Here is a 57671-nt window from a genome sequence, read left to right on the forward strand (position 1 = left end):
GTAAATTTCTGTGGTTTTACTGCTGCTATGTCCCAATAATTCTTGAATATATCTCAGATCGGTACCGCTTTCCAAAAGATGCGTAGCATAACTATGCCTTAGCCAATGCAGTGTAACCGGCTTTTTTATGCCAGCTTTTTCTATTGCTTGCTTTAAAACACTTTGCAAGCTTTTTGCAGAGTACTTCTCTCCTAACAATTGACCTTCAAACAGATAAACAGCAGGTTTATAGATTTTATAATAATTGCGAAGCATATCTAATATCTTTGGGCTTAACGGAGCAATTCGGTCTTTTTTACCTTTTGCGTTTTTAAGCAATACGATATTGCGTTTAGAATCGATATGGACAGGCTTCAAAACTAAAAGTTCGCCACATCGCAATCCACAGCTATAAATCAGGCTCAGCATTGTTTTGTGCTTTATATTGCTGTGCGCTTCTAACAAAGCTTTCACCTCCGCCTTAGACAGCACATTTGGCAATACCTTGTCCCGTTTTGGTCGGTGAATTTTATCAATATCAATCTTTGTTTCTCGTATTGTCTTAAAATAAAGCTTAATCGCATTCGTGATTTGGTTTTGATACGACGCCGAAAAATTATTCTTTAAGATAAATAGATTGTTATACAAAATCACATCATTATTGTCCAGCAATGCCACAGGCTTGTCTTTAAAAAATACTAAAAATGATTTTAAACCCTCAACATAAGTTTTGATGGTATTTTCGCTATATCGTTTGGATCGAAGCCAAAAGGTAAAGTCCTCCAAAGCCTTTACAATCTCTTGAGTCATCCAGATGGCACTTGGTGTTTCAATCTTAAATCTAATTCGATTTTCATCCGTATCTGGCAGATGCCAAAATTGCCTAGATTGGCTCCATCGTGCGCCCTCAAGACTCTTGATCCGTTCGATCAGGCAAAAGTCTTTTTCAAAATAGACCGCAATTCGGCGCTCTTTTTTATACACAATCGGTTTGGCTTCCCATTTCATCAGCTTGGCTTTTAAGTAGATAACACAAAAATACGCAATTTTAAGAAACAAGGCTTAAAAATAGGGCAAGGCCAACTGATTAAATCAAAGTAGGTGCAGGCGCCTTTCAAAAAATGCAAAATACACCACAAAAAAAGCCCCAACAATAGGGGCTTTCAAATTATTTATTTTTCTTTTCTGCTTCTAGCAGGCGCTCGTAAAGTTTTTTGTTCTCTTCGTAAGCTTCAAGCAACTTGTCCAAGGGATTAAAGTTACAGATGTTATGAGAACCTATTGGACCTTGATTTATACTATTGTCGCTAAAACTGTTGAAGTAATTAAAAACGGCGTCTTCACTAAAATTCTTAATAGCTTCAACAGTAATCCCAAGTTCCTTCGCAATCAGCTCCAGCTTGTCATGATCCACATTCTCGCTGTTCTCGATGTTTGAAATCGTCTGCTGGCTCACGCCTATCGCGATGGCCAGTGCTTCCTGCTTGATGCCTCGCAGTTCACGAAGTCGGCTGATATTGCGCCCGACATGTTTGGGTTTAAGTGTAGTGCTCATAATTCAAGGTATTAGGTGTTAGTAGTCGCTGTATCGCAACCCTGCCAAACAAATGTACAAATTTTCTCTAAGATGGCCATTGGTAAAAAACAAATGGCTTCCATCCCGCACCTTTTTCAACAGCAGCGCACAAGACAGTCCCATCGCCCGATGCTCCCTATCCGAGGTAGGGATAGTGTATGGGGAGTGTATGAAAACGCTTATGTAAAATAGAAATCCAGTCAGCCCAAAAAAACACCGCCAGAAATACTGCTTCGTTCTCCATTCACAAACTTAAAATTCACTGAAATCGCAACGCACTTATGGCCAACAACCTTAATTTTGTGTCACTTTGCGAAGAACTTCGCGCATCTTTGCGTTAAAAAAACCTTCCAGAAATTCCTTCCTTAAAAACAAAAAACCACCAAATGAACTAAATCATCTGGTGGCTTTAAAATCAAATAGTATGATTGTTTATATGGAAATGGCAAATCTCTTTTTTAAGATTTTTAGCAAATATATAAAAGATTGCAGTTCATCAACTTGAGGATAATATTTATGATACTGCTTAGGATTGTCATATTCAAAACTATTTTTCTTATCTCCATCCCTGACCTGAACTGCATAGCTTTCACCATCAAGTACAGCCATTATTGATGCTTGACTTTCATATTTTCCGTCCATAGTTTTAATTTTTGCTTTACCTCTTAGTTTATATTTAAAAACTGCTTGTTCTGGAAGATACAATATATCTGAACTTAAAATTTCAAGCCACACATAAGAAAGTTCTTTAGACGATGTTATTTCAATCTTTCTAAAATCATCACTTCCGTCTTCCTGAAGAATAAAATGGCATTCATAATATTCAGATTTCCAAACCAATTCATCATTTTGGTACAATCTAAATAATGAAACGAAATTTATTATATCAGCTTTTCTATAAACTCTTATTTCCTTGCTAGATAAATCTTCCGTGATTCCGATTTTCTTGTTCAACGCTTTATCCAATTGAGCTGAAAGCAACAGGGGAAACAATAATAATGGCAATAAGATTTTAAACATATTCAAAGTTTTGGTCAGTAAAACTATTGAAATAGATTCATAATTAAAACAAAAAACACCAAATGAGCTAAATCACTTGGTGGCAGACAGAGTATCATCACCTCCGGAAAGCTCACGAGAGCACAAAGCCATTAGGCCACTTTCTCTCTATTCAAATCACTATAAGGATAATGTCCGGCGTCTTTCAGCAGGTCGATTAATTTGTCAGTTCCGTTTGCTCTGGCAAAATCCATTTCAGATCGAAACACCTGCAGGCACAAAAGCAGATGGTGGATTCTGTCTGAAATCTGAAAGCCCTTGTAAGCGTCAAATATCAGGCAGGCATTTTCTTCTTGATCGGTTGGCACTTCACAGGTCTCCTTTGGATTCAATACGGCTTGTGAAGAATAATTGCCGATGGTTGTAAACAGACCGCAGATATGTCTTTCGATCTTGTTAAACGGAGTTCCTGAATCTTCAATGTTGTGGTACTTTTCTTTTGTAAAGGCTACAAGTTCATAGGTCCCGATTACATTTGGTTTTGGTCCGTTCCCATCAGGATTCAATAATTCCATTGTCGCAAAACCGGTTCCTTCGATATGCTCTGAAAAATAATACATTCTACTGCACCGCCAATTTCAAAAGGAATGACGGCATGCCCCACCATGTCTTCCATCTTGCCTAAAACGCCTTCAATTGCTTTAGACTTTAAGTCATAACTTGAAATGAATTCTTCTTCAGTGAAGACTTTCTTTTTGCTTCCGAATAAATTTTTAAAAAAGCTCATATAGATGTTTTGGTTTTGGTTAATTAATGATCGCACAGCTTATTCTATAGGAATAATAAGCACAAGCTCTTCAAAAGTAAGAAAAAAGACAACAGATTATGACTTTTTCTCAAGCTGAGGCAAATTCATCGTCACGATTGGGACGCTTGCTCCGGGCGACAACCAGACCCGCAAACAAAACGCCACGAATCTTTGCGAATAACTTTGTGCATCATTACCTTTTAAACCTTTCAGAACTTCCTTAAAAACAAAAAACCACCAAATGAACTAAATCATCTGGTGGTCTTGAACAAAAACAAAATCAATCATAATCCCATTACTGGAACTATCTTATTGCCATCCGCCTCCAAGGGCACGATATAACTCGATAATGGCGCTGTATTGTCTGTATTTATTGTCAATTAAATTCAATTCTGTGTTTAGTGCATTGTCTTTTGCAGTCAATACTTCTAAATAATTTACCAAACCATACGTCAGTAATTCATCAGAATAAGCAGCTGCTTTTTTCAGGGCATCTACTTGTTTTCCACGAATTTCAAGTTTGGCTGTTTCATTATTGTATTGCGCCAAAGCATTGGAAACTTCGTTGCCCGCAGTTAACAAAGATTTCTCAAATTCAAGATAGGCTTGTTGCTGTTGTGCTTTTGCAATTTCATAACGCGACCTGATTTGTCTTCCGTTTAAAATGGGCTGCGTCAAACCGGTAACGATATTGGCAAATAGAGAATTAGCGCTAAACCATTCTTTAATATCAACCGTTTGAAGGCCGCCAGTTGCAGTCAATCTCAAAGTGGGATAAAAGTTGCTTTTTGCCACGTTAGTCTGCTCAAATAATGAGATCAAATTGTATTCTGCTGCAATCACATCAGGACGATTGCGCAACAAAGTCGCAGGAACGCCCAGCGTAATTTCGGGTTGCATTACTTGTGCGTCAAGCGTGCTTCTTTCAATTTTTCCTGGAACCTGGCCTAAAAGAACGCTCAATGTATTTTCAAGAGTAATCACGCTTTGTTTCAAGTCAGCGATAATGATTTCTGTAGCATATTTTTGTGCTTCAGTTTGCTTCACGCCCACTTCATTCACGTTCCCGGCATCTTTTAAAGCAAGAATTACTTCAATACTTTCGTTTCTGTTGATAAGTGTTTCTTCAGCTAATTTAATTTGGGCATCAACTGCAAGTAATTGGTAATAAGTCGAAGCAATGCTTGAAATCAATTGCGTTTTCACAGCTTGGTTGGCAGCTATTGTTTGCAAATAAGCCGCATTGGTTGCACGTTTATTGCTTCTGATTTTTCCCCAAATATCTGCTTCCCAGCCCAGCGTTCCTGTCAATTGGTATTGATCTACATTGGTTCTTCCGCCACCAGAACTGAACAAAGCGCCTAACTGGCTATTCTTAGAAAGTTCTTGGTGTGTCCAATCCGCACCTGCAGAAAATGTTGGCAAGTAACCTGCTTTTCCTTGTTTCATGGTTGCTTCTGCAGCAGCGATGTTTTGCATTGCAATTCTAATATCTAAATTATTTTGCAATCCTGTTTTAATATAGCCTTGTAACGTTGGGTCAGTAAATACTTTGTCCCAAGAAACATTGGCCATTGAAGTAGTATCCGCAGACACCACTTCAGTTCTGTATAAATTCTCTGTCTTTAATTCTGGCCTGTCGTATTTTTTTGCGACGAAACACGATTGCATTACCGTTCCAAGAACGACAACCATGGCAATTTTATATATTTTATTTTTCATATTCTTCGTCTAAAAGTATAACATCAGATTCATTTTGTCCTTCTTCAAAAGGCTTTCCAGAAATTCTTTCCTGCAGGCTTTGGAAGATCACAAACAAGATTGGAATAACAAACACTCCTAAAATTGTTCCTACTAACATACCGCCCACAGCTCCCATACCGATAGATCTATTTCCGACAGCACCAACTCCTGTGGATAAAGCCAATGGCAATAAACCGAAGATAAAGGCAAGAGAAGTCATCAAAATCGGACGAAGACGTGCTTTTGCCCCTTCAATTGCCGCTTGTGTCAGATCCATTCCGTGTTTTCGCCTTTGGATGGCAAACTCCACAATAAGGATCGCATTTTTCGCTAAGAGTCCTATAAGCATGATCAAGGCAACTTGGAAATAAATGTTGTTTTCAAGTCCTGCTAATTTCACAAAGCCAATAGCTCCGGCAATTCCGACAGGCAATGAAAGCAATACAGATAATGGCACCAAGTAACTTTCGTATTGTGCACTTAACAAGAAATACACAAAAATCAAGCTCAACAAGAAGACGCCCGCAGCTTGGCTTCCTGCCAAGATTTCCTCACGTGTCATTCCTGAGAATTCATAGGTATATGTTTTTGGCAAATGTTTCTCTGCTGTTTCTTGGATGGCTTTAATCGCATCACCTGAACTAAATCCTGGATTTGCCTTACCATTCACGTTTACGGCTTTTAACAAATTGAAACGGGCTACAGCTTCTGGCCCATAAATTCTTTTAAAATCAATGAATTGGCTGATAGCCACTTGCTGGCCCTGGCCATTTTTGATGTAAATATTATTGATGGATTCTGGCGTAGCTCTTTCTTCTGCTTTTGCTTGAATCATTACACGGTATTGTTTACCAAATTTATTGAAATCTGTCGTGTATAAGCCACCATAATAACCTTGCATCGTGTTAAAAATATCGGTAACAGAAACTCCAGCATCTTTGGCTCTTTCCACATTGATATCCATTTGATATTGTGGGAAAGTGGGGTTAAAATTGGTCATCGCATATTGAATTTCTGGACGTTTCATCAACTCCCCAAGAAATTCATTGCTCACTTTACTAACTGTTGCCCAATCATCATCGCCTTTGTCTTGGATTTTCATCTCAAAACCATCGGCTGTACCAAAACCTTGCACACTCGGTGGCGTGAAAAATAAGGCGCGGGCATCTTTAAAGTGAGCCGTTCTTCCGAACAATTCACCAACGATTGCATCTACGGATTGATTGGCTTCCTTACGATGCTCCCAGTCTTTTAATTTGATTACGGTAAAGGCATAGGAACCCCCATTCACGCTATTCAGCAAACTGAATCCCACAACGCTCATTCGTGCTTCTACCATATCCATAGATCCTAAAATAGAATCTAATTCATTGACTGCCAATTGCGTTTTCTCTAAAGTGGTTCCTGGAGGAAGCGTTAAATCGGCCATAATGATACCCCTGTCTTCATTCGGGATAAATCCAGAAGGAGTCGTTTGGAACAATAATATTGTAATTCCAGAAAATACTAATAAAGCAACAACTGTAATCCATTTTTTTCTTGCCAAGAATCCAAGAGACTTGACATATTTATTGTTCATTTTATCAAAACCAGTATTGAAAGCCAAGAAAAATCTGTCTTTCAAATTCTTTTTGTGGTGATCGCCATCTTTGTGAGGCTTCAAGAAAAGCGCACACAAAGCCGGGCTCAGCGTCAAGGCATTTACGGCAGAAATCAAAATGGAAATTGCCAAAGTGATTGCAAACTGCTGATAGAAAACTCCCGAGGGACCGCTCAAGAACGATACCGGAATAAATACCGCAGACATCACCAAAGTAATCGAGATGATGGCACCGGAGATTTCACTCATCGCAGAAAGCGTTGCTTCTTTACCTGATTTTGCTCCTTCATCTAATTTGGCATGCACCGCCTCGACGACGACAATCGCATCATCGACGACAATACCAATCGCCAGAATCATTGCGAACAAAGTCAACATGTTGATTGAGAATCCAAATATTTGCAAGAAGAAAAAAGTACCTATAATTGCCACCGGAACCGCAATTGCCGGAATTAACGTCGATCTAAAATCTTGCAAGAAGATGTAAACCACAATAAATACCAAGATAAAAGCTTCAATCAATGTAGCAATTACCTTGCTGATCGATGCGTCAAGGAACGTTTTTGTATTAAACGGAATTACATAGTCCACTCCTTTTGGGAAATTTGGTTTTGTTTCTTCCAAAATAGTCATTACTTCGGTAATAATATCTTGTGCATTGGAACCAGAAGTTTGGAAAACCCCAACGGCAACACCTTGTTTACCCATTGCGATATTCTTGGTTCCATAATTGAAACCGCCTAATTCAACTGTTGCAACATCTTTTAGGTGAAGGAAATTTCCGTTACCTGTCGCTTTTACAACTATATTTTCATAATCAGCAATTTCAGAAAGTCTTCCCTTGTATTTGATTACATATTCATAAACACCATCGGCATTTTCACCAAATTTACCCGGAGCAGCTTCCACATTTTGCTCTTGCAAAGCGGCCTGGATGTCTTTTGGCTGTACGCCATAAGTAGCCATTTTTTCAGGATCGATCCAAATCCTCATGGAGTAATCTTTGGCACCGAAGACGTTTACTTGACCAACACCTTTAACACGCTGTAATTTTGGAACTAAGTTGATTTTCGCATAATTCTGAATATAGGTTTCATCAAAATCATTATTATTGGAATACAATGCAAAGAACATCAAAGCGCTCGTTTGGCTTTTTAAAGTTGTAACTCCGGTTTGAACCACGGCTTGAGGTAATTTTGAAGTGGCACGAGACACACGATTTTGAACGTTTACCGCCGCAATATCGGGATCAACTCCCAATTCAAAATAAACAGAAATTTTTGCAGAACCGTCATTGGCCGCAGAAGAAGTCATATAAGTCATTCCTTCCACACCATTGATTTCTTCTTCCAAAGGAATCACGACGCTATTTAGCACCGTTTCTGCATTCGCTCCAGTGTATGTTGCAGTTACCTGAACTGTTGGAGGCGCGATTTCAGGATACTGTTCCACTGGTAAAGACATCAATCCAAGAACCCCAAGAATGGTGATCAGGATCGAAATTACCGTCGAGAGAACAGGTCTTTCTATAAAAGTTTTTAACATCTTGAGATTTATTTTTTAGCGGGAGTACTAGTTGTTGATACTGAATCTTTTGTTGCAGGAGCTTGCTCATTTGCTGGAGCTGGCGCTTGTTTTTGAACATCTTGAGGAACAATTTCCATATCGTCTCTTAATTTAGACGCACCTTCAATAACAACCATTTCGCCTTGTTGGATACCATCAGTAACGATGAAATTCAATTCAGAAGTTCCGTTTGTAGTTACAATTCTTGATTTCACTTTGTTTCCTTTTTCAACAACATAAAGTGTCTGTTTTCCCTGCACTTCAAAAATTGCATTTTGAGGCACAAGCATTACCTCTTTTTGGACAATTGGCAAACGAACAATTCCTGAAGAACCGCTTCTCAAAAGACCTTGTGGGTTATTGAATTCCGCTCTGAATTGTGTTGTTCCCGTTGTAGGGTTAACCAATCCGTTCATTGTTGCTATTTTTCCTTTTTGGTCGTATTCTGAACCGTCAACCAACAAAAGTGAAACTTCTGGCGCTGCTTTTAATTTTTCTGCCGTTGTTGCTCCTTTAAAAGTCTTGTTGAAGAAAAGCAATTGTTTTTCGTTCATAGAAAAGTAAGCACGGACAATTTTAGTGTCAGAAACCGTTGTCAAAGGCATTTCGCTCGTTGAACTAACCAAACTTCCTTCTCTAAAAGGAAGACTTCCGATAACCCCATTTACTGGAGAAACGATGGTTCCAAAACCAATGTTAGCAGCTATTGCGCCGTAAGCACTTTTTGCTTGCGCTAATCTAGCTTTAGCCGTTTCTAATTGCACTTCACTGATGATTTTTCTGTCCACCAATGGTTTCAAGCGGTCTACTTCCACTTGAGCTGCCTTTACAGTTGCTTGCGCTGCTGCCGCATCTTGGTTTTGCGTTTGCGTTTCTAGTTTGAAAAGCAATTGTCCCTTTCTGACTACTTGACCTTCGTCAACATATATTTTTTGGATAAATCCATTTACTTTTGGGCGAATTTCCACATTTTGCTGTCCTTCAAGATTGGCAGTATAATCTTGATAAACAACCGCATCTTGCTTGACTATTGTCTGCACCGGAAACGGAACCGGACCTTGTGGCCCTTGCGCCTGTTCTTGTTTTTTACCACACGATGCTAAAACTACTACTGCAATTAAAGCACTAAAGATCGACTTCTTCTTCATTCGAATTTATATAATAGGGGTTTGTTACTTGTTCTATTTTTCTATTTTGTCTAATTTCTTAATTGTTTTACTTAAAAAACTTTCAAACTCAATAACGTGATCTTGATATACTTTTAACATTTCAAGATTGGAACATTGAATTGGGTTTTCGGTAGTTTTCTTTCTGTAATCCAACATTCTTTTTACCATTTTCTTTTCATCAAGAACAATCTGCAGATAAGTGCGCATTCGATCTCCAAAAGAAGAAGGCTTATAGTATTTCTTTCTGTCGCCTGCTAACGTGTGATATTCTAATTTGCCCATTTTCAGCAAAAGGGTTAAATTGGTAGATACCGAACTTTTACTGGCTCCTAATTTGAAAACTAAATCATCGAAAGTCAATCCTGATTTGCAATTTTCTACAATTAACAATGAAAGTATTCTTGCGGAAAGTGGCGAAAGTCGATGGTGTGTTTCAAAATGAATTCCAAACATCTCAATCAATTCTTCTTTTTCCTCTTGCATATTTGACATTATGTAAAATTTCCTGCAAAGATACTTTTTGGTTCTTTAATCACCGAACCAAACGAACTTAAATTTGTGTTAAATAATCTTTAAGAAAATAAATCATAAAAAAAGGCCTTCATTTCTGAAGACCTTTTTTACTTTATTTGATAATTTCTATACTTACTTTTAATGCTCCTTGGTTTTTATTTTCTGCAATATCCATAAACGCTTTTTTTGAAAGGTCGATATCTCTACCCGGAACCCAGGGTCCTCTGTCATTTATTTCGACAATTACTGATTTAGAATTGACTTTATTGGTGACTCTTACTTTTGTACCAAATGGCAATTTTCGGTGTGCAGCAGTCAATTTACTATTGCTGAATTTTTCTCCGTTTGCCGTTTTTCTCCCGTTAAATTTATCGGCATAATAAGAAGCATGCGCGTTCTTTTTATACATTTTTCCGGAGACAGATTTGCTTGAAGAACAGCTTGTCAAAACGCTTCCAAGAACCAATAACAAAAGTAAAACCTTGCTTTTCATAATCTATTTTATTCAATAATATCAATGGTAACAACCAAATGCCCACCATATTTGTTTGAGGCAATTTCCATAAAGGACTTTTTGGTCAAATCAATATCTCTGCCTTTGGTAAACGGCCCTCTATCTGTAATTTCTACCACAACTGACTTACCGTTTTTTTCATTTGTAACGCGAACTTTAGTCCCAAAAGGTAATTTTCTGTGGGCTGCAGTATATTTTTGGTTGTTAAAAATCCTACCACTTGCCGTTTTTCTTCCTGTAAATTTGTCAGCATAATAAGACGCGTGTGCATTTTTTTTAAATAACTTATACTTTTTTGTATCTGCCAATTTAAGGCTATCCGCAACAGCTATTTTTTTTACAGAATCTTTTGGTATTTCTAATTTCACTTGTGGAAACTTTTGAAACTCCTTATCATTACTGGAAAAACCGCTGGAAAAAATCAAAGCAATAAAGCACAACAATAGAATTGTAGTCTTATACTTCATAATAAACTTTTTTGTGTTTGGCCAATTCATCTTACAATTACTATACCCAAAATTAAAAAAAGCCCTATTTTAGAGCTTCTTTGATATTATCCAATCCAATTTCCCCAAGGAATCATTGCCAATAACAATATCAAACCTAGTGCATAAAAAATGGCTATTTTTTTGAATTTTTTGCTTTCTTCAGCTCTCTTATGAGTGCTCCAACCCACTGTAATTAAAACTATTGCTATAATGTTAGTTACCGGATGCTCCACTGCAAGTTTTCGAAGTCCTTCATTTGACATCACGGCTTTCATACCGCTTTTAAAAGCATCCATTCCGTTTGGAGAAACAAAATATAAAATAAGCCCAAAAATAAATTGAATGTGTGTTGCTATAAGTGCAAAGAGTGCAATTCTTCTGTCTTTTGGTTTGAATTCATTTTTCGCTGAAATTCCGATTAATGAATTAATTACCGCAATTGCGATCGTGATTAAAGCTACGTATGCAATACCTGAGTGCGCTTCTAAAATAATTTTGTAAGTATCCATGTTAAATTTGTTTTTACAAATATATCCAAAAAATGAATTTTCTTAAAATTAAGTACTGACGGGTATCTTAATTCATAATCAGTCCAAATTACAAAAATAAATTTTAACAATTAACATTTCTTTAATTCAATTGTAAAGAAAATTCAAGTACAAAAACTTAAATTTGCGGTTAAATGCTAAAAAAAGTCAAACATATAATTTTCTTGTGCCTGTTCTTGTTTGGTTTACAATATGTAGCCAATGATAAGAAGGACGTGTCATTTTCTAATTTTGAAATAAAAAGTTATAGTTTAAAAAGAAATTCCAAAAGCATTACAAAACCAGAAAAAGAAAGAGCTACTTTTAGTTCACTTGATAAACTTCACAAGAAAAAAAGATTCTCAAGAACACACTATAATACTATTGCAGGCCTGTCAAAATGCAATGGCCTTAATCTAATTCTGGGTGTTTTTTCTTGTTCAAAATTTTCGCTTTTTGACAGTTCGAAATTTCATAAAAATTTTTCGAATTACACTTTCAACAATTCTTTTTGCCATAGAAAACTTCTTTCTATTTTTTACTCCTTTCAAGCTTTTTGGTAAACATTTAATTTGATTATTCGTTTAGAACCTGAAATTTAGGTTCTGCAAAACATGTAAACTATTAAATTTTTCCAACAATGAATGAAGTTAAACAAACGGCAGCAGAAGCCTCCCATCATCTTTATCCCCTGATCAGTGATTTGGGCTTAATTTTGATGACTGCTGCAGTTGCCATTTTACTTTTTAAAAAAATAAAACAGCCATTGGTTCTTGGCTATTTAATTGCCGGATTTCTCGCCGGACCTTATTTTACCCTATTTCCATCGGTACAGGACAAACACAATGTGGAAGTTTGGGCAGAAATAGGCGTTATTATTTTATTATTCACCCTAGGTTTAGAATTCAGTTTCAAGAAGCTGATGAAAGTGGGCGGAACAGCTTCTGTCACGGCATCAGTACAAATTGTTTCGATGGTCTTCCTCGGCTATTGGGCCGGCCAGTTTATGGGCTGGTCTTCTATGGACAGTATTTTTTTGGGAGCTATTTTATCCATGTCTTCCACCACAATTATTCTTCGTGCATTTGATGAATTGGGCGTAAAAGGCCAAAAATTTGCAGGAATTGTTTTTGGCGCCTTGATTGTAGAAGATATCGTGGCCATTTTAATGATGGTTTTACTTTCTACCATTGCCGTCAGCCAGCAGTTCTCAGGAATGGAATTAGTGGAATCCGTCTTAAAATTGGTTTTCTTCTTGATATTATGGTTTGTTGGGGGAATTTTCTTCATTCCGACATTATTGAAAAAAGCGAAAAATCTTTTAAGCGACGAAACTTTACTGATTGTTTCGTTGGCTTTGTGTTTGATGATGGTTATTTTGGCAACAATGGCTGGGTTTTCTCCGGCACTTGGCGCATTCATTATGGGTTCTATCATTGCTGAAACCACAAAAGCAGAACGCATTGAACACTTGGTCAAACCCGTAAAAGATTTATTCGGAGCCGTTTTCTTCGTTTCCGTCGGAATGCTTATCAATCCTGACACTTTAGTAGAATATGCCTGGCCAGTTATTATCATTACGTTACTGACCATTTTTGGAAAAACTATAAGTTCCACTATTGGGGCCTTGATTTCGGGACAACCTTTAAAACAGTCGGTCCAAACCGGAATGAGCTTGGCACAAATTGGGGAATTTTCATTTATCATTGCCACTTTAGGGATGACGCTTGGCGTGACCAGCAATTTCTTATATCCAATTATAGTCGCCGTTTCAGCCATTTCAACGTTCACGACGCCCTTTATGATTAAGCTATCCATCCCGGCCTACAACAAATTGGTCAAAATCCTTCCAGATAAATTTATAAAGGGGATTGAAAGCTATAGTTCAAGTTCGCAAACCATTAAAGCCACGAGCAACTGGGTGTTGTTTGTGAGAGCCAGCATTATTCAGATCATCATCCATTCGGTTTTGATTATCGCCTTAATTTTGCTTTCTTCAAGAGTTCTGCTTCCGATGGTCAACGGTTCACAATGGGCAAATGTGGCCATTGCCACCGCCACTTTATTATGCATCGCTCCTTTTTTATACGCTTTGGCTTTACGTCAAGTAGCTACCAAAGCACTGAGCGACTTAAAAGCGGAAAACAAATTCAGGGCGCCGATTCGAATCGTAAATTTAATCCGGATCCTTTTTGGTGTTTTTTTCATTGGCTTTTTGCTGAACAGCTTCTTTTCGAGCCTTATTGCATTCGGGGCAGTTGTAGTCTTTGTCTTTGTTTACATGGCTTTTCCAAAGAGACTGCAGCTTTTTTACGAAAGGATTGAAAGTCGATTTATACAGAATTTTAATGACCGCGAAAATCAGGAAGCGACCAACAGCAAGCACGAATTGTCTCCTTGGGATGCCCACATGACAACTTTTGAAATCGATGCTGATTTAAATATCGTCGGAAAACCGCTGCACGAATTAAAATTGAGAGAAAAAATTGGGGTAAATATTGCCGCAATTAAACGCGGTAGCTTTACGATAAATGTTCCGAGCCGAAACGAACAGCTTTTCCCGAATGACATTTTATATATCATTGGAACCGACAGGCAGATTGACAAATTTAAGGTTTATGTGAACCAAAGCAAGGTTACAGTTCCAGAAAATGATGCCGAAACCGTATTGAAAAACTTTGAACTGAAGAATGAAAATTTTATTGGAAAAACCATCCGAGAATCGCAATTGCGAGAGAAGACCAATGGTTTGGTTGTGGGAATTGAGCGCGACGGACAGCGAATGATGAACCCCGAAAGCCACGTTATTTTAGAAAAAAATGACATCATTTGGATCGTGGGCGACAAAAAAAGAATGAACCTTATTACCTTAAATACAAACTAGAATTACTTATTTTAATTACATTTCATAATGGAAAATTTTGATTGGAAACAGCTTATTAACCCCGAATTCTACATATCAATGGAAATTGGAGGCGTCAGCATTGGGCTTTTTGTGGTGCTTTTTATCGTTTTTGCAGAAACTGGCCTTTTTGCCGGATTTTTTCTTCCGGGAGACAGCTTGCTTTTCTTGGCAGGAATTTACAGTCGCGAATTAATAGAAAATATAACTTATATAGAGAGTGATTTTGGAAACGTAGCTTTACTTTCCACGCTTGTCGCACTTTCCGGAATTGTTGGAAACTCTGTTGGATATTGGTTCGGAGCCAAAAGCGGTTGGTATTTATATAAAAAAGAAGATAGCTTTTGGTGGAAGAAAAAATACTTGGAACAATCTCGTGTTTTCTTTGAAAAATATGGCGGGAAAGCAATTATCATTGCTCGTTTTATGCCCATCTTGAGAACTTTTGCGCCGATCATTGCCGGAATTGTACAAATGGACAAAAAACGTTTTATGTTTTACAACATCTTAAGTTCGGTTATCTGGGCATTTGGCTTGATTATGGCGGGACACTATTTATATGGCTTCTTCTTGTCAGAATTTGATATCGATTTGAAGAAACATATTGAAATTATTATCATCATTATCGTTTTGATTACAACGGTTCCAGTGGTAGTTAAATTCATAAAAGGAAACAAAGAAGAAACTCCGAAGGAAGATATTTAATTAAAGAAAAGCAGCTGATAAAGAGGCTTCTTTACAAAATCATCAAGTAAAAAAGGGACAGAAATCTATCTGTCCCTTTTTTATTGTCCAATTCTTAATTCTGGTAGCAATAATGCGCAACCTTGATTTATCTGAACGCGCTCAGGCACCGCTTATTGCTCGTTTAAATTCTTTCTGCAGGCCATACAAACAATAAAAAAGCCTCCCAAAAATGAGAGGCTTTATTTACAAAACTAAAGTATCTACCTAAAAATTGTATCTAATTGTAAAATTCCAAGTTCTTCCAAAACCGTAGTAACCTTGGTTAGCATCTGCTAAACCATTGATCAGTCTTCCTTCTGATTCGTATGTACGCATGTCTGTAGCAACATTTGGATTTATTCTATCCGTTGTTTTGATATTAGTGCTTAACTCGGAAAGATAAATATTGTGTAACAAGTTATTCATGTTAAATCTGAAATAAACTGATTTTGACTTGTCCGCTCCAACTAACATTTTATATGACAAACCAGCATCAACGATTCCGTAAGAAGGCAATTCAAGATTGTTTTTAACTGCTCCTACTCTTGAATATACTTTTTCATAGTATCTGTAATCAGCGTCCACTGAAAATCTTTCCATGATTTCATATTTAAAACCTGCTCCTGCAGATACTTGAGCTGCATCACCTACTTTTCCACCATCAACATCAGTTATTGCTCTAGAAAGTACGTTTCTGTCTTCATCTCTCACTGTTTTAGCTGCATTTCCTTTGTATTCCCAATCTCCAAGAGATAAGAAACCCCTTAAATCTAAATTTGGTAATGGTTTTGCCACAACATCAACCTCAATACCTGAGTGCAATTGTTCTACACCTTCATTTGTTGTATAAATTTGATTTCCAACTGGAACTACAATTGATCCAAAATCATCATCTTCTGTTGCTGCTCTTGAATTTGTTGTAACTCTATCTTTCCATGAAGTTCTATAAGCATTTACATTCGCTGAGAAATATTGACTTTTAAAGCTATAACCTGCCTCAAGGCCAAGTATCTTTTCATTGTTTGTTAATGGATTGATAAGGTTTGTAAAGTTCAAATAAATATTATCGTGGTAAGGTTGACGTGAGTAATAACCCGCATTCACATAAAATGAGTTCTGCTCATTAAGATTAAAGCTACCTCCAGCTTTAACATTAAATCCTGTATTATTTACTTTTTCAGAATCTTCAAATTGTGCAAGGTAATCATATCTGTCAAATCTTTGGTGAGATTGTGTTGAAACGGCACCTTGGACAAACACTGAAAACATATCGTTTGAATATTCCATTTGTCCAAAAAAGCCTCCATAAGAAATTCTTTCACTATTGTCATAGTCAATTCTTTGATCTTCACCAAGACTGTTAAAAGTTGCTCCCCAAGGATTAACGCCCATTGATTCTGTAATTGTATTTGTTGCCGTTGCACCAGGAACACTGTTCCCATCACGCAAACCTCTTGATTCTGTCCAGCTATTTAATCCTAAGAAATTTTCAGCTTGACGGAAGTGCGTTCCATAATAAGTTCTTAAGTCAGCTCCTAAATTAAAAACTAAATTTTCACTGATCTCATGTTTATAATTTGTAACCAAACCATACCAGTTGTGATTGTTAACAGATGAACGGATTAAGTAAGACTGTCCATCACCTTGAACCCCGTCACCAACTGCTAAGTTTCTATCTCTGATCGCGTCAAAATCAATTTGACCGTTTGATTTAATTGCAGAAGCTCCATAATTTCCTGTTCCACCACCTCGTCCCCATGATGCATAAAGAACTGTTGACAATTCAGATTTGTCATTGATAGCCCAGTCCCAGTTTAAATTGGCAACTGGCTTGTGGTAAAAATTTGTTCTTTCAGATTGGTATTTCCCGTTTAAAGTTCCCCAGTTACCGTTATATTTTCTACCATAAGTCTGGTAATCAGAAAGTCTTTTTGTAAAGTTTTGATCGTGCTCTTGAGGAGCTCCCGTAATCAAAAAGTTTAAGTTGTGTTTTTCAGAAGGCTTATATCCAAAAGAGATGAAATAATTTTGTCCCTGACCGCGAGTTCCATCATTATATCCATCACCTTGCCAGTGGGTAAACAAGACGCTCACACCAAATTTTCCATTGATCAAACCGGTGTTGTAAGCAGCAGTAGTTTTTAAATAATCATCATTTGCAACTCCTGCAGAAACAAAACCACCTTCTCTCATCGAAGTCGCTTTTGTTATAAAGTTCACCGTTCCTCCCACAGAAGAAATCGCTAATTTTGAAGAACCTAAACCTCTTTGAATTTGAATTGCATTAGCAATATCTGACATTCCTGACCAGTTTGACCAATACATCAAACCATCTTCCATACCATTAATTGGCTGACCATTCAATAAGTAAGCCGTATTATCTTGTGTAAAACCACGTACCGTTATTTTTGAATCTCCAAAACCTCCTGCTTGACCAGTTACATAAACTGATGGCGTATTTACCATAGTTTGGGTAATATCAGCACTACCAACTTTGTCTTGAATTTCTGCAGCTGTCAGCGTGGAAACTGCAATTGGTGTTTTTCTATCTTTTGCCAAATCGATAATACCTCGCCCCACAACCAACACTTCATCCAACTGACTTGCATCCGTTTCTAAATTCAATGTTCCCAAATCAACATTTGTTCCCGAGAATGCAATTGTTTTTGTAATATATCCCATAAAAGAAATAACAACTTCTCCAGATGTTTTTGAAGTCACTAAAGTAAATTTTCCATCGATGTCAGTTGAAGTTCCATCTGTTGTCCCTTTTACGCTAACATTCGCCCCAGGGAGTGAACCTCCAAGTTGAGGATCATTTACCGTTCCGGTAATTTTTGTTTGAGAAATAGCTGATGAAACTGCAAATAAAAGCAGAAAAGCCAGCATCAATTTTTTAAATTGTTTCATTTTGTTGTTGTTTATTTAATTTCGAAACAAAGGTCATATAACTAAAATTTTCAAATGTTAAGCCAGAGTTAAAAAAAAGCAATCTCATTCAGAATCAATACATAACAGCCTTAATTATATAAATAAAACACACTTGAGAATCAATTTTTACATAAAATAAAAAATCCCCAAACAAACATTTGAGGATTCTTAAAATTTTAACTTTTACAACTTTATTTTTTAGCTAAAAAATGTTTAAGCAATAAATTGGTTGAGCTATCGTGGGACTTTACAGTACCTGAATTGATTTCTTCTAAAATTGAATTGGCCAATTGTTTTCCTAATTCCACGCCCCATTGGTCGTAGCTATAAATGTTCCAAATCACACCTTGAACAAAGATCTTATGTTCGTATAAAGAAATTAACGAACCTAAAGTTTCTGGAGTCAATTTATCGATCAACAACGTATTCGTTGGTTTGTTTCCTTGAAAAACCTTAAACGGAGTCAAGAAATCAGCTTGCCCAGAAGAAAGATTTACTTTCGTAAACTCTGCTCTCACTTGGTCTTCTGTTTTACCATTCAATAATGCTTCCGTTTGTGCAAAGAAGTTTGACATCAACTTATCGTGATGGTCGCTGTCTCCGTATAAAGGTTTTACGAATCCTATAAAATCAGTCGGAATCAATTTTGTTCCTTGGTGAATTAATTGAAAAAAGGCGTGTTGCGAGTTAGTTCCTGGTTCGCCCCAAATAATGGTTCCGGTTTGATAATTCACTGGATTTCCATCTCTTCCCACACTTTTCCCGTTGCTTTCCATAATTCCTTGTTGCAAATACGGCGCTAATTTTTGCAAATATTGCGTGTAAGGAATCAAAGCTTCACTTTCTGCTCCGAAGAAATTATTGTACCAAATGCTTAACAAAGCTAAAATAACAGGGATATTTTGGTCGAATTCAGTTGTTTTAAAATGTTCGTCCATTTGGTTTGCGCCTTTCAATAATTTATCAAAATTATCAAAACCAACCGCTAAACTGATAGACAAACCAACGGCGCTCCAAAGTGAAAAACGTCCTCCGACCCAGTCCCACATCGGGAAAACATTATCAGGATTAATTCCGAATTCTGTTACTTTTTGGATATTCGTTGAAACCGCCACAAAGTGTTTTGCAACATCTTCTTGCTTTGCCGATTTTAAAAACCACTTTCTAACCGTTTCAGAATTGGATAGCGTTTCTTGCGTTGTAAACGTTTTTGAAACGATTACAAACAGCGTCGTTTCTGGATTTAAATTTTTTATTTTTTCTTGAACGTGATCACCGTCAACATTTGAGATAAAGTGGACATTCAATTGATTTTTATAGAATTGTAAAGCTTCCACTGCCATTGCTGGACCTAAATCTGAGCCACCAATACCAATGTTTACAACGTCTGTGAATGCTTTTCCTGTAAAACCTTTTCTTTCTCCAGAAATTACTTCCTCAGAAAAAGCTTTGATTTTTTGCTGCACTTCATATACTTCTGGCATCACATTTTCGCCATCCACCTTAACAACGGCATCCTCTTGAGCTCTTAAAGCCGTGTGCAAAACCGCACGATTTTCGGTTTCATTGATGATATCGCCTTCAAAATATTTTGAAATCGCCTCTTTCAAATCTACTTCTTTGGCCAAAGCCAAAAGCAAATCGATAGTTTCCTGCGTGATGATATTTTTTGAATAATCTACTAGGAAATCATTCCATTGTAGATTAAATTTTTCAGCTCTGGTGCTGTCGTTTGCAAACATTTCAGTCATTGAAGCCGTCTGCATTTTGTTATAAAAATGCTCGCGCAATTTTTCCCAAGCGACAGTTCCAGAAGGATTGGTTTTTCCTAAAGCCATTGTATATTGTATTTGAATTTATTGTCTTTTGAAGTTTCAAATTTAGACAATAACTGAATTATTTTTTAAATTTTAAGGTGGCAATACTGTCCAGTTCTTTTTTCATCGGAGTCATTTCTGAAATAAATCTTGATTTGTATTTCGCGTCCATCGGAATTGAACTTGGAAGTTTTTGCTTTAAAGCATCCACTTGGACGCCGTTTTTCCAAAATCGATAGCAAACATGGGGTCCTGTAGCCAAACCAGTGCTTCCCACTTTTCCGATCACATCACCTTGTGAAACTCGTTGGCCTTGGCGAACTAAAATTTTCGACATGTGCAGGTATTGTGTTGAATAGGTTCTGTCATGTTTCACTTTTACATAGTTACCGTTTCCGGCAGTGTAACCTGTTCTTTCAACAACTCCAGAAGCTGTTGTAATAATTGGCGTGCCGTGCGAAGCGGCGTAATCGGTTCCGTTGTGCGCTTTGAAACGTTGCTGTACTGGATGAAACCTGTTTTTTGAAAATTTGGAAGAAATTCTAAATCCGAATTTTAGTGGCGCTTTTAGGAACATCGTCTTTAAAACTTTTCCTTCTTCGTCATAATAATTTGTTTTTGTAGAAGCGGTGTCATGCTTGAAAGGAAATGCGTAAATCTTTTTTCCCTTGTATTCAAAAAACGAAGCTTGAAGACTTTCAACTCCGGCATAAATAGTATCATTGATGTACTTTTCATCAAAAGTAACGGCAAATTTATCGCCTTTTTGAATCTTAAAAAAATCGACAGAATAGGCATAAATATCAGCTAGATTCTGTGCCATCGAAGGATCGACTCCAGCATTGCTTAAAGTTTCTGACAGCGAGCCTTTAATTTCGGTAGCTATTGTTCTTCTCTTGATTGTAAGTGGTTTTTTTCGTCTGTAAGCAACGATGGAATCTCTTAAATCAATAACATTATAATGAATATTGTCTTTTTGGTAAATAAAAACTTGGACTTGGTGTGGCGCCGTTTTCGATTTTAAAATCACATAGGGCTTACCAGCGCGAATATCCCTGAAATTAAAGGAATCTCTCGCTTTTTCAGTAATTTCGTGAACTTTATATTCTCCCAAATCGTGTTTGTCCATTATAGTACCAAAGGTGTCGCCACTTTGCACCGTATCATTTTCTACTTTAAAATCGTTTAAAGTAAATCCAAATTCAACAACCACAGGCTCTTTTACCGGAACTTCTTTTTTTGCTTCTTTTGCTGTTTTTTCTTTTTTATCATTGCACGAAAAAAGTGCAAAAAGAAACAACAGGCTTAAAATTTTGTATTTCAAATCGTATTCTTTAAATCTATTCGACGTTTTTTTCTTCACCCCACGAAGCTAATTCTTCTGGAGACCACAATTCTGGGAAAAAAATTCTTCTTTGGTATTTCGGATGCATGTATTTTTTCCAATCGCTTCCGCCAGTTGCCTCTCCATCTCCTTTTCCGCTTCCTTCAATATATTTTTTGGCTGTATTCAAATGCTGCATGACCCATGTGATGTTCACGGTGTGGTCATAATGACGCATCGCTTTCACTAAATCTGCATTTTTTTGATCTCCTTCTGGTAATTCCTTGAACTTTTGCCACACATTAATGGTGTTATACTCTTCCATATAACTCAAAAACTGTGGTTTATATTTTCTTTCAAATTCTTTTAACAGATATGATTTTTCACCCGTGTGGTAATCTTTACCTGCTGCTTGCCAATACAGATGCTCCATCGCGAATTCATACGAAGTCGTTCTGTCAATTGTTTTTCTATATCGGTAATCAATCAGGTTGATCAAATCAGTAGAACAAAATTCAATCAAGCGGTACTGAGCGCTCTGAAAACCACTTGCTGGAGTCAGCGTATTTCTGAATTTCATGTATTGCTCAATATCCATTCCGTCGCCCATAATATCAAAAGACGTAGTCAGCATGTCAAAATAACGGCTGATTCGCATCAATTTTTCGGTAAAATAGGCTGTTTCTGGTTTTGAAGTATGGCAAAGCTGATCCATTTCCCAAAGGATCATTTTAAACAACAGCTCATTGACCTGGTGGTACATAATAAACACCATTTCATCAGGAAGCGTTGTTCTCTGAATTTGCAAATTCAACAAAGCATCCGTTTGGATATAATCCCAATAAGTGATTGGTTTTGACCAAAGCAACCCTTCTAGGTGCGTTTCGGTTTTTTGACTGATTGCTTGAAATTTATTTTCTAGTTGATCTAACTGATCTTTAATGCCGGGGGTGATATCCATTCTCTTATTTTTCTGCTATAACTTTGAAAGAATTTTTAAGTCCTTTAAAATTGTCAATATCTGCCTTTAACGAACCAACGGCCAAACTGGCTTTAATTCGCAAAGGAACTTTGTTATCATCATCTGAAATCCAGACCGTTAAGCTTTCTTCTTCTTTAAAAACGCGTCCAGCTTGAACGTAAGGTCTAAAAATCATCGATTTTACTTTTCCAAATTTAGTGGATATAACTTCTCTACCCATAAATTTTAACTTAAACTTTGTCGTTTCGTCGTCAAAAAACATATCGATGGCAATTGACTCCCCTACTTTTAGCTTGTCAATATTAGGATGGTTTCTTAAATAGTAGAAAGCGGAAACAATATCTTGGACATTTTCTGGAACCGAAATCGTTTTTTCAGATTTGCGCTTGTAGTCTTTCACCAATACAGTATTAGCCGTTTGGTTAAAGAAACCTTCTTGGTCCTTTTTATAACCGCCTTCATCAATTTTTCTTATAAATTGGTAAGGCTGTCCTGTTTTTTTATCAAAATAACTTTGGTAGTCGTCATTGACCTTAAAGAAAAATTTGGTCATTCCGGTAGTATATCCATTACCCACAACGTGGAAAACTTTTTTATTGTTTTTCGTTGCTTCTTTAACTTCTAAAGTTGCATATCCGGCGTTGACTAAACCATAATGAATCCTGAATTTAAACCATTCGCCCACATCAAACGCACTTTCAGTTTGTGCCCGAAGTCCAGCAGTTACAAGTAACATTACAATTAAAATCTTTTTCATAAATCTATTTTAAAGTTCTTTGGCTACTGAATATACAAATTTTATTCCAAATGTACCAAAACAAAAAAACCCAGTCAAAAATATGACTGAGTTTTTATGCTATTAACCAACCAAAAAACTATAAATTATGAAAATTTACATAAAAATTGAAGGAAACCACTCCTTCTCTTTTTGCGAGTGCAAAGGTAGATATTAATTACATTATTACAATTAAAAATTTAAGTTTAACAGTAAATTAGCAATAAATAGATCCTTAGAAGGCTTATTCTTAAATTATTGTTATTATTTTAATCAATATTATAACGTTCCTCTTTTTTCTTGCTCTCTTTCAATTGATTCAAAAAGCGCTTTAAAGTTCCCTGCTCCAAAACCTCTTGCACCCATTCTTTGGATTACTTCAAAAAATAAGGTTGGTCGATCTTCAACCGGCTTAGTGAAAATCTGCAACAAATATCCTTCTTCATCGGCATCAATCATGATTCCAAGAGCCATCAGCTTATTGATATCTTCTTGTAATTTATGATTGTGTGCTTCTAAACGCAATGGAACTGAATCATAATACGCTTGTGGCGGCGTGCTTAAAAATTCGATTCCGCGAGAACGCATATCGGCTACTGTTGCTAAAATATCGTCAGTTGCAACGGCGATATGCTGAATACCTGAACCTTCATAGAAATCTAAATACTCTTCGATTTGTGATTTTTTCTTTCCTTCGGCCGGTTCGTTGATTGGAAATTTGATTCTTCCATTTCCGTTTGACATTACTTTTGACATCAAAGCTGAATACTCAGTGGTAATTTGTTTGTCATCAAAAGAAAGGAAATTCACGAATCCCATCACGTCTTCATACCATTTTACCCAAGTATTCATTTCATTCCAGCCTACATTTCCAACCATGTGGTCAATGTATTTTAACCCAACTGGTGCCGGATTATAATCTGATTCCCATTTTTTATATCCAGGCAAAAATTCTCCATGGTAGTTTTTGCGTTCTACAAACATGTGAACCGTTTCTCCATATGTGTAAATTCCGGCACGGACAACTTCTCCGTGTTCATCAGTTTCTACAGTTGGTTCCATATATGATTTTGCACCGCGCTTGATCGTTTCTTCATAAGCAGAACGAGCATCTTCTACCCAAAGTGCCGCAATTTTCACTCCGTCACCATGTTTTTTTACATGTTCTCCAATTGGAGAATCGCTTTTTAAAGCGGTAGTTAAAACCAAACGGATCTTATCTTGCTTTAACACATATGAAGCCCTGTCTTTAACCCCAGTTTCTAATCCTGCATACGCATGGGATTGAAAACCAAAAGCAGTTTTGTAAAAATGGGCCGCTTGTTTTGCATTTCCTACATAGAATTCTACATAATCTGTTCCTAAAAGAGGTAAGAAGTCTTGTGCTCCATCAAATATTTTTTCTAATCCGTATTCTACTGATTTTATTTCTTTACTCATAATTTTAAATATTTTGGCGAATTATGGCATTAGCGAATCTGCAAGTTCTATTCCTCACAAATAAGCATTTACCATTCGCCCATTCTTTTTAGTTGTATTTATTATTTTGTTTCCTTTTAAAACATCGCTTAGCTACTCCACCCACGATTTATAATACTGGCCATCATCTAATCCCATTGCTTCTTCAGTCACCATCAAAGGTCGGAATGTATCTACCATTACTGCCAATTCTAGCGTTTCAGTATGGCCGATGCTTCTTTCCATCGCGCCTGGTGCCGGACCGTGCGGAATTCCTTTTGGATGCAGCGTAATATGTCCTTGCTCGATATTGTTTCTGGACATAAAATCGCCATCAACATAATACAAAACCTCATCGCTATCAATATTGCTATGATTATAAGGAGCCGGAATTGATTTTGGATGGTAATCATAAAGTCTCGGAACAAAGGAACATACTACAAAAGTCGATGTTTCAAAGGTCTGATGAATTGGCGGCGGCAAATGCACGCGGCCTGTTATAGGCTCAAAGTTGTGTATGCTGAAAGCGTAAGGAAAGTTATAACCGTCCCAACCCACAACGTCAAAAGGATGTGTGGCATACACCACTTCATGTAACATTCCTTCTTTTTTAATTTTGATAAGAAAATCGCCTTTTTCATCAAAAGTTTCCAATTCAGTTGGCAATTTAAAATCGCGCTCGCAAAAAGGAGAATGCTCTAAATGCTGGCCAGATTCATTTTTATACCTTTTGGGAGTATAAAACGGAGCGAAAGATTCTACATAAAACAAACGGTTTTCTTCAGTATCAAAATCAATTTGATAAATAATCCCTCTTGGAACGATAAGATAATCGCCATATTCAAACGGAATATTTCCCATCATCGTGCGAAGCGTTCCCGTTCCTTTGTGGATGAAAATCATTTCATCGGCATCGGCATTTTTATAAAAATAATCACGTAATGATTTTTTTGGAGCTGCCAATCCAATCGTACAGTCTTTATTGACCAACATTGGTTTTCTGCTTTCTAAAAAATCATCAGCGGACTTCAATTCAAAACCTTTTAGCAAAAGCGATTTGATGTTTTTTCCAATCGCAATTTTTGGCTCAACATTATGAGAAGCTAAAATTTCTTTGACCTGTGTAGGTCGGTGAACGTGATATAACAATGAAGAATGTCCGTGAAAACCTTCTGTTCCAAAAAGCTGTTCGTAGTACAAACCGCCGTCAGGCTTTTCAAACTGCGTATGTCTTTTTTGGGGGAATTCTCCTAATTTATGATATAGTGGCATAACTTTTTAATTAGATAATTTTGAAAATTAGATAATTAGAAAATGGATATTCGCAGTAGGATAATTAGCTCATTTTCTAATTGACTAATTATCTAACTGAAATCATTCTGGGTTTCTTTTAATGAGAAACTTTAAGTGCGCTAATAAACCGATCCAGCTTGCATTCATAGTCACAAATATCGTAAAAATTAATTTTTTTAGAGGTATTATTATAAAATATTTATTTTAAAACAGAAAAGGCGCTGACAATTTTAATTATCAGCGCCTTTTTATTATTTTATAAAAATTTATTCGGTCTTATTTAGTTTGGACCTGCTTTTACCATAAGCAAAGTATATTAAAACCCCTAATCCCATCCAACCTAATAATCGCAACCAACTTTCAGAAGGAAGTGAATACATCAGATACAAACAAACTACTATCCCGGCGATTGGCACAAACGGAACCAAAGGAACACGGAACGATCTTGGAGCATCTGGCATTTTTTTACGCATGATTAAAATTCCAAGACAAACCAAAGCAAAGGCAAATAAAGTTCCGATACTTACCATGTGTCCAAGATCTTTTATTGGAACAAAACCAGCAAAAATACTCACGAAAAACATAAAAAAGATATTTGTTTTCCAAGGCGTACGGAATTTACTATGAATATCTCCGAAAAACCTTGGCAAAAGACCGTCTTTACTCATCGAGTAAAACACACGGCTCTGCCCCATTAACATCACTAAAATTACAGATGTATAACCTGCCAAAATAGCAACAATTAAACCCATTTGTAAAAAAGAATATCCCGTTACTGCAAAAGCAGTTGCCGCTGGCGACGCATCACCTTTGAATGCTGTGTAAGGAACAAGACCCGTCATTACATAGGAAAACAGTACATATAAAACAGTACAAACCAATAACGAACCTAGTATTCCGACAGGCATCCCTTTTTGGGGATCTTTTGCTTCTTGCGCCGCGGTTGAAACAGCATCAAAACCAATAAAGGCAAAGAAAACCAAACCTGCTCCAGCAGCAATACCTGACATTCCTCCGAACTCACCTACTTTTTCACCTGTTACTGGATCAATATGTGCGGGAACAAATTCAGGAATATAAGGGACATGAAAATCTGGGTTGATATGCTGCCATCCTAAAATAATAAAAACCACCACAACTATCACTTTTACCACAACTAAAATGTTGTTGACAAAAGCCGATTCTTTCGTACCGCGAATTAACAAAAGTGATAAAATACAAACGATAAAAATAGCCGGTAAGTTGATTATGCCACCTTCTGCAGGAGCATTTGTAAATTCAGGCGGAAGCATGATTCCAAAATGTGCAAATAATTTATTGAGATACGCTCCCCAGCTTACACCAACAGTTGCAGCACCCAAAGCATATTCTAAAACGAGATCCCAACCAATAATCCATGCAATAAATTCTCCCATGGTGGCATAAGAATAAGTATAAGCACTGCCTGCTACTGGAATCATGGATGCAAATTCAGCATAACACAATCCGGCAAAGGCACAACCAACGGCTGCTAAAACAAATGATAAAGTTACGGCTGGCCCAGCATGATCTGCCGCTGCGATTCCGGTTAATGAAAATAATCCTGCTCCGATGATAGCTCCGATTCCCATTGCTACTAAGGCTCTAGAAGACAGGGTTCTTTTCAACCCTTTTTCATCTTCAGACGCTTCGCTCATTAGGATAGCTAATGATTTTCTTCTCCAAATAGACATAAATTTGCTTCTTTAATAGTTTTATGAAGCCAAATATAGTTTTTTTACAGAATAATTAACAGAAAAAATTCATGTTTAATATTTTCGCAGGAAAATTAAAACCAGAAACCGAGACTGAACCACGTATAATGATTTCCTGTTTCTGGTGACCAAGAATGCTTTAATTCCACAGGGCCTATAATTGTTTCCAGTCCATAGCCTAAAGCATAACCTGAATATTGTGGCTGTTCAATCCATGCGTCAGAATCAAACAATTTGTAGCCGACGTTTGCGTAATTCGCAGTGAAGTTTACATGATTTTTGCGAAAAATCTCATAATTTAGATTTATGGCTCCTTTGATATAGCTGTTTCCGGATAAACTGACAAAGTCATAACCATAAAAATGCCTAAAATTATTGACCATATTATAGCCATAACCCCCTAATATAAAATCAAAAAACGGAACAGTTTGTTCACCAATGGTAAATCCTGCTTCTGACTGAACCATGACGGTAAGGTGGTTAAAAAAAGTTGTAGCATACGCCAATTCGCCTTTTAAGATAGAAAATCGTTCAAAATCCCTGCTGTAATCTGAGGAATATAAAAACGATTGAAAATCCCCAGTAAATAAAATCCCTTCTCGCGGAAAGTACTTTTTGTCAAACGAATCATATTTGGCATAAGCCACACCACTCACATAATCACTATTTTCTAAGATTGGATTTGTATTTGTGCTTTCCAGAGTCTTTGTTTTTATACGCAGGTGCTTGTATTCTGCACCAACACCAATCAAAAATTTCTGGGCAAAAATGGTTTGAAAATAAACCTGGTTTGAAAAATCACTATAATCGATATTGATTGAATTTAATCCGAAAAGATCTAAAAACTCACCGTCATTAAAATCGGTCAATATATTTTTATTAAAACTATTAAACCTGGATTTCACGCCAAAACTCCATCTAAAACCGTTGTCAAGATAGTAGTCTAAGTAATATCTAAAATTATCGCCCAAACCAACATCCAGCGAAATTACGTCATTTTTAAAGAACATTTTCTTCTGGGTGGCATTCAGCAACACCGCGCTTTTGTAAAGCCCGTCATAATGAAGCCCAAATTTAAGATACGTCTTTACGCGGTTCTCAATCAAATCTATGTCTAAAATATCATCGCCATTTTCTGCTTTTTCAAAAGAATAACCGATGGAACTAAAGTTTTGGGTAGCACTCAAAGTATTAATTCCTTTATCTAAATCTTCGTAACTGATTTTTGTCCCCGCTTTAAAACCTAATTTTCCAACCACATAAGAACGGGTATAGTTTTCCAATTGGGGCGTTCGGATTCCGGTAATAGTTATCGAATCTTTTTTTATTTTTAAAGTAGCCCTTTCTGATTTTTTATAATCTTTGGAAAGCACTTTTAACTGTTCTATCGCTTGTTGCGCCGCCTCTTCACCTCTTTTTATAATTTCAGTACCTTGGTCAAATGAAACTACATTAAATCCATCAATATCTGGCTTGATATAAATGTCTGTATTTTTAATGTTTTCAGGCATCTTTTTGATCATCTGCATGTTGGTAATCTGCACCAAAATTCGAGTCGCATCATTCAGCGCTTTCCGATCTTTGAAACCGTCTTGAACATCAACACCAATGATGATATCAGCACCCATCTTTTTAACTTCTTCAATCGGATAATTGTTCACAACGCCTCCATCAATCAGCAATTTGCCATCAATTTCAACGGGCATATACAATGAGGGAAACGCCGCGCTTGCAATAATCGCCTGTGGCAAAGATCCTTTATTAAGCAAAACTTGATCACCGGTTTCAATATCGGTCGCAATGCACAAAAACGGAATGGGAAGTTTGTTAAAATCACGAATGTGGCGCACATCATGCGTCAACTTGCTGATCAAATTAAAGTTGTAAAGTCCTTTTGAAAGCGCTCTGGGAATACCAATCCGCAATTTTCTGAAAGGCAAAGCCAAAGCATACACCTCGTCGTTTCTTTTTTCGTAGAAATTCTTTGTAGATCTTGGAACAAAATCCTGAATCAAAGCGTCATAATCGGTGGTTTTGAAGATTGAATCAATTTGGCTGGAACTATATCCCACTGAATAAAGTCCGCCGATAATCGCACCCATACTGGTGCCTCCGATATATGAAATTTCAATTCCTTGCTCTTCTAAAACTTTTAAAACGCCAATATGCGCCAACCCTTTTGCTCCGCCACCACTCAAAACCAAGCCGATTTTAGGCTTTTTCTGCTCTTGCGAAAATGCAACCGATATTGAGAATACCAGAAGAAATAAGAGCATCAGTTTTTTCATAGGGAGAGTTTACTTGGTGGGATTGTAAAAGTCGGTAATTTTTTTTGCTTTTGAAACACCTATAACGTCAGAAATTTCTTTTTCTGTCGCTTGAGACAATCTTTTAACAGATTTAAAATGTTTGATTAAAGTAATCATCGTTTTTTCGCCAATGCCCGGTATGGATTCTACCGAAGTCGTCAACGCCGATTTGCTTCTCTTGTCACGATGGTGCGTAATCCCAAAACGGTGCGCTTCATTCCTTAATTGCTGAATCACTTTCAACGTTTCAGACTTTTTGTCTAAATAAAGCGGAATCGAATCACCCGGATAAAACAATTCTTCGAGGCGTTTTGCAATACCTATAATCGCAATTTTTCCTCTTAAATTCAAATCATCCAAGCTTTTTAAAGCCGAAGACAATTGCCCTTTTCCACCGTCAATAATGATCAATTGTGGCAACGGCTGTTCTTCGTCAAGCAGTCTTTTGTATCTTCTGTAAACCACTTCTTCCATCGACGCAAAGTCATTCGGGCCTTCAACGGTTTTGATATTAAAATGTCGGTAATCTTTTTTGCTCGGTTTTCCGTCCTTAAAAACCACGCACGCTGCCACCGGATTGGTTCCTTGAATGTTCGAGTTGTCAAAACATTCAATATGTCTTGGCTCCACCGAAAGTCGCAAATCTTTTTGCATTTGCGCCATAATTCGGTTCGTATGCCGGTCTGGATCCACAATTTGCAATTGCTTTAATTGATCCATTCGATAAAATTTGGCATTGCGGAGCGACAATTCCAATAGCTGTTTTTTATCGCCTAATTGCGGAACGGTTACTTTCACGCTTTCGCCCAAATCAAGCTCAAAGGGCACAATGATTTCCTTGGATAAAAGCTTAAATCGTTCGCGCAGTTCCACAACCGCCAATTCTAACAGTTCTTCGTCGGTTTCTTCTAACTTTTTCTTCATTTCCAAAGTATGCGAACGGATAATCGATCCGTGTGAAATCTGCAAGAAATTCACATAACCCATACTTTCATCTGATGTAATCGAAAACACATCAACGTTCGAAATACGAGGATTTACAATGGTGGAACGCGATTGGTAATTTTCTAAAACCTCAATTTTATCTTTAATTCTCTGCGCTTCTTCAAACTTCATTTCTGAAGCGAGGTTTTTCATCAGCGTTCTGAAATCCTTCAAGCTTTCCTTAAAATTTCCTTTTAAAATTTCTCGAATCGCATCAATATTATTTTGATAATCTTCTAGCGCTTGATGGCCTTCGCAAGGTCCTTTGCAATTCCCGATGTGGTATTCCAAACACACTTTGTATTTTCCTGAATTGATATTTTCTCGAGACAGATCATAGTTGCACGTTCTTAATTGATACAATTCTTTAATCAAATCTAAAAGCGTGTGAACGGTCTTGAAACTGGTATAAGGGCCAAAATATTCTGAGCCGTCTTTGACCATATTTCTGGTCGTAAATATTCTCGAAAAAGGTTCTCTTTTAATGCAAATCCAAGGATAGGTCTTGTCATCTTTCAGCAAGATATTATACCTTGGCTGTAATTTTTTGATCAGATTATTTTCTAAAAGCAACGCATCGGTTTCCGTAGGAACCACAATGTGTTTGATGGAAACAATCTTGCGAACCATCACGTTCGTGCGACCGCTTTCGTGCAGTTTATTGAAATACGAGGAAACCCGTTTGCGCAGGTTTTTTGCCTTCCCAACGTATAAAATCTTGTCGTCCTTATCATAATACTGATACACACCCGGATTGTCGGGCAACGTTTGGATTTGAAGTTCTAAAGGAGTTCGCATTGGACAAAGTTACTCGCAAAAATTTCGAATTGCAAGCGATGATTTTTGAAATGTAATGGTTTTAGGAAATATTTAGCGTTGGCAAATTTGAATTTTATACTTTTATCTTTTCTAACTCTTATGGCGAAAACTACACCAAAAGACTTGACCATTTTAGGCGAAACCATTCTGCCTGGCGAAAGTCGCACCTTAAATATGGAGATTGCAAAACTCCACACGATGACCAAATTAAAGATTCCGGTGATTGTGGAACGCTCGTTACTTGAAGGCCCGACGGTTCTGTTTTCTGCAGGTTTGCACGGCGATGAAATCAACGGTGTGGAAATTGTCCGCCAATTAATCGTCCAGAAAATCAACAAGCCAAAAATCGGCACGATCATCTGCATTCCCACCATAAATGTCTTCGGATTTTTAAATCAAAAAAGAGAATTTCCGGACGGAAGAGATATGAACCGCATTTTCCCCGGAAGCAAAAATGGTTCTTTGGCCAGCCGTTTTGCCTATTATTTATTAAAAGAAATTATTCCGAATGTGGATTATTGCATTGATTTTCACGCCGGCGGTGCTTGCCGATTTAATGCACCGCAAATTCGCTTGGTTCCGAATAATCCCGAATTGAAAAAATTATCAGATGTTTTTCACGCTCCGTTTGCTTTGTACGCCAAAAACATTCCGGGTTCGTTTCGAAATTCCTGCGATAAATTAGGCATAAAAATGTTGCTTTTTGAAGGAGGAAAATCGTTAGACATCAACGAATCTATTACCAGGGAAGGCGTTGACGGAACAAAACGATTTTTAGCTTATTTCGGAATGTTATCTCCAAAAAACACCGCAGTCTCTCCGGAAAAGAAAACAATTTATATCGAAAAATCAGGTTGGGTCCGCGCCAAAAGATCAGGAATGTTCAAAGGGTTTATCACCATCGGAAGTTATGTGCAAAAAGGCGAAGTGTTGGCCATTGTTTCTGATCCGTATGGAAAAGTGGAAGTCAAAATCAAAGCGCCCAATGCCGGTTTTGTGATCAATGTAAACGACGCTCCGATTGTATACCAAGGCGATGCGATTTTTCACATTTCAAATGGTTTGGAATATGGGGAAGTCTAATTTAACAGCTATTTGCAAAGAAATTAAAAATGAATAAAAAAGAATTACGTTTAAAATACAAAGCTTTAAGAGCCGAACTTTCTCAAGAAGCTATTGAAGACAAAAGCCTTGCGATAGCCAATCAAGCGGTAAAATCAGCCCTTTGGGAAAAATTGTATTACCATATTTTTCTTCCGATAACAGAACATAAAGAAGTCGATACCGAATTTTTGCTTCAGGTTTTACACGGAAAAGACAAAGAAGTTTTGGTTTCTAAATCCAACTTTGAAACTCGAAAAATGATTCATTTTTTGATGACCGACAGCACCAAATTCAAGAAAAACGAACACAACATTCCTGAACCTGTGGACGGAATTGAAGTGCCTTCGGCAAAAATTGATGTGGTTTTTGTACCTCTTTTGGCTTTTGACAAAAAGGGAAATCGTGTGGGTTATGGCAAAGGTTTTTATGATAATTTCTTGGCTGAATGCAAACCCGAAGTCCTAAAAATCGGATTGTCTTTTTTTGAAGCCGAAGAAGAAATCAGCGACGTTTTTGAAAGCGACGTCAAATTGGATTTTTGCATTACGCCAGATAAAGTGTATGCTTTCTAAGAGAATTCAGCCAAATAATAAGACATGATTAGTGTCAAAAAAACAATGGCTCCTAAAAACCATAAAACTTTGTGTAGCCATTTTTTACCGTTTGAAGTCACAAAAATAATAGACGTGATGATGAACGAAAGAAGCACTGTAAGTAGAGAAATTCCGAGAAGAAAAAGATCTCCATATCCTGAACTTTGTCCTTCTGCTACTATCAAAAACAGTATCAAATAGCAAACAAAAGCAGTAAAAACACTTGCTCCAAACAAAGATAAAAAAGTCGAAAAATTAGACAGGCAACCTTTGTTTTGTGTTTCGCTCATATCCTTACTTAAGCTTGTTTTTCTAATTCTGGAGTTTCAAATGCTCTTTTATTGAAAACAATCAAAATTCCGACACCCACACAAATGGCCATATCGGCTAAATTGAAAATCGCGTTAAAGAAAGTAAATCGTTTTCCGCCCAGCCAAGAGGGTAAATTACCTTCCCAGATTGGGAAATAAAGCATATCGACCACTTTTCCGTGAAACCAGGTTCCATAAGGTTGGTCCGTGAATAATGTAGCAACTTGTCCGTGGCTGTGGTCAAAAATGACTCCATAAAAAACAGAATCGATGATGTTTCCAAAAGCGCCCGCTAAAATTAAAGCAACGGCAACAATTAAAAAATTTGAACTTTGTTTTTTCACAGAATCCCAAAGCCACCACGCAATTCCCGAAACGGCAACCAATCTAAAAAGGGTTAATATCAGTTTTCCGTACGTTCCTGGAATTTCAACTCCCCAAGCCATTCCTTCGTTTTCGATCAATAAAAGTTTGAACCAGCTGGCAACATTTATCTGGTCTATTTCTCCGTAAATAAAATGGGTTTTGACATAGATTTTCGAAATCTGGTCAGCGATAAGAACAAGAATTACTAAAAGGTATGCTTTTTTTAATGACATTATCAGGGATTTGATTCGCAAAAGTAATACTATTATTTCAAAAAAAACGCCCCAAAGTTTGGAGCGTTCAATTATTTTTTCAGTTTAAGTCTATCGTTGTAAGTTCTTTGCTTCAATGCTCATGGTCGCGTGGGGAACAATTTTCAGTCTTTCCTTTCCGATCAACTTTCCGGTTACTTTACAAACACCATAGGTTTTGTTTTCAACACGGAAAAGTGCATTTTTCAAATCACGGATGAACTTCTCTTGACGGATTGCCAATTGCGAGTTCGCTTCTTTAGACATAGTTTCGCTTCCTTCTTCGAAAGCCTTAAACGTAGGCGAAGTGTCGTCTGTACCGTTGTTCAAGTCATTCATATAGGCGCTTTTGATTAAATCTAAATCAGCTTGTGCTTTCTGTATTTTGTTTAAAATAATTTCTTTGAACTCTGCTAAATCAGCATCTGAGTATCGTGTAGCTTCATCTACCATATCCTGCTATTTTGAAATTAATATCCTTGTTTTAATGTTATCAAACTCAATTTCTATACCGTTTTCAATTTTATCCTCAATAATCAGTTCTTCCGTAAGCGTTTCAGCCTTGATGTAATCTGAATTTGCTTGAATTGCTTCTTCTAAATTACCCTCTTTTTGGATCTGAACTTTAATCTTATCGGTTACTTCAAAACCGGAATCTTTTCGGATGTTTTGAATGCGGTTAACCAATTCTCTTGCGATTCCCTCTTTTCTCAATTCATCAGAGATGGTGATGTCTAAAGCCACCGTAATTCCGTTTGCATTTGCGACCAACCAACCTTCGATATCTTGAGATGAAATCTCCACGTCTTCAGAAGTTAAATTAATACTTTTCCCTGAGATGACAATATCTAGCGCACCTGTCTTGTCTAATTCGTTGATTTGCTCTTGAGAAAAACCTTGTATCTCTTTGGAAATCAATCCCATATGTTTTCCAAAACGCGGTCCCAATGCCTTAAAATTAGGCTTAATTTGCTTCACCAAAATCCCCGAAGCATCATCTAAAAGTGTGATTTCTTTCACGTTAACTTCTGCTTTTATCAAGTCAGAAACCGCTTCAATTTCAGCCTTCTGTTTGTCGTCAAGCACTGGTATCATTACCTTTTGCAGAGGCTGCCGTACTTTTATCATCTCTTTCTTACGTAATGATAAAACAAGCGATGAAATGGTCTGCGCTTTCTGCATTCTGCTCTCTAACGACTTATCAACAAAGTTATCAGCATATTTTGGGAACTCGGCCAAATGTACACTGTCAAAATCTTCTGTGTGTGTCGCCTGTGTTAAATCTCTGTAAAGCTTGTCCATAAAGAACGGAGCTACCGGAGCGCTCAATTTCGCAACGGTCAAAAGACACGTATATAAGGTTTGGTACGCCGCAATTTTGTCTTGTGCATATTCGCCTTTCCAGAAACGTCTTCTGCACAAACGAACATACCAGTTGCTCAAATTCTCTTGAACAAAGTCAGAAATTGCTCTCGTCGCTCTTGTTGGCTCATAATCGGCATAAAAAGCATCCACGTCTTTTACCAAAGTATTCAATTCGGATAAAATCCAACGGTCAATTTCGGGCCTTTCGTGTAACGGAACTTCCGCTTCAGCGTAAGTAAAGCCGTCGATATTGGCATACAAACTAAAGAACGAATAGGTATTGTATAATGTTCCGAAGAATTTTCTTTTTACCTCAGCAATTCCCTCGATATCAAATTTCAAGTTGTCCCAAGGATTGGCATTCGAAATCATGTACCAACGCGTCGCATCTGGACCATATTCTGCGATGGTTTCAAAAGGATCTGTCGCGTTTCCTAAACGTTTGGACATTTTTTGTCCGTTTTTGTCTAAAACCAAACCATTTGAAACGACATTTTTATAGGCCACTTTATCAAAAACCAACGTTCCGATGGCGTGTAACGTATAAAACCAACCACGAGTTTGATCCACTCCTTCTGCAATAAAATCAGCTGGAAAATCTTTGTTTCCGTCAATTTTGTCTTTGTTTTCAAACGGATAATGCCATTGTGCATAAGGCATTGCACCCGAATCAAACCAAACGTCAATCAAATCGCTTTCGCGTTTCATCGGTTGGCCTGAAGCCGAAACTAACGTAATTCCATCGACTACATTTTTATGCAAATCAATTAAATCATAATTGGTTTCCGACATATTTCCGATTTCAAAACCTTTGAACGGATTTTCTTTTTGGAAACCTGCTTCGATTGATTTTTCAATGGCGTTGTATAATTCTTCCACAGAACCAATCAACACTTCTTCTTTTTTGTCTTCTGTTCTCCAAATTGGCAACGGAATTCCCCAATATCTTGAACGAGATAAGTTCCAATCGTTGGCGTTTTTCAACCAGTTCCCGAAACGGCCTTCGCCTGTAGATTTTGGTTTCCAGTTGATGGTTTCGTTCAAGTCGAACATTCTGTCTTTGACATCTGTGACTTTGATGAACCAAGAATCCAACGGATAATACAAAAGTGGCTCATCGGTTCTCCAACTGTGTGGGTAACTGTGAACGTATTTTTCTACTTTAAACGCTTTGTTTTCTTCTTTTAAACGAATCGCGATTTCAACATCAACCGACTTTTCTGGAGCGGTTCCGGCATCATAATATTCGTTTTTCACATATTTACCAGCGAAATCGCCCATATGTGACGTAAATTTTCCTTGCAAATCGACCAATGGAACTGCTGTTCCATTTTCGTCTAAAACCAACATTGGCGGTACTTCTGGAGTTGCTTCTTTGGCAACTTTTGCATCATCTGCACCAAAAGTTGGAGCCGTGTGAACGATTCCTGTTCCATCTTCTGTCGTAACGAAATCTCCTGAAATTACTCTGAAAGCATTTTCCGGATTTTGATACGGCAACGTGTAAGGCAATAATTGTTCGTATTTGATTCCGACTACATCTTTCCCTTTGAATTCAGTTAAAACTCTGTAAGGAAGCTGTTTGTCGCCGTTTTTCACTTTCTCGAAATCAGCGTCGTCTTCACTTGCAAAAAATCCTTTTCCGAATTGTTTTCCAACTAAATTTTTAGCCAAAACCACATTGATCGGTTCGAAAGTATATTGATTAAAAGTCTTTACTAAAACATAATCGATCTTTGGTCCAACAGTTAGAGCTGTGTTTGAAGGTAACGTCCAAGGTGTTGTGGTCCAAGCCATAAAATGAACATCTCCAAAACCTTGTAAAAATGAAGGCAAAGTTTCTGGCAATGTCTTGAATTGTGCTACAATCGTCGTATCCGTTACATCTCTGTAAGCTCCAGGTTGATTAACTTCGTGAGAAGACAATCCTGTTCCTGCTTTCGGAGAATACGGCTGAATCGTGTAACCTTTGTACAACAACCCTTTATCGTAGATTTGTTTCAAAAGCCACCAAACCGATTCCATATATTTTGGCTTGTAAGTCACATACGGATCTTCCATATCGACCCAATAGCCCATTTTTTCGGTAAGGTCGTTCCACACATCCGTGTAACGCATAACTGTTTTTTTACAAGCTTCGTTGTATTCTTCGATAGAAATCGTTTTCCCGATGTCTTCTTTTGTGATACCCAATTCTTTCTCAGTTCCCAATTCTACGGGCAAACCGTGAGTATCCCATCCGGCTTTTCGTTTTACTTGAAAACCTTTTTGAGTTTTATAACGACAAAAAATATCTTTAATCGCACGCGCCATCACGTGGTGAATTCCAGGCAATCCGTTTGCAGAAGGCGGTCCTTCAAAAAAAACGTAAGGCTGGTTTCCTTCGCGAGTGGTTACACTTTTTTCAAAGATGTTTTGTTTTTTCCAGAAATCAAGTACTTCAGACGCTACTGTTGGCAGGTCAAGTCCTTTGTATTCAGTAAATTTTGTGCTCATTTTGTCGTTTTCTAAAATCAATTTGCGAAAGTAAGAAATTGTGGTGAGTTATGAGTTATGATTATGCGTTTTTGGCAGATTTGACAAATACCAAAAAATAGCAGACGATTTTTAACGATTATCCAAATTTATCTCCCTTTCCAATAATTAATTAAATCCTCTAAAACCTCTCTTAAGGTTTCTATCGAATTGGGCTTATGAAAAAAACCGTTGATGGGTCTTTTAAAAGCTTCTTCAGACGTAAATTCGTTCCAAGCGCCCGTAAAATATAGAAACGGAATTTTCTTTTCAGTGATTTTAGTTTCTTGCAACATCGCATCGCGCAATTCAAAACCGTTCATTTTGGGCATGTTAATATCAGAAATAATCAAAAACGGATGGCAATCTTCTTGACACAAATAATCCACAACCAAAGTACTGTCTTTTAAAAGCACAATTTCATTGGTGACCAGACTTGAAAGCGCTTCTTTAAAGAATTCCCTGTCGTCTGCATCATCGTCAATTATAAGGATCGGGCCGTCTTTTTTCATTGCAAAATTTAAGTTGCGCAAAAGTACAGCGGGAATACTTGCCGTTTATTATATAATTTGCGTTTTTAGTTGAATGATTTATTTCAAGAGTTTGGTTTTAATTATATTATAATATCAATTTGGATTAAGATGCAAATCAGACCTTTTCAAACATCAGACACCCCTTGCCTACTCGAATTACTTCGTTTAAACACTCCTGATTATTTTTCAGCGAGTGAAGAAAATGACTTGATTGACTATTTAGAAAATGAAATCGAGCAGTATTTTGTGCTTTTAGTTGACCATGAAATCTTGGGTTGCGGTGGTTTTAATTTATCTGAAGACTTAAAAACAGGCAGAATTTCTTGGGATATTTTTCACCCAACAAGCCAAGGAAAAAGACTCGGAACGGCTTTGACAAATTACCGAATCGAGCGCATGAAAGAAATAAAAAGCATTGAAACCATTTCGGTACGAACGTCACAATTGGCTTATCCTTTTTATGCCAAATTTGGATTGGAACTAAAAGAAATTGTAAAAGATTATTGGGCAGATGGATTTGATTTATATCGATTGGAAGCCGATGTTGATTTAGTTAAAATCAAATAAACTGCAAATTGAACTGGAATTGCATTCAATTTTTTCATAATATTGAAGAACAACACAATATTCTATTTCATGCCAAAAATTACTCTTACTAAAACGGATTCTACCAATGCTGATTTTCAAGAATTGGTCACCCATTTAGACCATTATCTCAAAGAAATTAACGGAAAGCACGATGCTTTTTTTTCAAAACATAATACGCTCGACGCTTTAAGCCACGTGATTGTGGCTTATTCTGACGGAAAACCGATTGGCTGTGGCGCATTTAAGCCTTTTTCTGAAAAAGAAGCCGAAATCAAAAGAATGTTTGTGCTGGAAGAATTCAGAGGACAGGGCCTTGGCAGAAAAATCTTGAAAAGCCTAGAATATTGGGCAGAAGAATGCAATTTTGATTTCTGCATCTTAGAAACAAACGGAGAAATACCAAACGCTATAAAATTATACCAGAAAGCAGGTTATTCTTCCATTCAAAATTATGGGCCATATAAAGATGTGGAAAGTTCCATGTGCATGAAAAAATGGGTTTCTGAAATTTAAATTTTTTATAAAAACAAAAAACATGAAACAAGCTTTTGACATTACGTACCAAAACAGAAAAGTGCTTTTGACTTTTTTACAAAATTATTCTTTGGAACAGTTAAACAAAGTTCCAACAGGCTTTAACAACAATATCATTTGGAACATCGGACATATCGTGGTGGTACAGCAACTTTTGGCGTACAAACTTTCTGGATTGCAACCGATGATTTCTTCAGAATTGATTGCAAAATATGCCCGCGGGACCAAGCCAGAAACCGATGTCACGACGTATGAAGTGGAGGAAATAAAAGGATTGCTTTTTAAAACCATTGAACAGACAAAAGATGATTTTGAAAGTTCCATTTTTAAAACCTATCGTGAATTTACCAATGATTTAGGCTTTACGCTAACCAGTATTGAAGAAGCAATTTCGTTTAATAATTTTCACGAAGCCGTGCATCTGGGAATGATTATGAGTATTCGAAAATTTGTTTGATTTAAAATTATAATGCTTAAACGCGTATTCTCTATATTTTTATCGCTCTTTGTAATTAATTGCAACCCAATTACAGAAAAAAACACATCAGAGTCTTTAGAAGATTTTGATGTGTTTTATAATAAGTTTCATAGTGACAGTGTTTTTCAACTCTCAAGAATTAAATTCCCTTTAAAAGGAAAAAAAATAGACGGCTTCAAAAAAGAAGAATGGACAGCTAAAAATTGGGACCCGCTAATTACTAAAATTACTGCTATTGACACAACAGAATTTAAAACAAGCGCTATTAAAAGAGATTCAACATTTATTCAAAAGTGCTACATTTCAGATTCTGGATTTTACACAGAATATCAATTTGAATTAGTCGACGGCAAGTGGAATCTAGTCTACGCTCTTGATAAAAACCTTTGATTATTTAATCTTCAAAAACGTATCCGCTTCACTATACGGAATCAAAACTTCTTTTGGACCTTCCACATACGCGGCAATTTCATAAATATTGTAATACAAAAGCAAGCCTTTGTCGGTATAAAAATAAGTCTGAGGCAATTCAAAAACTTCTTTCATAAACATCATTCCGGTTGAATTGATTGGTTTTGTTGCCGGAATTTTAAACTTCTCACGGAATTTCTTTTCAGCTAAAACTTTAAAAGCAATAGTGTCTTTTAAGATGTCGTTTTTTTCTAACGATTTCCCGGTTGCTTTGTCAAAAATCAGCGAACGGTTTCCGTCATACCCGTGAGCGCCTCCGGTAAATGTATAATTGTGTAATTTTATATTTAAGATTTTATCAGAAGTATACGCCACGCTAGCTTCTACTTTCGCTTCCCAACCTGGTCTTTCGTCTGCATATTCTTCTTTCAATTTATCATAAGAATCGATGAAGGCTGCCATCACTTCTTCGTACGTTTTTCCATCTGAAGGTTTTTCTCCAAAATAAACAATGCCGCGAACCGTATTAAATATTTTTTTATTGATACTGTCAGCAACTACCGCAACATTTGAAACTTCGGGAACCACGATTTTCACTTCAGCACAAACAGCTGTCTTGCACGGAAGCGCGGTTTTCTTTTCGTATGTTTTGGTTTGGAATTCAAGAGTGGCGGTTTCTGAATTTTGTTTTTTATCTTTTTGGCAACTTGCAAACGTAACTGCAATGGCTATTGATAGTAGGACTGTTTTCATGGCTTTGTTGTTAATTATTTATAAAGATACCCTTTTGGGATGGAAATTAAAAGGTAAATTTGTCCTAATATTGATACTTAAAGAATCATTTATATGAAATTTAACACCAAAGTAATTCACGGAGGACAGCACCACGACCCTTCCACAGGCGCTGTAATGCCTCCTGTTTATCAAACTTCGACTTTTTTACAGACCAGTCCTGGAGTTCCTGTTGGCGAATATGAATACAGCAGAGCTGCAAACCCAACCCGTACGGCTTTAGAAAATGCTTTGGCGAGCATTGAAAACGGAACGCGCGGTTTGGCTTTTTCTTCTGGATTGGCAGCCACTGACTGCGTTTTGAGATCCTTTAAAGCAGGCGATGAAATCATTGCAATGGATGATTTATATGGAGGAACGTATAGAATGTTTACCAGAATCTACAAAGATTCAGGCATCAAGTTCCACTTTGTCGACATGAACGATTTAGAGAAATTTAAGTCTTTGATCAATGAAAACACCAAATTGGTTTGGGTGGAGACGCCAACAAACCCGTTAATGAAATTGGCTGACATTGAAGCTATTGCAAAAATAACGAAAGAAAAAAACTTGCTTTTTGCAGTTGACAATACTTTTGCAACGCCGTACCTTCAAAAACCTTTGGATCTTGGCGCGGATATCGTAATGCATTCGGCCACTAAATATCTTGGAGGCCATTCTGATGTTATCGCTGGAGCTTTGATTACGAAGGATGAAAAATTAGGCGAACAGTTGCATTTTCAACAATTTGCAACAGGCGCAACTCTTGGACCGCAAGATTCCTTCTTGGTTTTGAGAGGAATCAAAACATTGAGCTTGAGAGTACAAAGACATTGTGAAAACGGTGTAAAAGTATCTGAATTCTTGAACAATCATCCAAAAGTAAAAACGGTTTTTTATCCAGGATTAGCATCGCATCCGTTTCACGAAATTGCTAAAAAGCAGATGAAAAACGGTTTCGGAGGCATGGTTTCGTTCACTTTTGAATCTGGCAAAAAGGAAGACGCTATTTCTTTCCTAGAAAAATTAGAAGTTTTCACGTTGGCAGAATCTCTGGGCGGTGTGGAATCATTGGCAAATCACCCGGCATTGATGACACACGCTTCGATCCCGGAAGACAAGCGTAAAGAAATCGGTATTTCTGATGACTTGGTTCGTTTGAGCGTAGGAATTGAAGATATTGAAGACCTGCTTGCGGATCTAGAACAAGCGTTGAAATAAGAAAATGTTATAAAAGCAAAAAGTCCCGAAAAGAATCGGGACTTTTTTTATGTCTAAAAACGATTAATTCAAATAATAAATGTATCCAAAGTTTAACCAAACCAACCAGTCATTGGCTTTATTTTCAGGATATCTATCTGGATCAGGACTTAAACCGTCCACCCAGTTGGAGAAATAATATTGAAATCTTAAATCAACCATTAAATCAGAAACTTCGTTTAGCTTATATCGTGTTCCAACGCTTGACACAACAGACCAAGTGTTTCCGTCGTCGTTAGTAAAAGCATCTCTATATTTTACGGGCGTGTTCAAAACGGTCAAAGGTCCGGTTACAGAATAGGCTTCGGGACTGTAGTGGCTGTATTGCGCACCTAAACTCACAAAAGGAGCCCACGAACCATTTGTAGCAATAAAATCTCTAATACTTAAAGGGAAATATTCCAACTGCATCCCGATATTTGTTACCGCCGTGCTTCCTCTCATGTCCCGCAATTGCTGTGCTGCAACCGATTTTTTTTCAGGAGCAACCCATTCGCCAAAATGTTTCAGCTCTGTTTTATTATAAGAGAGCTCTGACCTTACTTTAAAATGATCATTAAAATAAGAATACGACCTAAGGCAATTACATTCTAGATCAATAGCAAAATTCAAATAATGTACGATTCCGATTCCAAGTCCAGTATTTCCCGAATTGGTATTCAAATCATACCGTTCCCCATAATCTGATTGAAAAGCAACAGGCCCTGCAATTACTCCGATTTCATGAGAAAGTCCAAATTGTGCTGTGGAAGAATGTAGGCCGCCAAAAAACAAGGCTGTTAATAAGAGATAGATTTTGGGCATCTGTCTTGTTTAAAAGAATTTAACGACAAATATATAAAAACATAAACCACTTATAAAAAAAAATAAAAAAAATACTTTTTTGGTTTTAAAAATATCCTAAAAACTTTTAATTAACAGAAAAAATCTATTGAAAAAATAAAAAAAATATTCAATTATTGCTATAACTTGTATCTTTACATCCTCAAACGAAAACGTTTTCCAAACGTTAATAACTTAATAATCATGACAGAAAGCATTCACTCTTTTGTTGAAGCAGTGGCAAAGAGAAATCCTAATGAGCCTGAATTCATGCAGGCTGTAAAAGAAGTTGCAGAAACCGTAATTCCTTTTATCGAAGAAAATAAAAAATACCAAAACAAGATGCTTTTGGAGAGAATGGTGGAAGCAGAACGTGTGATCATGTTCAGGGTAGCTTGGGTTGATGACGCTGGAAACACGCAGGTGAACAGGGGTTATAGAATCCAAATGAATTCCGCAATCGGACCTTATAAAGGTGGCATTCGTTTCCATCCGTCTGTAAACCTGAGCATCTTGAAATTCCTTGCTTTTGAGCAGACTTTCAAAAACAGCTTGACTACGTTGCCCATGGGTGGCGGAAAAGGGGGTGCTGATTTTGATCCAAAAGGGAAATCTGACAATGAGATCATGAAATTCTGTCAAGCTTTCATGACTGAACTATCAAAACACATTGGTGATAACACTGACATTCCAGCCGGAGATATCGGTGTTGGAGGTCGTGAAGTGGGCTACATGTTTGGTCAATACAAAAGACTAAGAAACGAATTTACAGGCGTTTTAACAGGAAAAGGAATTTCTTTCGGAGGTTCGCTAATCCGTCCTGAAGCGACTGGTTATGGCGATGTCTATTTTGCACAAAGCATGTTAGAAACAAAAGGGGAAAGCTTTGCTGGAAAAACAGTTGTCGTTTCTGGTTCTGGAAATGTGGCACAATATGCGGCAGAAAAAGCCACCCAATTGGGCGGAAAAGTTGTTACTTTTTCGGATTCAACTGGCTACATTTATGACGAAGCAGGTATTGATGCTGAAAAACTGGCTTACATTATGGAAATAAAAAATGTAAACTACGGAAGAATCAGCGATTATTTGACTAAATATCCAAATGCTAAATATGTGGCCGGAAAACGCCCTTGGGAAGTGACATGTGACGTGGCTTTGCCTTGCGCAACCCAAAACGAGTTGGACGAAGATGACGCCCAGACTTTACTTAAAAACGGTTGCATTTGCGTTGCCGAAGGCGCAAATATGCCTTCAACTCCAGAAGCAGTTACTGTTTTCTTAGAGGCAAAAATCTTGTTTGCTCCAGGAAAAGCTTCCAATGCGGGTGGCGTTGCAACTTCTGGTCTTGAAATGTCTCAAAACTCTTTGCGATTGAGCTGGGGTTCTGAAGAAGTTGACGAAAGGCTAAAAAGAATCATGCTTGACATCCACGCTTCTTGCGTAGAATATGGCTCTGACGGAACTGGTTATGTTGACTATGTAAAAGGAGCAAATATTGCAGGTTTCGTGAAAGTGGCTGATGCGATGTTAGCACAAGGAATCGTATAATTTTCAATTTATATAAAATTAAAATGCTCTCCAATAGAGGGCATTTTTTTTTTGAATAAAATCCAGAAATCATGATTTCAAAAAGGGTATTTATATGAAAAAAGAAATAATTTCGTTTGTATTATATTTGCACTCTATTTAAACCCCACAATGAGAAAATATTTCTTCTTTTTACTTTTGATTTCACAAATGGCTTTTGCCCAAAACAATCAGTTGTGGAAAGGTTATTTTTCTTACAACGAAGTGAATGACTTGACGGAATCACCAACAAGAATCATTGCTTCAACCCAAAAAGCATTGTTTTCAAAAAACTTGAACATCAATGAATTAAAGACTACAACCACAATCGATGGGCTTTCTGGTCAAGATATTACGTCTATTTATTACAGCACAAACTTCAATAAAACGTACATTGGCCACGCCAACGGATTGATGTTAATTGTAAACGGAAGCGACGGTGCTATAAAAATCGTTCCCGGAATCAGAGATCAAAATGGAATCACGCCTACCAAGAAGAAAATCAATCATTTTCTGGAATATGAAAACAAATTGTACATTTCCACCGATTTTGGATTGGTTCAATTCAATTTAGAAACCCAACTTTTTGGCGACACTTATCTGCTTGGCAATGCCGGTCAAGAATTAATCGTATATCAATCGGCAGTTTTAAACAATTCAATTTATGCAGCAACAGATTTAGGAGGAATACGAAGTGCTGATTTGATGAATCCAAATTTAAATGACTTTGCGCAATGGTCTACATTTGACCCAGGAAGCTGGAAAGGAATAGTGAATCACAACAATCAATTAGTTGTTTTAAATTCAAGTAATTCTGTTTCAAGACACAATGGTTCGGGATTTTCACTAGTTTTAAATCTTCCGCAAACAGGTCTTGACATCAGAACTTTTCAAAACACACTTTCAATAACAACCAACAATCACGTTTATACTTTTGACCAAAATTTAATACAAACCTCACATATTATCAGCACTAATATTCCTGATATGGTTGTAAATTTTAATTGCGCAACGGTTATTGGAAATGCAATTTTTATTGGAACTAAAGAAAATGGAGTAATTACAGCGTCTTTATCAAATCCATCTACATTTGAGGTTTTAAAGCCTGACGGTCCTTCAAGAAATAATATTTTTTCTCTTAAATCCACGCCAACCAATAAACTATGGGCTGTTTATGGTAGCTATAACATTTTTTATGTTCCTGATTACAGCAATTTTGGCATCAGTAAGCTTTCAGATACCGGATGGTTAAATATTCCTTATGAAGAAACCCTTGAATCACAATCACTTACTCGAATTGCCCTAAATCCAAATGACGAAAAAAATGTCTTTTTTGGATCGAATCACACGGGGATTTTAGAATTTCAGGATGATATAGCCATTGCAAAATATGATCACACCACGCCAAATGGTCCTGAATCTGTTTTTCTAACTGAGGCTCCAAGTTTTAAATCAGTCCGAAACAATGGACTTGCATTTGACAGAACCGGAAATCTGTGGTTTACAAATTCTTTAGTTGACAACGCCATGAAAGTTCGCAAGGCAGATGGTTCGTGGCAATCTTTTTCAATTGCTGAATCTGTCCAAACCACAGATCAAAATTACGCCAACCTTGTCATTGACAAAAATAGCACAAAGTGGTTCGCTTCTGAAAATGGATTAATGGGCTTTAATGAAAATACAACTCCAAAATTTAAAAAAGCTTCCTCAAGCGACGACGCAGGAAATCCGTTTTTGAACAATGTAAGGACCGTTGCCATTGACAACAATAATCGCCTTTGGATCGGTACTTTAGGCGGACTTCGTATTTTACCCGGCGTGGATCGTTTTTTAGGCGAAGATGACTTAGAAACCAATTCTATCATTATTATGGAAGACGGCTTGCCTCAAGAGCTTTTATACGAACAAACCATTCTTGACATTGCGGTTGATGGCGCCAACAACAAATGGATTGCAACCGGAAGCTCTGGTGCTTTTTTACTTTCCTCAAACGGTCAACAAACGCTTTATCATTTTACCAGAGAAAACTCGCCGTTGCCAAGTAATTCAATTAATGACATTGAAATAAATTCCAATACTGGCGAAGTATTTTTTGCCACAGACGCAGGATTGGTTTCTTTTAAAGGAACTTCAACGGGTGCTTCTGGCGATTTATCAAACGTATATGTCTATCCAAATCCGGTTCGTCCAGAATTTACCGGAACCGTTAAAATTGCGGGATTAATTGATGATGCTAATGTGAAAATTACTGATATCGAAGGGAATTTGGTTTATGAAACCACGTCTGAAGGCGGAACTATCGAATGGGACACCAAAGCTTTTGGAAAATACCGCGTAGCTTCGGGTGTTTATATGATTTTCATCGCTTCCAAAGACGGATTGGAAACCAAAGTTAAAAAAGTAATGATCATAAGGTAATGCAAGTCAAAACCAAAGCTATCGTCATTTCTTCGTTGAAATACCAAGAGAAAAGCCTTATCGTCAAGTGCTTCACTGAAACAGACGGCTTGAAATCTTATTTCGTCCACAACGCTTTTTCAGGTAAAAACAACAAGCAGAAAATAGCCTATTTTCAACCTTTGAATATATTAGAAATTGAAGCAGTCCACAAAAACAAAGGAACGCTCGAAAATTTCAAGGAAGTAAAACTTTCAACGGCTTACCAAACCATCAATACTGACATTTTTAAAAGCACAATTGTCATTTTTTTATCTGAAGTTTTACATCATAGCATTCACGAAGAAGAAAAAAACGAAGACCTTTTTCATTTTTTAGAAACCGCTTTTTTGTGGCTTGATAATCACGAGACCATTTCTAATTTTCATTTGATCTTGCTGATTGAAACCACCAAGTTTTTAGGATTTTATCCTGACAGTTCTGACAATGATTTGAAATTCTTTGAAATGACCGAGGGAATTTTCACGCCTTTTCAATCGCTTTCTTGTCTTTCGGAACATGAAACCAATTTGTTCAAAAAATTACTTTCGTTAAAATTTGACAGTGACCAAAAAGTTTTTGCCGGAATAGAAAGATCGATTTTATTGAAAATTATTTTAGATTATTATGCTTTCCACTTAGATGGATTTCGAAGACCAAAATCATTGGAAGTTTTAAAAGAAGTTTTTTCTTAATCTTTTTTTTATCTCCTATCAAATTATTTCTGCATTGCCAATTTAAATCCTACTTTTCCATCTCCTGACTGCAGATTCATTATATAATCTCCTCTCTTTAATTTGCACGTTTTTTTATCCAAATAACATTTTCCTTTTACTGTGTTTTTTGCTATTTCGCCTCCAATACCTCCGAATTCAGAGACAATTGAAATACCAATTTCGGTTTCCGTAATATTAACAACTTTATAAGTATACAACATTTTTCCTTTCGTTAAAGAGTTTACTTTTTCTTTTTTCCATTCTGAACCAATTCGAACAGGCTCATCTGGAAACGGAATATAAATATTTGTAATATCAATAATTTCTTTTGACGGAAGATTTGTTTCCTTACTTTTAAAACCTTCTACCACATTTCCTTTATCATCAATTGAAATCAAAAAAGATTTGTTAAGTACGTCTTGTAAACCAGCATGAACTGATTTTTCACTTTCAGTCATGTCTTTTAAATTTCTTTTAGAATCATAACTTTCATTTTTTCCAGAACTGTCTGAATGAGAACTGATTCGCACCACTTTTACGTCAATCACATTTTTAGCCCTTTTTACCTCGTCCATTGTAAAAGTCATTTCTGTAATGTGTTGACTTTCCAACACACCAGTTATAACTGTTGCAGCAAAAACACGGTCCACTTCACCTGGCACGAACTTTAATCTCAAAGTCAACTCTTCGCCGCTTTCTCCACAACCAAAAACAACTAGAGCCAATACAAAAAAAGACAGCTTCAAAAAAGTACTTTTCATTCTTTTAAAATTAATTATTTTGCTAAAAATACATATTTTCCACAATAAATGAATTTCCTTTGTAGTACTTTTTAACTTTACGAAAATGAAAAACAAAATATACTACTTAGCTTCTTGCGATACGTGCCGAAAAATCATCAAATCGCTTCCAAATATGGACAAATTAGAGTTTCACGACATTCGTCAAAACCCAATTACGCCTGAACAATTAGAAGAAATGCACCAGCTTGCTGGAAGCTACGAAGCGCTTTTCAGCAAAAAAGCACAACTTTACAAATCACTTGGCTTGAAAGACAAAAACTTGCAGGAAGAAGATTTCAAGAAATACCTTTTAGAACATTACACTTTTTTAAGCCGTCCGGTTTTTATCATCGATGAAAAAATTTACATCGGTAACAGCCAACAAAATATTCATGCGGTTTCATTAGTTTTGAAATAGTAAATTAAGTGTTCCGTTTTCAGTAGGCAGAAAATCGTTGGTTTCAGCCACAAAATATCTGAAATCTTTTCCCGAAGCTTTAGGTCTGTAATCTTAAACCCAACTCGATACTTTTTACTACATTTGTAGCTATTATAAATTTGAATATGATACAATCAATGACTGGTTTCGGCAAAGCATCTTTGCAATTGCCAACCAAAAAAATTACGGTTGAAATAAAATCCCTAAACAGCAAAGGACTGGATTTAAACGTAAGAACGCCTTATGTTTATCGTGAAATGGAACTGGGATTAAGAAATCAAATTGCTCAAAAATTAGAAAGAGGAAAAGTTGACTTTTCTTTATTCATAGAAATTACTGGCGAAGAAACTACGTCAAAAATAAACGTGCCGATCGTGAGAGGTTACATCAACCAGCTTAAAAAAGTGGTGGACGGCGATGAAACTGAATTGTTGAAAATGGCAGTAAGAATGCCAGATGCAATGAAAACCGAACGCGAAGAAATCGATGAAAACGAATGGAAAGTCATCCAAGGTGTCATTGAAGAAGGGTTGAAAAATATCCAAAGTTTTAGAGTTTCAGAAGGCGCTTCTTTAGAAAGAGAGTTTCTTTTGAGAATCGCAAACATCTTGTCTTTGATGAATGATACCGTGGCTTTAGACAGCGAAAGAATTGAAACGGTAAAAACACGTTTAAAAACAGCTATCGAAGAATTGAACGTGAATGTTGACGAAAATCGTTTTGAACAAGAATTGATTTTCTATCTTGAAAAATACGACATCACCGAAGAAAAAGTACGTTTAGAAAACCACCTGAACTATTTCATCGAAACCCTTGCCGGAACAGAAGCTAACGGAAGAAAGTTAGGTTTTATCACGCAAGAAATCGGGCGTGAAATCAACACCATGGGATCGAAATCAAACCACGCACAGATGCAAAAATTGGTCGTTCAGATGAAAGACGAATTGGAAAAAATAAAAGAGCAAGTTTTAAACGTTCTTTAAAAAATTTAGGCCGTAAAAACCGTAAGCAAAACACCAAAAACCCACTTAGCAGAAGCGTAAAGCCAATTGCTTAAAGCAAAACATAATGAATAACGGAAAATTAATAGTATTTTCAGCACCATCTGGTTCCGGAAAAACTACCATCGTAAGGTATCTTTTAGAACAGAAAGAATTGCATTTAGACTTTTCAATTTCAGCTACTTCACGCGAAAAACGCGGGGAAGAAATTGACGGAAAAGATTATTATTTCTTGACGATGGAAGAGTTCCAAAAGAAAATCGACGAAAATGCTTTTGTGGAATATGAAGAAGTATACAAAGACAATTTTTACGGAACCCTAAAAAGCGAACTCGAAAGAATTTGGGCTTTAGGAAAACACGTAATTTTTGACATTGACGTCATCGGAGGCTTAAAAATCAAGGAACAATTTCCAAAAGAAACTTTGGCGATTTTCGTGAGTCCGCCGTCTGTGGAAGAATTAGAAAGAAGATTGCGTTACCGCCAGACTGAAACTGATGAAAAAATTGCAATGCGTTTGGCCAAAGCCGAAATTGAAATTGCAAAATCGCCTAAATTTGACGTGGTTTTAAAAAACTACGACTTGGAAATTGCCAAAAATGACGCGTACAAATTGGTTCACGGATACCTGAAAATGATTTAAAAAAGTTTAAAGTTTAAAGTTTAACATTTCGAGAGAAACCTTAAGCCTTAAGCCTCAAACCTTAAACCTTTAGTGAATGAAAATAGGCTTATATTTCGGAACTTTTAATCCCATTCACGTTGGGCATTTGATTATCGCCAACCATATCGCGGAGTTTTCAGATTTAGACCAAATTTGGATGATCGTTACGCCACACAATCCGTTGAAGAAAAAAAGCACCTTGTTGGAAGACCACCATCGCCTTCAGATGGTTTTTTTAGCGACGGAAGACTATCCAAAATTAAAACCTTCTGACATTGAATTCAAATTACCACAGCCGAATTATACGGTAAATACGCTGGCTTATTTGCAAGAAAAACACCGAGATTATGACTTTTCATTAATTATGGGCGAAGACAACCTAAATTCATTTCATAAGTGGAAAAACTACGAAGTGATTCTTCAAAACCACGAAATTTATGTGTATCCAAGAATTTCGTCAGAAGTTATCAGCCCTGAGTTTGAAAATCACCCGAAGATTCATATCATAGATGCGCCAATCGTGGAAATTTCTTCTACAAAAATCCGCGAAAGCATTAAGTTAGGCAAAAATGTTAAGCCGTTACTTCCTGAAAAAGTTTGGGATTACATTGACCACAACTTATTCTACAAGAAGTAACTATGATTTTTGAAACTCGAATTTTTATTCCTTTTGAAAGAAAAACTTCGGATTTGGTATTATCTGAAAAAATCACTTATTCTTCATTTGGATTGATTTTTTTATGTTTCATTATATTATTTATTTTCCATAAATTTTCTAGCCCAGAACTAATCAATTTTCTATCTACAACAATTATTACTCTAGTATTCATCGCAATTTTTCTACGAGGTTTTTTGCGAATGTTTGAATATGAAAACTTAAACGGAACTTTTGACGGTCACTTTCAACTTGACTCAGAAAATATAAAAATGAACAACCGAATTTTCGAGCTTTCAACAATTAGCGCTCTCAAGATTGAAATTTTAAATTATAAGGGACAGCGGACAAATAACACAAAATCAGGCCCCTCTTTCTATCAAGGAATTTCAAACCGGATATCATTTGAATCTGAAAATGAACCTATTAAAATTCAATTTCTTCTTCTATCACAAGAACATATTGATGATTTCTATGAAATTATAGTTTCCATAATTGCAAAAGAAAAAATCAATTACACCAGAAATTTAATCAATTTGATTCCCGAAAAACATAGAAAATCGCAAGAATTCAGAAACTTCATCTTAAAATTAATCATGGAAAAAAAACTTGAATGCACTGAAGGACTTTTGATTCACGGCTATTCTTCTGACGAAGAAGCTAGGCAACTTCGAGCAAAATATTGTTATTAGTAAATTGAAATAGTACTTTTACTCAAAATAAACTACCTCCCAAAAATGAGTCACTTACTGAGACAGCAAATCGAAAAAATTACACCGCTTTCTGATGGTGAGTTTGACTACATCCTGTCTCATTTTAAGCCGAAAAAATTCAAGAAGCATCAGTTTTTAATTCAAGAAGGCAACGAAGTTCCAAATGATTTTTTTGTGCTTGAAGGTTGCGTAAAAGCCTATCATGTCAGCAATGACGGCAAAGAACACATTCTGCAATTTGGACTTCAAGATTGGTGGATTTGTGATTTTAATGCCTATTTCAACCAAGCTAAAGCGACTTTAAACGTAGATTGCATTGAAGACACCGAAGTGCTTTGCCTCTCTTTATACCATCGTGAAAAATTATGTTCTGAAATGCACAAAATTGAGCACTTCTTCCGCAGGAAATCAAACGCCGGCTATGTCGCCTTACAGCAGAGAATTTTGTCGATGCTGAACAATAATCCGCAGGAACGCTACCTGCAATTATTAGAACTGAATCCGATTTTATTCCAGAAAGTACCTAAAAAATTAATTGCTTCCTACCTTGGCGTTTCGCGTGAAACCTTGAGCCGATTTGGTTCATGACAAAAAAGTGATTTTCGTCACATCAAAATAGTGACTTTCCTCCTCGCCTGGAAACTTCTTCTTGCCGAACTTTGTACCCTTAATTTCAAACTCATAATTTATGAAAAAGATACTCACTTCAAGCGTGATGGCCATCACTTTATTCGCCGTCGCTTTACATTCCGATTTTGCAAATGCACAAACTAAAAAAGCTAAAAAAATGGAAAAGAAAATCTTATTTGTAGTTTCTAGCCACGATAAAAAAGGAAACACGGGCGAATCTACCGGCTACTATCTAGGCGAAGTTTCACATGCCTGGGAAGTTTTGAAAAATGACTATACAATTGATTTTGTGAGCCCAAAAGGGGGCACACCGCCGGTTGATGGTTTTGATTTGAGCGACCCCGTGAACAAAGAATTTTGGGAAGACGCAGTTTACCACAATAAAATCAGCAACTCAATGAAGCCTTCTGAAGTAAATCCTTCTGAATATGTGGCGATTTATTATGCGGGCGGTCACGGTGCCATGTGGGATTTTGCAGATAATGAAGCGATTGCAAAAATTGCCACAAAAATCTATGAAAACAACGGTATTGTCGGTGCAGTCTGCCACGGTCCGGCTGGTTTGGTAAACATCAAATTAAGCAATGGAAACTATTTGGTGGATGGAAAAAAAATAAATGCTTTTACCAATGAAGAAGAAGTTGCCGTGAAATTAGAAAAAGTGGTTCCGTTTGCATTAGAAACAAAATTAATTGAACGCGGTGCCAATTTCGAAAAATCGGGTTTGTGGCAACCGCACGTTACGGTTGACCAAAGAGTCATTACAGGTCAAAATCCGCAGTCGGCAAAAGGTGTTGGCGAAGCGATTTTAAAAGAACTGAAATCTTTAGAGAAGTAATTTTCTTAACACATTTTTACAATCGTTCCCATCATCATTGCTTAATTTTACTTAAAATATAAATACAATGCTAAACTTTGAATTATACAATCCTACCAATTTAGTTTTTGGTAAAGGACAAATCGCAAAAATCTCAGAATTAATCCCAAAAGACGCCAAAGTTTTAATCACTTTTGGTGGCGGAAGCATCTTTAAAAATGGCGTTTACGACCAAGTTCGGGAATCTTTGCACGGCTATGATGTTACTGAATTTGGCGGTATCGAGCCAAACCCACGTTATGAAACATTGATGAAAGCCGTGGAAATTATCCGCGAAAAGAAATTAGATTTCATCTTGGCCGTTGGTGGCGGTTCGGTAATTGACGGGACTAAATTTATCTCAGCTGCCGTGAAATTTGATGGAAATCCGATGGAGATTCTTCACAAGCGACTTTTGATTAAAGATTTAAGCCAAGTGGTTCCTTTTGCCACCGTCTTGACTTTGCCTGCAACGGCAAGCGAAATGAATTCTGGCGCGGTAATCACGATTAATGAAACGCAAGAAAAACTATCTTTTGGAGGTTCGGCCCTTTTTCCGAAGTTTTCTATTTGTGATCCGCAAGTGGTTTCTTCTTTGCCGAAAAGACAAATCCAGAACGGAATTGTGGATGCTTTCACGCACGTTTTTGAGCAATATTTGACTTTTCCTCACGATGCGTTGTTGCAAGACCGTTTTTCGGAAGGAATTTTACAGACTTTGATTGAAATTGGCCCTAAAGTTGTCGAAAATCCTACAGACTACAAATTGGCTTCCAATTATATGTGGAGCTGTACGATGGCGTTGAACGGATTGATTCAAAAAGGCGTTCCGAGTGATTGGGCAACGCATATGATTGGCCACGAATTGACGGCATTATTTGAAATTGACCATGCGCGAACTTTGGCGATTATCGGTCCGAATTTATACCGTGTGATGTTTGAAACGAAGAAAGAAAAACTAGCACAGTATGGCAAACGCGTTTGGAATATTGCTGACGGAAGCGTTGAAGAAATGGCGAATCAAGCCATTGAAAAAACAGTAGCGTTTTTCCACACAATGGGAATGCAAACCAAACTTTCTGAATATACGCCTGATTTTGAAAAGACAGCCGATTTTGTGGTGAATCGTTTTCAAGAAAGAGGTTGGAAAGCATTGGGCGAAAAACAAAATATCACTCCTGAAAAAGTGAAAGAAATTGTGGAAATGAGTTACTAAGCTTTTTTGGCTAGCGATATCCCTAAGACGATAATTTTTAAGTTAAAGGCCAGAAAGTTAAAACGAAGCCAGAAGTTTTTAAAATAGCCCTGATGGTGGCAACTATCCTTTTTGGCCGGGGTTCGGCGAAAAAGATTGTGCCGACCAGCAGGAAAAGGATTTAAAAAAACAGACCGCTATTTTGCTCTAAAAATTAATAAAAATCAAAAGGCACTCCTGAATAAATTTCAAGAGTGCCTTTTTCAAAACACCAAAAACAAATTTTAACTAACTCGATAATCTCTAATAATTATCGAAATAAACGTATGCGTTATGTAACCAACTCATTTTAAAAAACGCAAATATTGCGATTGCATTGTGTTGAAAATCATAATTTTAAGTTAAAAATAAAACTAAAGATGTGGATAGCAGTAAGTTTATATAAAAAAAGAAAATACAACGTCTTTTTAACTTTCTTTTACGTGTATTTTGAGTATTTTTGGCCGAACAAAGAACAAGACCATAATGAGTGACCATCCAAAATTTGCTGTAATTGGTGGCGGAAGCTGGGCAACTGCCATCGCAAAGATGCTTTGCGTGAACCTTACAGAAATTGCCTGGTATATGAGAAATGAAAGTGCAATTGCTCATATTCAGGAACATAAACACAATCCGAATTACTTAAGTTCGGTAGAATTTGATACCAAAAAACTAAAACTGACAAGCGATATCAACGAAGCTGTTGCTTATGCAGATTATATTATTTTTGCCATCCCGTCTGCTTTTTTGAATGCGGAATTGAAAAATCTTACTGAAAGCCTTGACGGAAAAATTATTTTTTCAGCCATTAAAGGAATTGTTCCAGAAACAAGCTTGATTGTGGGCGAACATTTTCACGAACAATATACGATTCCGTATGACAACATTGGCGTTATTACCGGTCCATGCCACGCAGAAGAAGTGGCATTGGAACGTCTTTCATATCTGACGATTGCTTGCGGCGACGCCGACAAGGCGCTGGTTGTTGCAAAACATTTAAGTGGAAATTACATCAAGGCAAAAATTTCTGACGACATCATTGGAACAGAATATGCAGCGATGCTGAAAAACATTTATGCAATTGCAGCCGGAATGGCGCACGGACTTGGATATGGAGATAATTTCCAAGCTTTGCTGATGAGCAATGCCATTCGCGAGATGAAAAAATTCATCAGAAAAGTGCACAAAATGAAACGAAACATCAATGATTCTGCTTATTTGGGGGATTTATTGGTAACTGGATATTCCATCTTTTCAAGAAACAGAATGTTCGGAAACATGATCGGAAAGGGCTATACCGTAAAATCTGCCATGATGGAAATGAGCATGGTTGCCGAAGGATATTATGCCACAAACAGCGCCTTTAAATTAAACGAGAATCTGGGAGCCAAAACCCCAATCATCAATGCCGTTTACAGTATTCTATACGAAGGGAAAGAACCGAAAAAAGTATTTAAAAAATTGACCGAAAAACTTAACTAATCACAAATAATGCAAAATCTTCCTGCTGATCATTTGATCAATCATCCTGGTATCTTAACAGGGTTTACCATAGTAATCATTGTCATGTTACTTCTTGATTTGGGTGTATTCAATAAAAACAGCCATGTGGTTTCAAATAAAGAAGCCGCGATTTGGTCTGTGGTTTGGATTTCATTGGCAATGGGATTCAGCGGCGTGATTTATTATTTGATGGGCATCGAGCAGTTTACGCAGTTTCAATCGGCTTATTGGATTGAAAAAGCACTCTCTGTTGATAATCTATTCGTATTCATTTTGGTCTTTGGATTTTTTAATGTCCCTAAACACCTGCACCACAAAGTCTTATTTTGGGGAATTATTGGTGCCTTGGTATTTAGAGCCATCTTCATTTTCACCGGAGTGGAATTGATCAACATGACCTATTTGCCAGAAATGGAAGTTTTCGGTCAATTGGTGCGCATCAATGCTATCTTATCTGTCTTCGGATTTTTCTTGGTCTATGCGGGTATAAAATCTTGGTTTGCAAAAGAGGACGATGACGAAGAAAAAGACTTCTCTAAAAGCCCTGGTGCAAGAATTGTGCACAAGTTTTTCAAAGTAAGCGACAATTATGACGGTGACAAATTCTTTACGGTAAAAAACGGCGTAAAAATGGCAACGCCTTTATTGGTGGTAGTAGCAGTAATTGAATTTACAGATTTAATCTTTGCTGTGGATTCCATTCCAGCGATTTTTGCAATTGCACCAGACGATCCGTTTATACTTTATACTTCCAATATCTTCGCCATTTTAGGACTAAGAGCATTGTATTTCTTGCTTGCAAATTTCATGTATATGTTTAGCAGATTGAAATACGGCTTGGCAATTATCTTATCTTTCATTGGTGTAAAAATGCTTATCAGTCCATTTTTCCACATCTCGTCGCCAATTTCATTGATGGTCGTCGGAGGCGTATTAATTTTATCGGTAATCGCTTCATTGGCATTTCCTGTCAAAGGAAAAAACTAAAAAATTATGAGCGAAAGATGGAAATATCAGCTTAAAGTCGGGTTGCCTTGGGG

The 57671-nt window shown here is 36.9% G+C and carries 53 protein-coding genes (1 of these 53 cut by a window edge); 23 read left to right on the forward strand and 30 right to left on the reverse strand.

Annotated features, from left to right (window positions below):
- The 12 genes from EG849_RS12020 to EG849_RS12070 form a co-directional block, all read right to left on the reverse strand.
- Nucleotides 1–987 (reverse strand): tyrosine-type recombinase/integrase (locus EG849_RS12020; protein ID WP_125013402.1); only part of this gene is annotated, 987 nt, incomplete at its 3' end.
- Nucleotides 988–1147: 160 nt separating this feature from the next.
- Complete coding sequence (locus EG849_RS12025) at nucleotides 1148–1534, reverse strand: helix-turn-helix domain-containing protein (protein WP_125013333.1); 387 nt, start codon at nucleotides 1532–1534, stop codon at nucleotides 1148–1150.
- Between the two features lie 453 nt (nucleotides 1535–1987).
- Nucleotides 1988–2575 (reverse strand): hypothetical protein, encoded by a 588-nt coding sequence (locus EG849_RS12030; RefSeq protein ID WP_125013334.1) that lies wholly within the window; start codon nucleotides 2573–2575, stop codon nucleotides 1988–1990.
- 131 nt (nucleotides 2576–2706) lie between these two features.
- Complete coding sequence (locus EG849_RS12035; protein ID WP_199732288.1) at nucleotides 2707–3174, reverse strand: suppressor of fused domain protein; 468 nt, start codon at nucleotides 3172–3174, stop codon at nucleotides 2707–2709.
- On the reverse strand, nucleotides 3117–3341 hold the full coding sequence (locus EG849_RS15735; protein WP_199732290.1) for a hypothetical protein: 225 nt from the start codon (nucleotides 3339–3341) through the stop codon (nucleotides 3117–3119). The genes EG849_RS12035 and EG849_RS15735 overlap by 58 nt, the downstream gene beginning before the upstream one ends.
- Nucleotides 3342–3671: 330 nt before the next feature.
- Nucleotides 3672–5084: a TolC family protein gene (locus EG849_RS12040; protein WP_125013335.1), complete on the reverse strand. Its 1413-nt coding sequence runs from the start codon at nucleotides 5082–5084 to the stop codon at nucleotides 3672–3674.
- The gene (locus EG849_RS12045; protein WP_125013336.1) at nucleotides 5074–8250 is read right to left on the reverse strand and encodes an efflux RND transporter permease subunit; all 3177 of its coding nucleotides are present in this window, start codon (nucleotides 8248–8250) and stop codon (nucleotides 5074–5076) included. Before EG849_RS12045 ends, EG849_RS12040 begins: the two co-directional genes overlap by 11 nt.
- Before the next feature lie 8 nt (nucleotides 8251–8258).
- Nucleotides 8259–9419 (reverse strand): efflux RND transporter periplasmic adaptor subunit, encoded by a 1161-nt coding sequence (locus EG849_RS12050; RefSeq protein ID WP_125013337.1) that lies wholly within the window; start codon nucleotides 9417–9419, stop codon nucleotides 8259–8261.
- A 33-nt stretch (nucleotides 9420–9452) separates the two neighbouring features.
- Nucleotides 9453–9932, reverse strand: a complete 480-nt coding sequence (locus EG849_RS12055; RefSeq protein WP_125013338.1) for a GbsR/MarR family transcriptional regulator — start codon at nucleotides 9930–9932, stop codon at nucleotides 9453–9455.
- 133 nt (nucleotides 9933–10065) lie between these two features.
- A complete protein-coding gene (locus tag EG849_RS12060; protein ID WP_125013339.1) occupies nucleotides 10066–10446 on the reverse strand; it encodes a septal ring lytic transglycosylase RlpA family protein in 381 nt (126 codons plus the stop codon).
- 8 nt (nucleotides 10447–10454) lie between these two features.
- Nucleotides 10455–10934, reverse strand: coding sequence for a septal ring lytic transglycosylase RlpA family protein (locus EG849_RS12065; RefSeq protein ID WP_125013340.1), 480 nt, complete (start codon nucleotides 10932–10934; stop codon nucleotides 10455–10457).
- A gap of 86 nt (nucleotides 10935–11020) precedes the next feature.
- Nucleotides 11021–11464 carry a hypothetical protein gene (locus EG849_RS12070; RefSeq protein ID WP_125013341.1) on the reverse strand — a complete coding sequence of 148 codons (444 nt, stop codon included), beginning with the start codon at nucleotides 11462–11464 and terminating at the stop codon, nucleotides 11021–11023.
- Between the two features lie 658 nt (nucleotides 11465–12122).
- Here EG849_RS12070 and EG849_RS12075 point away from each other — a divergent pair.
- Both EG849_RS12075 and EG849_RS12080 read left to right on the forward strand, forming a co-directional pair.
- Nucleotides 12123–14366 (forward strand): cation:proton antiporter domain-containing protein, encoded by a 2244-nt coding sequence (locus EG849_RS12075; RefSeq protein WP_125013342.1) that lies wholly within the window; start codon nucleotides 12123–12125, stop codon nucleotides 14364–14366.
- A gap of 27 nt (nucleotides 14367–14393) precedes the next feature.
- Nucleotides 14394–15089 (forward strand): DedA family protein, encoded by a 696-nt coding sequence (locus EG849_RS12080; RefSeq protein WP_125013343.1) that lies wholly within the window; start codon nucleotides 14394–14396, stop codon nucleotides 15087–15089.
- A gap of 246 nt (nucleotides 15090–15335) precedes the next feature.
- Here the strand turns inward: EG849_RS12080 and EG849_RS12085 are convergent, their stop codons facing one another.
- The 10 genes from EG849_RS12085 to uvrC all read right to left on the reverse strand — a co-directional run bounded on the left by EG849_RS12085 (nucleotide 15336) and on the right by uvrC (nucleotide 31514).
- Entirely contained in the window at nucleotides 15336–18020 is a 2685-nt protein-coding gene (locus tag EG849_RS12085; RefSeq protein ID WP_125013344.1) for a TonB-dependent receptor, read from the reverse strand.
- A gap of 212 nt (nucleotides 18021–18232) precedes the next feature.
- Entirely contained in the window at nucleotides 18233–19879 is a 1647-nt protein-coding gene (gene pgi, locus EG849_RS12090) for a glucose-6-phosphate isomerase (protein ID WP_125013345.1), read from the reverse strand.
- Nucleotides 19880–19937: 58 nt separating this feature from the next.
- The gene (locus EG849_RS12095) at nucleotides 19938–21182 is read right to left on the reverse strand and encodes a M23 family metallopeptidase (RefSeq protein ID WP_125013346.1); all 1245 of its coding nucleotides are present in this window, start codon (nucleotides 21180–21182) and stop codon (nucleotides 19938–19940) included.
- Nucleotides 21183–21198: 16 nt separating this feature from the next.
- Nucleotides 21199–22143 (reverse strand): tryptophan 2,3-dioxygenase family protein, encoded by a 945-nt coding sequence (locus EG849_RS12100; protein WP_199732292.1) that lies wholly within the window; start codon nucleotides 22141–22143, stop codon nucleotides 21199–21201.
- Nucleotides 22144–22147: 4 nt separating this feature from the next.
- Entirely contained in the window at nucleotides 22148–22921 is a 774-nt protein-coding gene (locus EG849_RS12105) for a DUF3108 domain-containing protein (protein WP_125013347.1), read from the reverse strand.
- 297 nt (nucleotides 22922–23218) lie between these two features.
- Nucleotides 23219–24379 (reverse strand): 4-hydroxyphenylpyruvate dioxygenase, encoded by a 1161-nt coding sequence (gene hppD, locus EG849_RS12110; protein ID WP_125013348.1) that lies wholly within the window; start codon nucleotides 24377–24379, stop codon nucleotides 23219–23221.
- Nucleotides 24380–24511: 132 nt separating this feature from the next.
- The gene (locus EG849_RS12115) at nucleotides 24512–25669 is read right to left on the reverse strand and encodes a homogentisate 1,2-dioxygenase (RefSeq protein ID WP_125013349.1); all 1158 of its coding nucleotides are present in this window, start codon (nucleotides 25667–25669) and stop codon (nucleotides 24512–24514) included.
- Between the two features lie 287 nt (nucleotides 25670–25956).
- Nucleotides 25957–27402: an amino acid permease gene (locus EG849_RS12120; protein ID WP_199732294.1), complete on the reverse strand. Its 1446-nt coding sequence runs from the start codon at nucleotides 27400–27402 to the stop codon at nucleotides 25957–25959.
- Between the two features lie 95 nt (nucleotides 27403–27497).
- Nucleotides 27498–29711, reverse strand: a complete 2214-nt coding sequence (locus EG849_RS12125; RefSeq protein ID WP_125013350.1) for a patatin-like phospholipase family protein — start codon at nucleotides 29709–29711, stop codon at nucleotides 27498–27500.
- A 9-nt stretch (nucleotides 29712–29720) separates the two neighbouring features.
- Nucleotides 29721–31514 (reverse strand): excinuclease ABC subunit UvrC, encoded by a 1794-nt coding sequence (uvrC, locus tag EG849_RS12130; RefSeq protein WP_125013351.1) that lies wholly within the window; start codon nucleotides 31512–31514, stop codon nucleotides 29721–29723.
- A 120-nt stretch (nucleotides 31515–31634) separates the two neighbouring features.
- Here uvrC and EG849_RS12135 point away from each other — a divergent pair, with 120 nt between their 5' ends.
- Nucleotides 31635–32618, forward strand: a complete 984-nt coding sequence (locus EG849_RS12135; protein WP_125013352.1) for a succinylglutamate desuccinylase/aspartoacylase family protein — start codon at nucleotides 31635–31637, stop codon at nucleotides 32616–32618.
- 29 nt (nucleotides 32619–32647) lie between these two features.
- The gene (locus EG849_RS12140; RefSeq protein ID WP_125013353.1) at nucleotides 32648–33211 is read left to right on the forward strand and encodes a 5-formyltetrahydrofolate cyclo-ligase; all 564 of its coding nucleotides are present in this window, start codon (nucleotides 32648–32650) and stop codon (nucleotides 33209–33211) included.
- On the opposite strand, the gene EG849_RS12145 is transcribed toward EG849_RS12140, so the two are convergent.
- From EG849_RS12145 to EG849_RS12165, 5 genes are all read right to left on the reverse strand, one after another.
- Nucleotides 33208–33522: a hypothetical protein gene (locus EG849_RS12145; RefSeq protein WP_125013354.1), complete on the reverse strand. Its 315-nt coding sequence runs from the start codon at nucleotides 33520–33522 to the stop codon at nucleotides 33208–33210. The genes EG849_RS12140 and EG849_RS12145 overlap by 4 nt on opposite strands.
- An 8-nt stretch (nucleotides 33523–33530) precedes the next feature.
- Nucleotides 33531–34142: a lipoprotein signal peptidase gene (locus tag EG849_RS12150; protein WP_125013355.1), complete on the reverse strand. Its 612-nt coding sequence runs from the start codon at nucleotides 34140–34142 to the stop codon at nucleotides 33531–33533.
- Between the two features lie 90 nt (nucleotides 34143–34232).
- Nucleotides 34233–34613 carry a TraR/DksA family transcriptional regulator gene (locus EG849_RS12155; protein WP_073209154.1) on the reverse strand — a complete coding sequence of 127 codons (381 nt, stop codon included), beginning with the start codon at nucleotides 34611–34613 and terminating at the stop codon, nucleotides 34233–34235.
- 6 nt (nucleotides 34614–34619) lie between these two features.
- Nucleotides 34620–38021, reverse strand: a complete 3402-nt coding sequence (gene ileS / locus EG849_RS12160; protein WP_125013356.1) for an isoleucine--tRNA ligase — start codon at nucleotides 38019–38021, stop codon at nucleotides 34620–34622.
- Nucleotides 38022–38149: 128 nt separating this feature from the next.
- Nucleotides 38150–38551 carry a response regulator gene (locus tag EG849_RS12165; protein ID WP_125013357.1) on the reverse strand — a complete coding sequence of 134 codons (402 nt, stop codon included), beginning with the start codon at nucleotides 38549–38551 and terminating at the stop codon, nucleotides 38150–38152.
- A 129-nt stretch (nucleotides 38552–38680) separates the two neighbouring features.
- On the opposite strand from EG849_RS12165, the gene EG849_RS12170 reads away from it, so the two are divergent.
- The 4 genes from EG849_RS12170 (at nucleotide 38681) to EG849_RS12185 (ending at nucleotide 40562) form a co-directional block, all read left to right on the forward strand.
- Nucleotides 38681–39139 (forward strand): GNAT family N-acetyltransferase, encoded by a 459-nt coding sequence (locus EG849_RS12170; RefSeq protein ID WP_125013358.1) that lies wholly within the window; start codon nucleotides 38681–38683, stop codon nucleotides 39137–39139.
- 69 nt (nucleotides 39140–39208) lie between these two features.
- A complete protein-coding gene (locus tag EG849_RS12175; protein WP_233581797.1) occupies nucleotides 39209–39673 on the forward strand; it encodes a GNAT family N-acetyltransferase in 465 nt (154 codons plus the stop codon).
- A 22-nt stretch (nucleotides 39674–39695) separates the two neighbouring features.
- The gene (locus EG849_RS12180) at nucleotides 39696–40151 is read left to right on the forward strand and encodes a DinB family protein (RefSeq protein WP_125013359.1); all 456 of its coding nucleotides are present in this window, start codon (nucleotides 39696–39698) and stop codon (nucleotides 40149–40151) included.
- 12 nt (nucleotides 40152–40163) lie between these two features.
- A complete protein-coding gene (locus EG849_RS12185) occupies nucleotides 40164–40562 on the forward strand; it encodes a hypothetical protein (protein ID WP_125013360.1) in 399 nt (132 codons plus the stop codon).
- Here the strand turns inward: EG849_RS12185 and EG849_RS12190 are convergent, their stop codons facing one another.
- A complete protein-coding gene (locus EG849_RS12190; protein ID WP_125013361.1) occupies nucleotides 40563–41336 on the reverse strand; it encodes a DUF3298 and DUF4163 domain-containing protein in 774 nt (257 codons plus the stop codon).
- Nucleotides 41337–41429: 93 nt separating this feature from the next.
- On the opposite strand from EG849_RS12190, the gene EG849_RS12195 reads away from it, so the two are divergent.
- Entirely contained in the window at nucleotides 41430–42575 is a 1146-nt protein-coding gene (locus EG849_RS12195) for a cystathionine gamma-synthase (protein WP_125013362.1), read from the forward strand.
- Between the two features lie 63 nt (nucleotides 42576–42638).
- Here the strand turns inward: EG849_RS12195 and EG849_RS12200 are convergent, their stop codons facing one another.
- Complete coding sequence (locus EG849_RS12200) at nucleotides 42639–43418, reverse strand: THC0290_0291 family protein (RefSeq protein WP_125013363.1); 780 nt, start codon at nucleotides 43416–43418, stop codon at nucleotides 42639–42641.
- A gap of 222 nt (nucleotides 43419–43640) precedes the next feature.
- Between EG849_RS12200 and gdhA the strand changes: the two genes are divergently transcribed.
- The 3 genes from gdhA to recO all read left to right on the forward strand — a co-directional run bounded on the left by gdhA (nucleotide 43641) and on the right by recO (nucleotide 48133).
- The gene (gene gdhA / locus EG849_RS12205; RefSeq protein WP_125013364.1) at nucleotides 43641–44984 is read left to right on the forward strand and encodes an NADP-specific glutamate dehydrogenase; all 1344 of its coding nucleotides are present in this window, start codon (nucleotides 43641–43643) and stop codon (nucleotides 44982–44984) included.
- Between the two features lie 150 nt (nucleotides 44985–45134).
- Nucleotides 45135–47420 (forward strand): type IX secretion system anionic LPS delivery protein PorZ, encoded by a 2286-nt coding sequence (gene porZ / locus EG849_RS12210; RefSeq protein ID WP_125013365.1) that lies wholly within the window; start codon nucleotides 45135–45137, stop codon nucleotides 47418–47420.
- On the forward strand, nucleotides 47420–48133 hold the full coding sequence (recO, locus tag EG849_RS12215) for a DNA repair protein RecO (protein WP_125013366.1): 714 nt from the start codon (nucleotides 47420–47422) through the stop codon (nucleotides 48131–48133). Before porZ ends, recO begins: the two co-directional genes overlap by 1 nt.
- 23 nt (nucleotides 48134–48156) lie before the next feature.
- Here the strand turns inward: recO and EG849_RS12220 are convergent, their stop codons facing one another.
- On the reverse strand, nucleotides 48157–48915 hold the full coding sequence (locus tag EG849_RS12220; protein ID WP_125013367.1) for a hypothetical protein: 759 nt from the start codon (nucleotides 48913–48915) through the stop codon (nucleotides 48157–48159).
- An 85-nt stretch (nucleotides 48916–49000) separates the two neighbouring features.
- On the opposite strand from EG849_RS12220, the gene EG849_RS12225 reads away from it, so the two are divergent.
- The 11 genes from EG849_RS12225 to EG849_RS12275 all read left to right on the forward strand — a co-directional run.
- Nucleotides 49001–49354, forward strand: a complete 354-nt coding sequence (locus tag EG849_RS12225) for an arsenate reductase family protein (protein ID WP_125013368.1) — start codon at nucleotides 49001–49003, stop codon at nucleotides 49352–49354.
- 146 nt (nucleotides 49355–49500) lie between these two features.
- The gene (locus EG849_RS12230) at nucleotides 49501–50358 is read left to right on the forward strand and encodes a YicC/YloC family endoribonuclease (RefSeq protein ID WP_125013369.1); all 858 of its coding nucleotides are present in this window, start codon (nucleotides 49501–49503) and stop codon (nucleotides 50356–50358) included.
- An 85-nt stretch (nucleotides 50359–50443) separates the two neighbouring features.
- Complete coding sequence (gmk, locus tag EG849_RS12235) at nucleotides 50444–51019, forward strand: guanylate kinase (RefSeq protein ID WP_125013370.1); 576 nt, start codon at nucleotides 50444–50446, stop codon at nucleotides 51017–51019.
- Nucleotides 51020–51095: 76 nt separating this feature from the next.
- Nucleotides 51096–51677 (forward strand): nicotinate (nicotinamide) nucleotide adenylyltransferase, encoded by a 582-nt coding sequence (gene nadD, locus EG849_RS12240; RefSeq protein ID WP_125013371.1) that lies wholly within the window; start codon nucleotides 51096–51098, stop codon nucleotides 51675–51677.
- A 290-nt stretch (nucleotides 51678–51967) separates the two neighbouring features.
- Nucleotides 51968–52387: a hypothetical protein gene (locus EG849_RS12245; RefSeq protein ID WP_199732296.1), complete on the forward strand. Its 420-nt coding sequence runs from the start codon at nucleotides 51968–51970 to the stop codon at nucleotides 52385–52387.
- Between the two features lie 45 nt (nucleotides 52388–52432).
- The gene (locus EG849_RS12250; protein WP_125013373.1) at nucleotides 52433–52996 is read left to right on the forward strand and encodes a Crp/Fnr family transcriptional regulator; all 564 of its coding nucleotides are present in this window, start codon (nucleotides 52433–52435) and stop codon (nucleotides 52994–52996) included.
- Nucleotides 52997–53096: 100 nt separating this feature from the next.
- Entirely contained in the window at nucleotides 53097–53876 is a 780-nt protein-coding gene (locus EG849_RS12255) for a type 1 glutamine amidotransferase domain-containing protein (RefSeq protein WP_233581798.1), read from the forward strand.
- 67 nt (nucleotides 53877–53943) lie between these two features.
- Nucleotides 53944–55110 (forward strand): iron-containing alcohol dehydrogenase, encoded by a 1167-nt coding sequence (locus EG849_RS12260; protein ID WP_125013374.1) that lies wholly within the window; start codon nucleotides 53944–53946, stop codon nucleotides 55108–55110.
- 504 nt (nucleotides 55111–55614) lie between these two features.
- Nucleotides 55615–56610, forward strand: a complete 996-nt coding sequence (locus tag EG849_RS12265) for an NAD(P)H-dependent glycerol-3-phosphate dehydrogenase (protein ID WP_125013375.1) — start codon at nucleotides 55615–55617, stop codon at nucleotides 56608–56610.
- Nucleotides 56611–56619: 9 nt separating this feature from the next.
- Nucleotides 56620–57618, forward strand: coding sequence for a TerC family protein (locus EG849_RS12270; protein WP_125013376.1), 999 nt, complete (start codon nucleotides 56620–56622; stop codon nucleotides 57616–57618).
- Between the two features lie 6 nt (nucleotides 57619–57624).
- Nucleotides 57625–57671, forward strand: the 5' end (the start) of a protein-coding gene (locus EG849_RS12275) for a hypothetical protein (protein ID WP_125013377.1). Its footprint extends 172 nt past the window's final position; 47 of the gene's 219 nt are visible here — the first part of the coding sequence; its start codon is at nucleotides 57625–57627; its stop codon lies off the right edge, out of view.

Origin of the sequence: Flavobacterium macacae (assembly GCF_003865365.1) — a bacterium.
Taxonomy (GTDB): domain Bacteria; phylum Bacteroidota; class Bacteroidia; order Flavobacteriales; family Flavobacteriaceae; genus Flavobacterium; species Flavobacterium macacae.

Bases quoted from the DNA above. Each gene is read 5' to 3' on its own strand.
- EG849_RS12025 (WP_125013333.1), bottom strand. From the start codon at position 1,534: ATGAGCACTACACTTAAACCCAAACATGTCGGGCGCAATATCAGCCGA.
- EG849_RS12030 (WP_125013334.1), bottom strand. From the start codon at position 2,575: ATGTTTAAAATCTTATTGCCATTATTATTGTTTCCCCTGTTGCTTTCA.
- EG849_RS12035 (WP_199732288.1), bottom strand. From the start codon at position 3,174: ATGTATTATTTTTCAGAGCATATCGAAGGAACCGGTTTTGCGACAATG.
- EG849_RS15735 (WP_199732290.1), bottom strand. From the start codon at position 3,341: ATGAGCTTTTTTAAAAATTTATTCGGAAGCAAAAAGAAAGTCTTCACT.
- EG849_RS12040 (WP_125013335.1), bottom strand. From the start codon at position 5,084: ATGAAAAATAAAATATATAAAATTGCCATGGTTGTCGTTCTTGGAACG.
- EG849_RS12045 (WP_125013336.1), bottom strand. From the start codon at position 8,250: ATGTTAAAAACTTTTATAGAAAGACCTGTTCTCTCGACGGTAATTTCG.
- EG849_RS12050 (WP_125013337.1), bottom strand. From the start codon at position 9,419: ATGAAGAAGAAGTCGATCTTTAGTGCTTTAATTGCAGTAGTAGTTTTA.
- EG849_RS12055 (WP_125013338.1), bottom strand. From the start codon at position 9,932: ATGTCAAATATGCAAGAGGAAAAAGAAGAATTGATTGAGATGTTTGGA.
- EG849_RS12060 (WP_125013339.1), bottom strand. From the start codon at position 10,446: ATGAAAAGCAAGGTTTTACTTTTGTTATTGGTTCTTGGAAGCGTTTTG.
- EG849_RS12065 (WP_125013340.1), bottom strand. From the start codon at position 10,934: ATGAAGTATAAGACTACAATTCTATTGTTGTGCTTTATTGCTTTGATT.
- EG849_RS12070 (WP_125013341.1), bottom strand. From the start codon at position 11,464: ATGGATACTTACAAAATTATTTTAGAAGCGCACTCAGGTATTGCATAC.
- EG849_RS12075 (WP_125013342.1), top strand. From the start codon at position 12,123: ATGAATGAAGTTAAACAAACGGCAGCAGAAGCCTCCCATCATCTTTAT.
- EG849_RS12080 (WP_125013343.1), top strand. From the start codon at position 14,394: ATGGAAAATTTTGATTGGAAACAGCTTATTAACCCCGAATTCTACATA.
- EG849_RS12085 (WP_125013344.1), bottom strand. From the start codon at position 18,020: ATGAAACAATTTAAAAAATTGATGCTGGCTTTTCTGCTTTTATTTGCA.
- pgi (WP_125013345.1), bottom strand. From the start codon at position 19,879: ATGGCTTTAGGAAAAACCAATCCTTCTGGAACTGTCGCTTGGGAAAAA.
- EG849_RS12100 (WP_199732292.1), bottom strand. From the start codon at position 22,143: ATGGATATCACCCCCGGCATTAAAGATCAGTTAGATCAACTAGAAAAT.
- EG849_RS12105 (WP_125013347.1), bottom strand. From the start codon at position 22,921: ATGAAAAAGATTTTAATTGTAATGTTACTTGTAACTGCTGGACTTCGG.
- hppD (WP_125013348.1), bottom strand. From the start codon at position 24,379: ATGAGTAAAGAAATAAAATCAGTAGAATACGGATTAGAAAAAATATTT.
- EG849_RS12115 (WP_125013349.1), bottom strand. From the start codon at position 25,669: ATGCCACTATATCATAAATTAGGAGAATTCCCCCAAAAAAGACATACG.
- EG849_RS12120 (WP_199732294.1), bottom strand. From the start codon at position 27,402: ATGTCTATTTGGAGAAGAAAATCATTAGCTATCCTAATGAGCGAAGCG.
- EG849_RS12125 (WP_125013350.1), bottom strand. From the start codon at position 29,711: ATGAAAAAACTGATGCTCTTATTTCTTCTGGTATTCTCAATATCGGTT.
- uvrC (WP_125013351.1), bottom strand. From the start codon at position 31,514: ATGCGAACTCCTTTAGAACTTCAAATCCAAACGTTGCCCGACAATCCG.
- EG849_RS12135 (WP_125013352.1), top strand. From the start codon at position 31,635: ATGGCGAAAACTACACCAAAAGACTTGACCATTTTAGGCGAAACCATT.
- EG849_RS12140 (WP_125013353.1), top strand. From the start codon at position 32,648: ATGAATAAAAAAGAATTACGTTTAAAATACAAAGCTTTAAGAGCCGAA.
- EG849_RS12145 (WP_125013354.1), bottom strand. From the start codon at position 33,522: ATGAGCGAAACACAAAACAAAGGTTGCCTGTCTAATTTTTCGACTTTT.
- EG849_RS12150 (WP_125013355.1), bottom strand. From the start codon at position 34,142: ATGTCATTAAAAAAAGCATACCTTTTAGTAATTCTTGTTCTTATCGCT.
- EG849_RS12155 (WP_073209154.1), bottom strand. From the start codon at position 34,613: ATGGTAGATGAAGCTACACGATACTCAGATGCTGATTTAGCAGAGTTC.
- ileS (WP_125013356.1), bottom strand. From the start codon at position 38,021: ATGAGCACAAAATTTACTGAATACAAAGGACTTGACCTGCCAACAGTA.
- EG849_RS12165 (WP_125013357.1), bottom strand. From the start codon at position 38,551: ATGAAAAAAGACGGCCCGATCCTTATAATTGACGATGATGCAGACGAC.
- EG849_RS12170 (WP_125013358.1), top strand. From the start codon at position 38,681: ATGCAAATCAGACCTTTTCAAACATCAGACACCCCTTGCCTACTCGAA.
- EG849_RS12175 (WP_233581797.1), top strand. From the start codon at position 39,209: ATGCCAAAAATTACTCTTACTAAAACGGATTCTACCAATGCTGATTTT.
- EG849_RS12180 (WP_125013359.1), top strand. From the start codon at position 39,696: ATGAAACAAGCTTTTGACATTACGTACCAAAACAGAAAAGTGCTTTTG.
- EG849_RS12185 (WP_125013360.1), top strand. From the start codon at position 40,164: ATGCTTAAACGCGTATTCTCTATATTTTTATCGCTCTTTGTAATTAAT.
- EG849_RS12190 (WP_125013361.1), bottom strand. From the start codon at position 41,336: ATGAAAACAGTCCTACTATCAATAGCCATTGCAGTTACGTTTGCAAGT.
- EG849_RS12195 (WP_125013362.1), top strand. From the start codon at position 41,430: ATGAAATTTAACACCAAAGTAATTCACGGAGGACAGCACCACGACCCT.
- EG849_RS12200 (WP_125013363.1), bottom strand. From the start codon at position 43,418: ATGCCCAAAATCTATCTCTTATTAACAGCCTTGTTTTTTGGCGGCCTA.
- gdhA (WP_125013364.1), top strand. From the start codon at position 43,641: ATGACAGAAAGCATTCACTCTTTTGTTGAAGCAGTGGCAAAGAGAAAT.
- porZ (WP_125013365.1), top strand. From the start codon at position 45,135: ATGAGAAAATATTTCTTCTTTTTACTTTTGATTTCACAAATGGCTTTT.
- recO (WP_125013366.1), top strand. From the start codon at position 47,420: ATGCAAGTCAAAACCAAAGCTATCGTCATTTCTTCGTTGAAATACCAA.
- EG849_RS12220 (WP_125013367.1), bottom strand. From the start codon at position 48,915: ATGAAAAGTACTTTTTTGAAGCTGTCTTTTTTTGTATTGGCTCTAGTT.
- EG849_RS12225 (WP_125013368.1), top strand. From the start codon at position 49,001: ATGAAAAACAAAATATACTACTTAGCTTCTTGCGATACGTGCCGAAAA.
- EG849_RS12230 (WP_125013369.1), top strand. From the start codon at position 49,501: ATGATACAATCAATGACTGGTTTCGGCAAAGCATCTTTGCAATTGCCA.
- gmk (WP_125013370.1), top strand. From the start codon at position 50,444: ATGAATAACGGAAAATTAATAGTATTTTCAGCACCATCTGGTTCCGGA.
- nadD (WP_125013371.1), top strand. From the start codon at position 51,096: ATGAAAATAGGCTTATATTTCGGAACTTTTAATCCCATTCACGTTGGG.
- EG849_RS12245 (WP_199732296.1), top strand. From the start codon at position 51,968: ATGAACAACCGAATTTTCGAGCTTTCAACAATTAGCGCTCTCAAGATT.
- EG849_RS12250 (WP_125013373.1), top strand. From the start codon at position 52,433: ATGAGTCACTTACTGAGACAGCAAATCGAAAAAATTACACCGCTTTCT.
- EG849_RS12255 (WP_233581798.1), top strand. From the start codon at position 53,097: ATGAAAAAGATACTCACTTCAAGCGTGATGGCCATCACTTTATTCGCC.
- EG849_RS12260 (WP_125013374.1), top strand. From the start codon at position 53,944: ATGCTAAACTTTGAATTATACAATCCTACCAATTTAGTTTTTGGTAAA.
- EG849_RS12265 (WP_125013375.1), top strand. From the start codon at position 55,615: ATGAGTGACCATCCAAAATTTGCTGTAATTGGTGGCGGAAGCTGGGCA.
- EG849_RS12270 (WP_125013376.1), top strand. From the start codon at position 56,620: ATGCAAAATCTTCCTGCTGATCATTTGATCAATCATCCTGGTATCTTA.